The organism is Microbacterium sp. 4-7, from assembly GCF_014332665.1.
Lineage (GTDB): Bacteria > Actinomycetota > Actinomycetes > Actinomycetales > Microbacteriaceae > Microbacterium.
Map to the genome: position 1 here is coordinate 225651 of NZ_MCRH01000003.1, position 57671 is coordinate 283321.

The window sequence follows — 57671 nt, forward strand, 5'->3', positions numbered from 1 at the left end:
CGGCTTGCCCTCGGGCATCGGGTCGAGGTACGCCGCGGCCACGGACACGGCACCGCCGAGCCTCGACCGCAGTGCGGCGAGGTCCTCCGCAGCGACGACATGGTGGCGGACACCGGACTGCACGAGGTAGATCTCCGCGCGACCCGGCACCTGCGCGAGGGTGGCCGGAGCGGCGCCCGTCGTCTGAGTGCTGCCGAACCAATCGGTGAAGAGCTGGTAGAAGTTGCGATTGCCGTAGCTGGAGCATCCGTCCCCGGTGCCGTATCCGGCGTTGAGCGCCGCCCGATTCGGCTGGTAGGGCGTGTAGTAGTACAGAGCGGCGGTCGCCTTGTTCTCGACCCTGACCGGGGCGGACCCGCAGGCCCGGTTGGGGTGGTAGAGGATGTTCCAGGTCTTCCCCGGCGCGTAGTACGTGAACCAGCGTCCCTCGGCGTAGATCTGCATCTGCCGGGCGGCGCCGTAGATCTGGTAGAAGAAGCCTGCGTAGGCCGGATCGCACGGCGCAGTGTCCGGGCACCCCTGGCCGAGGGCCATGTCGAAGCGCCAGGTGCTCGGCCACGTGTGCGTGACGAGGCTCTGCTCCTTCTCGAGCATGACGATCAGCACCCGCGGGTTGATGCCGCAGGACTGTGCGACCCGCGCGATGATCGTCGCCGCCGACTCGTTCGGCGCTCCGGAGTATCCGCGGCAGTAGCTGTCCGCAGGACGGTTCGGTGTGTTCTGGCGGTAGTCCTTGAGGCAGACGTACCCGCCTCGGCACGAAGCCACCTTCCCACGGAAGAACGAGTCGATCTGGCCGGCGGACATGGTGTCGCTCTGGAAGAACACGCCATCGGAGATGATGTTCCCCGGCTTGAACTGCGCGAGGTTCGCGGTGTCCCGGATGGATGCGTCCGCGGAACCCGTCGCTGCGGTCGAGGATGTCAGCGTGGCCCCTGCAGTCGACAGAGCGCCGGAGGAGGAGGGCGCGACGGCGTTGGCCGGCGTCGCCACGAGCAGGGATGCGGCGAAGACGACAGCCGCTGCACTGGCGATGAGGCCGAGCAGGTGGGGGGATTTTGAGCCGGTCACCTGCTCATTGTGACGGAAATGCACAGACGATGCCAGTGTGAACGATGTGACGCAAGTAAATCGTGCCTGTCTGAGTCCCAGCTGGGATGTGGCACGATATGGGGGTGAAAGGCATAATTCTCGCTGGTGGCTCAGGAACCCGACTGCATCCGATCACGATCGGCATCTCGAAGCAGCTGATTCCCGTGTACGACAAGCCGATGGTCTACTACCCGCTGTCGACGCTGATGCTGGCCGGGATCCGAGACATCCTGATCATCACCACGCCTCACGACGCCGAGCAGTTCGAGCGGCTTCTCGGAGACGGCTCGCAGTTCGGAGTGAACCTCACCTTCGCACAGCAGCCCTCGCCGGACGGCCTGGCACAGGCCTTCGTGATCGGAGCGGACTTCATCGGCGACGACAAGGTCGCGCTCGTGCTCGGTGACAACCTGCTCTACGGCCCGGGGCTCGGAACGCAGCTCAAGCGCTACACCGATGTCGAGGGCGGCGCCGTGTTCGCCTACTGGGTGGCGGAGCCCAACGCCTACGGAGTGGTCGCGTTCGATGCCGACGGTCGTGCCGTCTCGCTCGAGGAGAAGCCCGAGCACCCCAAGAGCAACTACGCCGTACCCGGACTCTATTTCTACGACAACGACGTCGTCGAGATCGCTCGCGCCCTCGAGCCCAGCGCTCGCGGCGAGTACGAGATCACCGACATCAACCGCGCCTATCTCGAACGAGGCGCGCTCCAGGTGGAGGTGCTCCCGCGCGGAACAGCGTGGCTCGACACCGGGACCTTCGACCAGATGTCGGATGCCGGCGACTACGTGCGCACCATGGAGCGCCGCACGGGTCTGCGCATCGGCGTCCCCGAGGAGGTCGCCTGGCGTCAGGGCTTCCTCACCGACGATGACCTGCGCGAGCGGGCCACGAAGCTCGTGAAGTCCGGATACGGCACCTACCTGCTCGAGACCCTGGAAAGAGGTCGTTGATGTCGAACATCCTCGTCACCGGAGGCGCCGGTTTCATCGGCTCGAACTTCGTCCACTACGCGGTGGAGAACACCGATCACACAGTCACGGTGCTCGACGCGCTCACCTATGCCGGAAACCGGGCGTCGCTCGAGGGGCTCCCCGAGGACCGGGTGCGATTCGTGCACGGTGACATCACCGATGCCGAGCTCGTCGACGGGCTCACCGCAGAAGCGGACGCCGTGGTGCACTACGCGGCGGAGTCGCACAACGACAACTCGCTGCACAGTCCTCGTCCCTTCCTGGACACGAACATCATCGGCACGTACACGCTGCTGGAAGCGGCGCGTCGGCACGAGACGCGGTTCCACCACATCTCGACCGACGAGGTGTACGGCGACCTCGAACTCGACGACCCCGAGCGGTTCACCGAGCAGACGCCGTACAACCCGTCGTCGCCGTACTCGTCGACGAAGGCCGGCAGCGACCTGCTCGTGCGCGCGTGGGTCCGCTCGTTCGGCGTCCAGGCGACAATCTCGAACTGCTCCAACAACTACGGCCCCTATCAGCACGTCGAGAAGTTCATCCCTCGGCAGATCACCAATGTCATCCGCGGTATCCGGCCGAAGCTGTACGGTGCCGGGGAGAACGTCCGGGACTGGATCCACGCGAACGATCACTCGTCCGCCGTGCTCACGATCCTGGAGAAGGGTCGGATCGGCGAGACCTATCTGATCGGCGCCGACGGGGAGCGGAACAACAAGGACGTCGTCGAGCTCATCCTCGAGGAGATGGGCGAGCCGCGAGACGCGTACGACCACGTCACGGACCGCGCAGGTCACGATCTGCGGTACGCGATCGACTCCACCAAGCTCCGCACCGAGCTGGGCTGGAAGCCGGAGTTCGCCGACTTCGAGTCCGGACTCGCCGCGACCATCGCCTGGTACCGCGACAACGAATCGTGGTGGGCGCCGTCCAAGGACCAGACCGAGGCGTTCTACGCGTCGAAGGGACAGTGACCCGGTGAGCGAGATCGACTTCGGAAAGCCTCTGAGTCGCACCGAGACGACGATTCCCGGGCTCGAGATCTTCGATCTGCCCGTGCACGGCGACTCGCGCGGATGGTTCAAGGAGAACTGGCAGCGCGAGAAGATGACCGCACTGGGCCTCGCCGATTTCGGTCCGGTGCAGAACAACGTCTCCTTCAACGACGCCGTCGGCACGACTCGCGGGATCCACGCCGAGCCGTGGGACAAGTGGGTGTCGATCGCGACCGGTCGGATCTTCGGGGCCTGGGTCGACCTGCGAGAAGGCCCGACATTCGGAGCGGTCTTCACGGCGGAGTTGGATCCCTCGAAGGCGATCTTCGTGCCTCGCGGCGTCGGCAACTCCTACCAGACGCTCGAGCCTGACACCGCGTACACCTACCTCGTGAACGATCACTGGTCGCCGGACGCCTCGTACTCGTTCCTGAATCTCGCTGACGAGACCGTCGCGATCGAGTGGCCCATCCCGCTCGCCGAGGCCGAGGTGTCTGCGAAGGACCTCGCACACCCGCGTCTCGCGGATGTCGAGCCGGTCGCCCCGAAGAAGACCCTCGTCATCGGCTCGGGCGGGCAGCTGGGAACCGCGCTGCGAGCCGAGTTCGAAGGCGTCGGCAGCGTCGAATGGACGACGCGCGCGGATTTCGATCTCGGATCGACGACTCTGACCGACGCGCGACGGTGGCGCGACTACGACACGATCATCAACGCCGCCGCGTACACGGCCGTGGATCGTGCGGAGACGCCCGAGGGCAGGCGGGATGCGTGGGCGGTCAACGCCGCCGGACCGGCAGCTCTCGCTCGCATCGCTGCGGAGCACGGCATCACCCTCGTGCATGTGTCGAGTGACTACGTCTTCGACGGAACCGCCGAGCGACCGTACACGGAGGACGACGTCGTGTGTCCACTCGGCGTCTACGGCCAGTCGAAGGCGGCGGGCGATCTCGCCGTCTCCACAGCCCCTCGTCACTACATCGTCCGCACCTCGTGGGTGATCGGGAGTGGTGGGAACTTCGTGCGCACCATGGCGTCGCTGGCCGCGAAGGGAGTCGACCCGAAGGTCGTCGACGACCAGCGGGGGAGACTCACGTTCGCGGCCGAGATCGCGCGCCTCATCCGCACCCTCGTCGAGACCCGCCCGCCGTTCGGCGTCTACAACCTGACGTCCGAGGGCGAGAGCGTCACCTGGGCCGACGTCGCCCGCCGTGTGTTCGAACTCGTCGGCGAGGATCCGGCGCGGGTCACGGGTGTGTCGACTGACGCGTATTTCGCGGCGGCGACGTCGCCCGTCGCTCCGCGCCCCACGAACAGCGTCCTCGACCTGACCCGGGTGCAGAGCATCGGCTTCACCCCTCGCGTGGGAGACGAACTCCTCAGGGAGTATCTCGGGTCGTGAGCGTGTCGTTGCGGAGCGCAGACGCTCCGACCGCGGCGCCGAAGGCGCGGGTGTTCCGAACCGACATCCAAGCACTTCGCGCCGTGGCCATCGGCCTGGTGGTGCTCAATCACCTCTGGCCGATGCGCCTGCCCGGCGGCTACGTCGGAGTCGATGTGTTCTTCGTGATCTCCGGCTTCCTCATCACGGGGCACCTGGTGGGCGAGATGACACGGACCGGGGGAGTGCGCCTCGGTGCGTTCTATGCCCGACGGATCCGCCGCCTGCTTCCGGCGGCGCTGCTCGTCCTCGCGGTGTCGCTCGTGCTTCTCGTGCTGTTCCTTCCCTACCCTCGCTGGGAGCGGGGCGCCTGGGAGGTCGCAGCGAGCGCGGGGTACGTCGAGAACTGGTTCCTGGCATCGATGTCGGTCAACTACTCGGCGCTCAATGATGCGGCGAGCGTGGTCCAGCACTATTGGTCGCTGTCGGTCGAAGAGCAGTTCTACATCGTCTGGCCCGTGCTGCTGGTGGCCGCGCTGGCCGTGTCGCGGCGCACCGGACGACCGGACACTCGACGCGGAGTGAGAGCGCGGACGGCCACGGCGCTGATCGCGGTCGTCGCGCTGGTGGGGGTCGCCTCCTTCGTCGCCAGCGTCGTCTACACGACCATGGCTCCGCCTCAGGCGTACTTCGCGACGTTCACGCGCGGGTGGGAATTCGCGATCGGCGGGGCGGTCGCGCTGCTCGGCAGTCGAATCCCGCTCGGACGCGCCGCGGCCGACATCGTCAGCCTGCTCGGGTTCGGCCTCATCGTCGTCGCCGCCTTCGCCTATGATCATGCGACTTCTTTCCCCGGGTACGCCGCACTGGTGCCGGTCCTCGGCACCGCAGCGGTGATCCTCGCCGGAAACTCGCACGCCGCTCTCTGGCATGCGAAGGTGACCGCACTGAGACCTGTGCAGTGGATCGGCGGAGTCTCGTACTCGCTCTATCTCTGGCACTGGCCGCTCATCGTCGTCGCCCCGTTCGTCATCGGTGGCGAAGCGAACACTCTCTCGAAGGTCGCGGTTCTGGCCATCTCGCTGGTGTTGGCCGTGCTCACGAAGAGGTTCGTCGAAGACGCCGGACAGACCTGGGGATATTGGCGCGGCTCCTCGCGCCGCGCGTTCGGGCTCATGGTCACGGGGATGCTCGTCATCGCGGCGCTCGTGGCGGCGGTCCTTGCCGCATATGCGGCGAGGGTCGAGGCGGACAGCCCACCGGACGACCTCGCCGCGTCGACGTGCGAAGGGCCTTCGGCGCTCGCACCGGGGGCCGAGTGCGATGACCCTTTCGGGGCTGCGGACTATTCGGTGATGACCAAGAAGAACGAGTACTTCTACACGCCTGCGGAGTGCGGCGAGTTCCTGCCGATTCTCACGTATGGGGACCTCAAGACCACCCACGAGTGCGATTTCTCGCGAGGCGAAGAGGATCCGACGAGGGTGTGGCTCATCGGGGACTCCCATGCGCAGCAGTGGCAGGGAGCTGTGTTCGACATCGCAGAGGAGCACGGCTGGATCGTCGACACGAGTTTCTACGGCGGGTGTCCCGCAGCCGACGTCGAGTTCATCGGGTTCCGCAGCGCGTGGGGTGCCGCCGACGTCGAGAGGTGCCGCGAGTGGTCGAGCGACCTCGCCGACACCGTCGCCGAAGAGGATCCGGACCTCGTCATCACCGCGATGGCGTCGCGGCTCCAGCTGGTGGACGACGGCAGCGACCGGCCGCAGGTCGATCAGATGTCGGACGGACTGCTCGATTACTGGAGGCGGTGGAGCGAGGAGGGGATCAAGGTGCTCGCGCTGGCGGATCCTCCGTTCAACGCTGAGGTCAGAAGCCCCGACTGCGTGCTGCACAATGCCGAGGACCCGAAGTCCTGCGCGCGCCCTCGAGCCGAGGCGCACCCGGTCGACCCGGTGGTCGTGGCGGGCGCACAGGCAGCGTCACCGTCGATCAGCGTGCTGGATCTGACCGACCGATTCTGCGACGCGACATCGTGCTACGCCGTGGTCGGCGGCATCCCCGTCTACTACGATGCGGATCATCTCAATCTCGAATACGCCAGACTGCTGGGAACCGAGATCGACGCGGCGGCCGAGCGACTGCTCGCAACGGGCGGATAGGCTGGCAGAGGCAGACGGTCGACCCGAGACGACTGCGGCGACACCCATCGCCGATACGCCGCCCCTCATGAAAACGACGCACCCGACACCGCTTCCTCCGACCGCGCCTGTCGCCGGGGATCCGCTCACTCGCCGCGCGGACATCGACGGTCTGCGCGCGCTCGCCATTCTGCTGGTCGTGGCGTACCACGTGTGGCTGGGGCGCGTCTCGGGCGGCGTCGACGTGTTCCTGATGGTCTCCGCCTTCTTCCTCACCGCGTCGTTCGTGCGACGAGTCGGGTCGGAGCGTCCGCTCGCGCTCGCGTCCTTCTGGTTGCGCCGCTTCCGGCGGCTGCTGCCCGCCGCGGCCGTGACGATCGTCGGCGTCCTCGGCGTCGCGTTCGGGGCGTATCCGCAGACCGAGTGGCCGCGCGTCTGGCGTGAGGCCTGGTCGAGTCTCTTCTACGTCGAGAACTGGACGCTGGCCCTGTCGGAGGTCGACTACTACGCTCGCGACTCCGCGACCCCGAGTCCGTTCCAGCACTTCTGGTCGCTGTCGGTCCAAGGACAGGTCTTCATCCTGTGGCCGCTCATCATCGCCGCGGTCTGGCTGATCCTCCGTCGTCGGCGCCACTTCGTCATCCCCGCACTCGCCGTCGTCTTCGGGACGATCTTCGTCGCCTCGCTCGCATTCTCGGTCGTCGAGACGATGCGCGCCCAGTCCTTCGCCTATTTCGACACCCGCACGCGACTGTGGGAGTTCGCGGCCGGCTCGCTCGTCGCGATCGCTCTCCCGCATGTCCGCGTCCGACCGTCGATCGCCGCACTCCTCGGTTGGGTCGGGATCGTCGGCATCGTCATGTGCGGAATCGTGCTCGACGTGCAGGGCGGATTCCCCGGGTATCTCGCTCTGTGGCCGGTGATCTGCACGGCGCTCGTCATCGTCGCCGGGCGCGACCGCCCGCGTGGCGGCCCCGCGATGATCCTCGAGTCGGCGCCGCTGCGATTCGTCTCCCATGACGCGTACGCGCTCTACCTCGTCCACTGGCCGGTCCTCGTGACCTGGATGATGGTGAGCGGCAGGTCCGAGCCGGGATGGCTGGCCGGCGCCGGTATCGTCCTGGTCTCGTTCGTGCTGGCGCGGATCGTGTCGACGCTCGTGGAGCGCCCGATCCGCGACGCCGCGTTCTTCGATGGCTCCCGCCGTCTCGGCGTCCTCGCACTCGCGGCCTCGGTCCTGCTGGTCGCCGCACCCCTCGCCGCCTGGCAGCTCACGATCCAGCATCGTGCGGCGGCGCTGATGGACAGCGACAGCGGCGGGTATCCGGGTGCCGCCCAGATCGACTCGCCGATCGATCTCGCCGTCACCGATCTTCCGCTGATGCCGCCGGCCACGGCGCTCGATGACGAGTGGGTGGACCTGAACGGCAGCTGCGCGGGAGACCTCGAACCTGTGGAGCCTGCGCTGGAAGGCAGCTGCGCCCAGACCGCGGCAGCGGCGGCCTCCGACGCCTGGCGAGTGCTCGTGATGGGGGATTCGCACGCACAGCAGCTCATGTCGCCTCTCGCCGTTCTCGCCGATCAGCAGGGATGGGGCCTCGTCGCTCTGCTGAAGGGAGGGTGCGCCATCGGCATCGGAGCTCCGACCTGGTCGGCGGCGGGTACACCCTGCGACGAGTGGCGCGCCGCGGCGATCGAGTATGCGATGAGGGTCCAGCCGGATGCGGTCTACCTGGTCGCGACCCGGGCGACGCCCTCGTCTCCCGAGGTTCTCGTCGAGGGGATCCGCGAGATCGCGGAGGAGCTCACGGCGAACGGCATCCAGGTGATCGCCGTGCGCGACAATCCTCGCTTCGATTTCGACATGTACGAGTGCGTGTCGGAGGATTCGGAGGTCGTTCCGGGTGCCGACGCCGCATCGTGCGACGTGCCCGAACTCGCCTTCGTCGACGGAGAGGATTTCGACGATCTCACGGCGGCTGACGGGGTGATCGCGGTGGACTTCCGACCCTGGCTGTGTCCTGAGGGCGTGTGCAGGGGCTCGATCGGCAACGTCGCCGTCTACATCGACGACAATCACCTCTCCGACTCGTATGGGCGCACGCTCGCCCCGATGCTCCAGCAGATGCTAGACATGGGAGGGCGTGTCGGCACCGAGGCGGGCTGACAGGTAGCGCCGAGTGCGCTGCAGGTAGAGTTGTCTGCTGTGTGCCGCGCGACGCCGTGCGGATGTCAGCCTTGTGGGCAGAAAGCAGCAACATGGATCTTCTTGTCGTCGGGTCGGGCTTCTTCGGCCTCACCATCGCAGAACGCGCCGCCGATGCAGGCCGCAAGGTGACGGTCATCGACCGTCGCCACCACATCGGCGGGAACGCCTACAGCGAGGCCGAGCCCGAGACGGGCATCGAGGTCCACCGCTACGGCGCGCATCTGTTCCACACCTCCAACGCCACGGTGTGGGAGTACGTCAACCGTTTCACGAGCTTCACGAACTACGTGCACCGCGTGTACACGACGCACAAGGGCACCGTGTTCCCGATGCCGGTCAACCTCGGCACGATCAACCAGTTCTTCCAGTCGGCCTATACGCCCGACCAGGCACGGGCCCTCGTGCGCGAGCAGGCGGGGGAGTTCGACGTCAAGACGGCGTCCAACTTCGAGGAGAAGGGCATCGCGCTCGTCGGCCGCCCCCTGTTCGAGGCGTTCTTCCGCGACTACACCGCGAAGCAGTGGCAGACGGATCCGCAGAAGCTGTCCGGCGACATCATCAGCCGCCTGCCTGTGCGATACACCTACGACAACCGCTACTTCAACGACACGTGGGAGGGGCTGCCGACGGACGGCTACACCGCGTGGATCGAGCGGATGGCCGATCACCCCAACATCGAGGTGAAGCTGAACGTCGACTTCTTCGATGAGGCGCAGCCCCTGAACAAGAAGGCGACGGTCGGACAGCTGCCCATCGTCTACACGGGCCCCGTGGACCGCTACTTCGATTACACGGCGGGTGCCCTCAGCTGGCGCACGCTCGACTTCGAGCAGGAGGTGCTGAACATCGGCGACTTCCAGGGCACCAGCGTGATGAACTACCCCGACATGGACGTGCCGTACACGCGCATCCACGAGTTCAAGCACTTCCACCCGGAGCGCAAGGACGTCTACGAGTCGGACAAGACGGTCATCATGCGGGAGTTCTCTCGCTTCGCGAACCGCGAGGACGAGCCGTACTACCCGGTGAACACCCCGACGGACCGTGACGGCCTGCTCGCCTATCGCGAGCTCACGAGGGGCGAGAAGGACGTGCACTTCGGCGGACGCCTCGGCACGTACCAGTACCTCGACATGCACATGGCCATCGGCTCGGCGCTGTCGCTGTGGAACAACTCGCTCTCGTAGACTCGACACCGTGAGTCACGCTGCTGTCGGGGCGCCCGGGACGCCCCGGCGCTATCTGCATTCTCTGTGGTTGTTGTCGGCCAGAGACCTCAAGGTGCGGTACTCGACGAGCCTGCTCGGCTATCTGTGGTCGGTGCTCGATCCGCTCGTCATGAGCGTGATCTACTGGTTCGTCTTCACGCAGATCTTCAACCGCGACGTCGGCGAGGACCCGTACATCGTGTTCCTCATCAGCGCTCTGCTGCCCTGGGTGTGGTTCAACACGTCGGTCACGGACTTCACGCGCGCGTTCAAGAAGGATGCGCGGCTCGTACGATCCACCGCGATCCCGCGCTCGATCTGGGTCAACCGCATCGTGTTGAGCAAGGGAATCGAGTTCCTCTTCTCGCTGCCTGTGCTCGCTGCCTTCGTGATCATCAACCTGCTGGTCGAGCAGGATCCGGCGCACACGGTGCAGGTGGGCTGGGGAGTCCTCTGGGTGCCGGTCGCGGTGTTCCTCCAGACCGTCCTCCTCGTGGGACTCGGCCTGCTGGTCGCTCCGCTCTGCGTCCTCTTCGTCGACCTCGAACGGACGACCGCATTGATCCTCCGAGCCATGTTCTACGCGACGCCGATCATCTACAACGTCACCGACCTCCCCGGCATCTTCCAGACGCTCGGTGCATTCAATCCTCTCGCAGGGATCTTCATGCTCTATCGGATGCCGTTCTTCCCCGACCAGTGGAACCCCTTCACACTGCTGGTCAGCGTGGGCATGACCCTGGTGATCCTGGCCCTCGGCGTGTGGACGTTCCGCTCCCTCGAGCGCTCCGTGCTGAAGGAGCTGGGATGACCGTCGCGATCGAGGCCAAGGATCTCGGTGTCCGCTTCCGTCGGAACCGCCGTGGAAGCCGAAACTTCAAGGACCTGTTCGCGGGTGCGTCGCGTCGCTCGCGTCCGGGCGAGTTCTGGGCGCTGCGCGATGTCTCGTTCACGGTGCAGCAAGGAGAATCGATCGGCGTCGTCGGGCGCAACGGCCAGGGGAAGTCCACGCTTCTCCGTCTCGTCGCCAAGGTGCTGCTCCCCGACGAGGGATCGGTGACCGTGCACGGCGGGGTCGCTCCGCTGATCGAGATCACGGGTGGATTCGTGGGGGACCTGACCGTGCGGGAGAACGTCGCTCTGACGGCGGGCCTGCATGGCATGTCGCGAGACGAGGTGGCGCGACGATACGACGACATCATCGCCTTCGCCGAACTCGCCGGATTCGAGGACACTCCCTACAAGCACCTGTCGAACGGGATGAAGGTGCGGCTGGCGTTCTCCGTCGTCTCGCAGCTCGATGAGCCGATCCTGTTGGTCGACGAGGTGCTGGCGGTCGGAGACAAGGCTTTCCGGGAGAAGTGCTACAAGCGCATCGACGAGCTGCTCGCCGAGGGGCGCACCCTTTTCTTCGTGAGTCACCACGAGCGCGACCTCCGCCGTTTCTGCACCCGCGGTCTTTATCTCGACAAGGGCGGGCTCGTGCTCGACGGGCCGATCGCGGACGTCCTCGATCGCTACAACGCCGACTACAACCGCGGCTGAGCGGGATTCGCCGGCGATCTCCCGGTCATTCCCCGAGCTTCTTCTGTTCGACGTGCGCGTTGAACGCGGCGAGCTCGGGATGCGCGTCGAGCACCGCCACGATCCCGGTCGCGTCCAGCGACGCGGCACCGTGCTCTTCGATCAGCTTGCGGATGACCGTCAGGTCCTCCGGAGTGTCCAGCGTCACCCGATAGCGCGAGGCATCGACGTCCTGCGTGATCGAGTGGATGTTCGCCCGCGGTGACCCGCCCGCGTAGAGATAAGGGGTGACGTGCTCGCGCTCCGCCGGCTCGGTGGCGTTCCTGTCGGCGTCGGCGAGAGCGGCCGCGGAGAACACCTCGAAGTCGAAGCCTCGCGGGTACGTGCGCTGGAGGACGTTGGAGACATGAGCGCGAGGATCGTCCAGCGCGATGAATCGACGGACGCCTTCGAGGACCACGGCGGGATCGATCAGCGGGCAGTCCGACGTCACTCGGACGACGACATCCAACTCGGCGGAGGAAGCCGCCCCCGCGAACCGATTCAGCACATCGGTCTCGCTGCCGCGGAACACGTCGATGCCGCGTGCGTGCCCGAGCGCGGCGAGAGGGTCGTCTGCGGCGTTCGTGGTGGTGGCGAGCACGATCGGCAGATCGGTGGCGGCGAGCCTGTCGAGGTGGTGGTCGAGCATGGAGCGGCCGCCGGCCGGGATCAGCACCTTCCCCGGAAGACGGGTGCTGGTCATCCGCGCCTGCGTGATGATCCCGATCCGCGTCAACGCAGAGCCCTGAGGAGCGACTCGACGACCTGGTCGACCTGGTCGTCGGTGAGCTCGGGGTGGATGGGGAGCGAGAGCTCCTCGGCGTAGAAGGCCTCCGCGTTCGGGCACATTCCGCGGCGATAACCGGCGTCCGCGTACACGGGGTGCCAGTACACGGGCATGTAGTTGACCTGCACCCCGATGCCGTCCGCGCGCATCCGGTCGAAGACCGTCCGACGGCGTCCGTCGAGGATGCGCACCGGATAGAGATGCCGGATCAGCTCGACGTCGTCACGCTGGATCGGAGTACGGACCCCGTCGACGCCTGCGAGAGCCGCGTCGTAGCGCCGCGTGATCTCGGCGCGTCGCCGCCGGAACGAGTCGAGCCGCGCCAGCTGGGCGATCCCGAGTGCACAGGCGATGTCGTCGAGGCGATAGTTGAACCCGAACTCGTGGACTTCCTGATGCCACGCGCCTTCCGTCGTCATCGCGAAGCGATCGGCATCCCGCACCAGCCCGATGAAGTGGAACTCATGGGCGCGCTGGGCGATCTTCGGATCCTTGGCGACGAGCGCACCGCCCTCGCCGGTCGTGAGGTTCTTCGTCGGGAAGAACGAGAACGTCGTCAGGTCCGCGAGATCGCCGACCGGCCGACCCCGGTAGGTGCTGCCGATCGAATGGGCGGCGTCGTCGAGGACGAGCGCGTCCACACGCGCCGCGATCTCTGTCAGTCTGTCGTAGTCGGCGGGGTGCCCCGCATAGTCCACGGCGGCGATCACCTTGGTGCGTTCATCGACGAGGGCGTCGACCGCGTCCGGGTCGATGAGCGCTGTGTCCTCCTCGACGTCTGCGAAGACGATGTCGGCCCCGAGGACCGACGCCATCGAGGTCGTGGCGATGAAGGTCATCGGAGTCGAGATCACGGTGTCTCCGTGCGTGACCCCCGCAGCCGCGTACGCCATGTGCAGCGCCGCCGTGCCCGAGGTCGCGGTGACCGCCCGGTGCCCGCCGGCGATCTCGCCGAGTCGCGCTTCGAATGCGGCCACTGCCGGGCCGGTCGTGAGCCAGTCGCCACGGAGCACCTCGACGACGGCCTGGATGTCCTCCTCGGAGATCGACTGCCGTCCGTAGGGCAGCATCGTCAGATCCCCGCCTCGATGATCTCGGAGATCTCCTGCTGCGAGTACCACTGATCGTTGCTGTCCGACCGGTATGCGAAGCCCTCCGGCACGGGTACGGCTCCGGCGGGCATCTGATAGCCCCAGGACGCGAGGTCGGGCTGGATGATGAAGTACTTCCCATCGCTGACCGTGACGGCGCGACGGCCCTCTTCCGGGCTGATCATCTCCTCGTGGAGCTTCTCGCCCGGGCGCAGGCCCACATCGACGAGTTCCGCTCCCGGCACGACGGCGTGGGCGAGATCGGTGACCTTCATCGACGGGATCCGCGGAACGAGGAGCTCGCCGCCCTGCATGAGCTCGAACGTGTCGATCACCATCTCGACTGCCTGGGGGAGTGTGATGAAGAACCGCGTGCATCGAAGATCAGTGATGGGAAGCGGCTTTCCCTCGGCACCCAGGCGGGAGAAGAAGGGGATGACCGAGCCGCGGGATCCCATGACGTTGCCGTAGCGGACCACCGCGAACCGCGTGTCGTACGCGGCTGCGTAGTGATTGCCGGTGATGAAGAGCTTGTCGGCCGTGAGCTTGGTCGCACCGTAGAGGTTGATCGGACTCGAGGCCTTGTCCGTCGACAGCGCGACGACGCGCTTCACACCGGCGTCGATCGACGCCTCGATCACGTTCTGGCTGCCGAGGATGTTCGTCTTCACGAACTCGAACGGGTTGTACTCGGCCGTGTCCACCTGCTTGAGGGCAGCGGCGTGAACGACGTAGTCGACGCCGTGCAGCGCGCGAGCGAGTCGCCTCTCGTCGCGGATGTCGCCGATGAACCACCGGAGTCGAGGGTCGTCGCCGAACTGCTGCCGCACCTCGTACTGCTTGAGTTCGTCGCGCGAGAAGATGACGAGACGCCGGGGATTGATGTGGGTCAGGGCGTGACGTATGAACGCCTTGCCGAACGACCCGGTGCCGCCAGTGATGAGGATGCTCGCGCCCTCGAGAACCGACACTCTGTCTCCTCAGCGTTGTCGTGATGGCACGGATGCTCGGGTTGTTCCATGCCCGGCCTATCCTATCGGGTGGGCGCAGCCGCGCCCCCGAGGAGAGGGACGTGTGATGAGCGGGCGACGGGTCCTCCTGCACTGCAATGCCGGTGTCGAGGCGGGCATGGGGCACCTCATGCGCACTCTCACCATCGCCCGCGAGGCGCGGGACCGGGGGTGGACGGCGTCGGTGTTCGGCGATGTGGATGCGGTCGGTGCGGAGGTCCTGCGCCGGATGGATCCGGAACTCGAGCTGCTCACCGTGGACGGCGCCGCGGCGAGCCTCGGCGACTTCGCGGAGCTCGGGCGGGACGCCGACGTGATCCACCTGGACACCTATCGCGAAGTCCCCGACCTCTCGTCCCTCGCAGTGCTGCTCAGCAACATGCAGGATGGTCCGTTCGGTGTGCGCGACGCCGATCTGGCCATCGATGCCAATCTGGCGTCCGAGCGCACCTTCGCGAGTCCTGAACGCAGCCGGAGTCATCTGGCCGGCATCGACGCGGCTGTCGTACGCGCTCAGGTGCTCGCTCAGCGCGACGCCCTGAGAACGGCGGCGGCAGCGCCTCGCGTGCTGATCGTGATGGGCGGCACGGACCCTCACGGCGTGACCGCGCGCGTCGTCGCCGCGTTCGATCGCGTTCCTTCTCCGGTGGAGATCACGGTGATCGACCCCCGGCGGCGTCCCGACGTGCTGTCCGCGGCGGGGTCCTCGCGTCATGCCGTCCAGGTCCTCGGCTTCGTCGAGGACCTCCCCGCGATCGCCGCGTCCCACGACCTGGCCGTGACAGCTGCCGGCACCTCGGTCTGGGACTTCGCGTGCATGGGTCTTCCCATGGCGCTCGTCTGCGTGGCGGACAACCAGCGGGTCGGCTACCGTCAGGTCGTCGAACAGGGGCTCGCGGTGGGCCTCGGGGAGCCGCCCCATCACGGACTCGAGGAGAGGATCGGCGCGCTCGCCGATCTCCTGGCTTCTCCGGCATCGCTCGCCCGGACGGCCGCCGAGCTGAAGCGGACCGTCGACGGACTCGGGAGCTGGCGGATCGTGGCGTCCTGGGAACAGCTGCTGACGACCCGCCCTTCCGTCGAGCCTCCCTCCGGACTCGTCGCCCGTGCGGCGAACGTCGACGACGGGCGGAGACTGTTCGAGTGGCGCAACGACCCGGAGGTCCGCTCCGGCTCGCGCTCACGCGGCGAGATCGACTGGAGATCGCACACCGATTGGCTCGCGCGAAGCCTGCGGAACCCCGACCGGCGACTCCTGATCGTCGAGTCCGACGGAGTGCCGGTCGCCACCTGCCGATGGGACCGACGGTCGGCCGACGAGTGGGAGATCTCGATCACGGTCGCACCCGAGAGCCGTGGCCGCGGGCTGGCGGCATCGGTGCTCCAGGCCGCGGAGCGAGCCCTCGCCGCACAGCCGCCGGTGCGCATGGTGGCCACCGTGCACGGCGACAACGTCGCATCACGACGATTGTTCGAGCGCGCCGGCTATCTGCCGTACCTGCCTGCCGACGATGACGGCTTCCTCGCCCTCGCCCGGTGGCGGCTCACGTAGGACTCGCGGTCTAGAGCGCATCCCAGGTCAGCGGGGTGCCGCGTTCGACGTCTCGCGTGAACGTGCGTCCGCTCACCAGGGCGAAGTCATCGGGGCGGAGTCCGCCGGCGGGGCGGATCGACCGCACGTTCTCGGGTCCCACGGTGTCGCCCGCTCGGACGTCGGTGACGACGAACAGCGAACGGCGAAGGGCGAGCACCGCTTCTTCCTGAGCGGTCGGTCCGAAGGACACACCGCTCGCGGATGCGACGCGCGCCTGTTCGGAGGCCACGACGAGAGCGCTGAACTCGTCGGGTGTGAGAGAGAAGTCCGCGTCGACGCCGCCGTCCGTTCGGTCGAGCGTGACGTGCTTCTCGATCACGACCGCGCCGAGGGCCGCAGCGGCGACCGCGACCCCGATCCCGAGCGTGTGGTCCGAGAGTCCCACCGGCACGTCGAAGGCGTCTCGGAGCGCCGCGATGTTGCCCAGTCGCGCCTCTTCGGGAACCGCGGGGTAGGCCGCTGTGCAGGCCAGCAGCACGAGCTGGGTGCCTCCGGCACCGCGGATGGCGGTCACCGCCGCATCGATCTCCGAGAGCGTCGCCATGCCGGTCGACACGATCATCGGCTTACCGGTGCGGGCGACCTCCCGGAGGAGCGGGATGTCGACGATCTCAGCGGATGCCGTCTTGTAGATCTCGACCCCCAGCTCTTCGAGGAACGAGACCGAGCTCGGATCGAAGGGCGTCGAGAAGGGGATGAGTCCGTGGCTGCGCGCGCGATCGAAGATCGGCGCATGCCACTCCCACGGCGTGTGAGCCTCCTGGTAGAGGGAATAGAGGTTCCTGCCGCCCCAGAGCCCGTGGTCGCTCGCGACCCGGAAGGCGGGCTTGTCGGAGTCGATCGTGAGCGTGTCGGCGGTGTAAGTCTGGATCTTGAGAGCGTCGGCGCCGGTGGCGGCGACCGCGTCGACGATCGCGAGCGCCCGATCGATGTCGCCGTTGTGGTTTCCCGACATCTCAGCGATCGTGAACACGGGGGAGCCGGTGCCGATGCTCGCCGTGGAGAGCGGGATGGTCTGCGAAGAAGTCACGCCGACAACTCTAGACGCGTCCTCTCCGTGACTCGCCGCCCCGCCGATGGGACAGCCGCCGCGGTGCCCTAAGCTGAGGTCTCATGGGGCGTGTGACGGATCTTGTCGGTGATGACAGGGCGATTGCCGGAGAGGTCGACTTCTACGACCGACTTCGTCCGCTCGTCACGGCATACGGACGAGCGGATACCGCTCGTCGGATCGCCGTCGTCGGAAATCAGCCGCTCGAGCCGTCCGACGAGCGCGCCGCGATGATCGACACGGCTGACATCGTGTTCCGAGTCAACGGCTTCCGTGTCGACGACGTCGACGGCATGCCGTCGGTGGGTCGGCGCGCCGACGTCGTCGTGTTCAATCGCGGTGTGCGTCCGACGCCCTGGTTCTTCGAGGGCTACTCCGAGCGCCTCTACCTGATGATCGAACCCGGGCGCCTGCTCTGGGAGAACCCGAAGCTCCCGGCCTTCTGGCCCGCGGATCTCGGAATCGTGACGATGCCGAACCGCGAGGTGGTGCTGCCACTCGGCGAGGCGATGGGAGCCGATCCGCGCAGCGGTGGCCAGTGGGCGACGACGGGGACGGTGATGCTCTGGATCGCCACCCGCCTGTTCCCGGACGCCGCGGTCGATGCAGCCGGATTCTCCTTCGTCGACGCGCCGGATCAGACATCATGGAACCACGCCTACGGAGACCCCTCGGCGGTCGGAGCAGAGCACCGGATCGACCTGGAGTCGGCGCTCGTGCGGCGCTGGATCGACTCCGGCCGCGTCACGTATCACCGCTGAATCCCACAGACCATCGACAATCACCCGAATGATTGAGGACTGAATGCTGAACCGACTCCGTCGCAGACTCGACGCCGTCGTCGAACGCCGTGTAGACGCGAGAGTGGACGCCCGCATGGGGCGTGCTCTCGCGCAGGTCGAACACGCGCAGCGCGACTACGAGGCACGCCTCGCGGGAACCCAGGCCGACTTCTCTTACATCAGATCCGAGTTCGATCGCATCGCTCCTCAGGTCGCCGCGCTCGAGCAGCGGTTCGAGTGGCTGCGCGTGCGCCTCGATGTGGCTGATCTGGAAGCCGACGAGGCGCTCAGCCGCGCCCAGTCGGAGCACGAGCGTGCGCGACTGCGCCTCGAACTCGCGGCGCACTACGAGGAGCGCCTGCGCCGCCTCGAGTCCGACGGCGACTGAGCCGAACGGATCGGGCCGCCGCCGCGGGGTCAGAGCCCGACGAGGCCTCGAAGCTGATTCGCAGCCGAGCGTGCGCCGTCGACGCTCGGCTGCATCCCTGCGGCCGCGTCGGAGTGCAGCGAGCTGAGCGCCTGGTCGTACTCGCTCAGCGCGCTGCCCCAGGCGGATTCGATGGATGAGGGCGGAGCGCTCTCGCCGAGCCGCTGCGCGTCGGCCTGGAGGCTCTCGATGACCTCGGTCGCGTCCTGTCCACTGGACTCGCTGACGATCTGCAGTCCTGTCAGCGCATCATCGAGCCAGCCCTGAACCTGTCCGCGGAAGGCGTCGACCGAGGGGTCAGCGACGGGGGGCGGGGTCGTGATCGGTGTCATCGTCGGCGCGGGCTCCGCCGTCGGCTGAGGGGTCTCGGTCTGCGTCGGCGACGCTGACGCTGACGGGGACGGTGATGTCGATGCCGACGCGGAAGGGGAGGGCGAGCCGCTGGCTCCCGGAGTCGGGGTCTCGCCCCGCGGGAGGAGGAAGAACAGCAGCACGCCCACGATGACGAGCACGGCGACGACGAGCCCGACGATGAGCCAGACACGACCACGATTGCTCGGCTTCGGCTCCAGTGGCGCCCAGCGGAGTTCCGGCTGCGGTTCGTCGGTCATGCGATCAGTCCTCCAGAGCGGGCATGGGCGTCCAGGAGCGATCGCGGCCGAGCTTGCCGCCCTCCTTGAGTCCCCGGAACAGATTGCTCGTCCCTCGCACCGTGCGCTCGACGAACAGGAGCCGGATGAGCTCCTTCGCGAACGTCATCGACGTCCCGAGCCCGAACAGCACCGGGTTGTAGTTGCGGTGAACGCGGTAGTACTGCTTGATGTACGCCCGGTTGCGCATGATGTAGAACCGGTAGGCGTTGCTCGAGGCGTTCATGTGGCGGATGCCCATGTCCCACTGCTTGATCTCGCGAGTGCGTCGCAGGACGAATTCATCGACGATCACCGCAGTGGTCTTGCGCGAGGCGAGCCATCCGTACATCTGGTCATCCCAGTAGATGAAGAAGCGGTGGTCGGGCAGACCGATCTGCTTCACGATGGACCGATGGATGAACATGCCTTCGAAGCATCCGCTGTTCATCTCCTTGTAGCCCGACGCATCGAACCCGGACGGCGCGAACGGGATCGGGATGCCCATGCGCTCGGCGATCCGGTACTGCCAGTAGAACTCGCTGCCGTCGTAGTCGTACCGGCGGCCCTGGATGCTCTTGAACCGCGGGGCCCACTTGCCCATCTTCGCCAGGCCGTCGGTCACGACCTCGACGTCGTCGTCCATCATCCAGATCCACTCCGAACCCAGCTCGTACGCCGTGCGCATGCCTTCGCTGAAGCCGCCCGACCCGCCGGTGTTCGTCTCGAGGCGTCGGTAGATGATCTCGGTGCCGAGCCGAGGACGGAAGGAGTCGACGACCTCGGTGGTGTCGTCGGACGAGGCGTTGTCGATGATCACGACGTGGCCCGGCTTCGGGTCCATCGCCGTGATGCTCTCGAGGAGGCCGGTCAGGAGGTGAGACCGGTTGTACGTGACGATGACGATCGTCGCGGAGGCCGGGTCGAAGGGGGCGTGAGTCACGAGGTGAAATCTCCGGAGGCTCGGGGCCCGCAGGGCGCCGCGAGCAGATCCACCCTACCCGGAGCAGTTCGGAATCCGCCGAGGGCGCGGCGCGGAGGTCAGCGTTCGGGACGCAGCGTCGGGATCGCTCCTGTGTGCGCGGCGTCGATGTTCTCCCGCCACGACCTCGTCTGGCCGGCCCGCAGCGCACAGAGCACGAGCATGAACCAGCCCGCGCCGACGATCGTGAAGCTCTCGAACATCGACTCGACGGCGAGTGTGACGAGCATGAGCGGGGTCCAGGCGTAGACCACCGAACGTCGAGCGCTCGCGACGAGCCAGGACCGGACGGTGGCGATGCCGCCGAACAGGAGGAAGAGCACGAGGCCGGCGGCGCCCAGCTGCAGCAGGACGTCGAAGTACGCGTTCAGCGCGCTCTGGTGGTGGTCGTCGAGCAGGAAGTTGATGTACGTGAACGGGAACTCTCCGCGGGCCCACGCGCCGTACCAGCCCCACCCCTCGACCGGCTTGAGAGCGACGAAATCGAGGATCGTGTTCCACAGGGTCGCTCTGATCGAGAAGTCCGAACCGGCATCGAGCAGCGCGATGATCACATGGCGCAGTGCGAACGCGGCGGCGAGGGCGAGAGCGACGAGGACACCGAGCACCCACTGCACGATGGTCCGTCGCTCGGGCGGGGTGTGGCGGACGATCGCGAGCGCGACGGCGACGACGCCGACTGCGGCCGCGAGCACGAGCACGGTGGGGGAGGAGGAGAAGAAGGCCAGCAGCGCCGCGAGCGCGATCGAGGGGATCGCGATGCGAGCGGTCAGCGACTGCGACCGCCACTCCACCACGAAAGTGATGAGTGCGATCACGGTGACGAAACCGAGCATGTTCCTGCTGCCGAAGATCCCCTGCACGGGTCCGCCGACGGCCAGGTCTCCCTGGATGCCGAGGAAGAGGAAGGGCGTGTCGAGCAGCACGCCGGAGAGGAGCTCCAGGCCCAGCGACACGAGGAGGAGGAACCTCAGCGAGTCGCCCAGGGCGCGGACGGTCTGGAGGGTGTCGCGGATGTGGCCGACGGTGATCGCCAGGAAGGCGAAGCCGAAGAGCTCCATCCACCCGAACGCGGTGTCGGATTTGTCGGTCGTCCACACGATGCTGACGGCGGCCCACGCCAGGAAGGCCAGCAGCGACGACGGGGCGATGCGCAGCAGCGACAGCTCCTCCCTGCGCACCCACAGGATCCAGGCGCCGACGACGCAGAGGACGGCGATGATCGTCGCGAGGGTGACCGATGAGGCGATGTGCTCGATCGCGAACGACGAGAAGACCGCTGTGAGGACCGCGATCGTGTACGCGCGGGCGAACTCGGCCGAGCCGAGCAGATCGCTCAGACGACGTTCGGGCGTCACGGAACCCGCCGGCTTCGCTCGCCGCGCTCGATCACACGCTCGCGTTCACCGACGCCGACCAGGGGCACGACCTTGATCTTGAACGAGAGCAGGACCAGCAGCATCCAGCCCCAGAGCATGATCGGGGTCGATTCCGTCAGACCCTGCACGAGCAGCACGACCGTGAAGAGGCTCGGAAGCAGAGTGATCGCCGAATAGTCGCGGTCCGACCTCAGATCCCAGCGAGGGCGGTCGATGGCGAAGAACCACGAACGCCAGAGCAGGCTGAGATAGGCGAGAGCCATGAGGACGACCCCCACCACGCCCAGCTGCATCAGCACGTCGAGCCACATGTTGTGCGCGTGGAACACGGTGATGCCGTGATCCTCGATCCATCCGGCGAAGGCAGGATCGAAGGGGACCCAGGGACTCGAGAACCCGTTGCCGAAGATCGGATGCTCCGCGGCACGCGCGAGGACCTTGTCCCAGATCTTGTCGGAGCGCCCGGTGAGGTCTGCGCTGCGACCGATGAGGGCGAACAGGGATTCACGCAGGAGCCAGACGGCGGATCCGATGACCACGGCGCCGCCGATGAACAGCACATACAGTCGGGTTCGTGCGCCCGGAGACGTCGCGCGGCGCATCAGCAGGGCGACGACCAGGACTGCGGCGGCAGCGGCGGCGCACACGTATGCCGTCGCGGATCCGGCCCGGACGAGGAAGTATCCCGCGAGGAGGGCCCAGAGCGCGAGAGTGGTGCGCCAGCGCGTGCGCGCGGCGAACAGCACGCCGAAGGTGAGGATCGCGAACAGGCAGACGATGGCGAGCACGTTCGAATTGCCCACGATGCCCTGGATCCGTCCGCCGTCGACGAGGTTGCCGCGAACCCAGTACCAGTGGGCGTTGGTCTCGCCGTCCGGCCGCACGAAGAAGTTCGGCAGGATCGGAGCGTGGACGACAAGGGCGACCCACAGTTCGAGCGCGAGGGACAGGCCGAGGATCCACTTGAACGCGGAAGCGAGCGCCCGCACGATCTCGTGCCAGGTCAGCACGTGGACGATGAAGAGCGCGTTCACCGTGACGGTGGCGAGCAGGACCCAGGTGATGATGGTCGCTCCGCGCCACTGAGACCACGCGACCGAGAGCAGGGCCAGCGTGGTGTATGCGACGGCGGCCCAGGGCAGGCGACGCCACGCGAACGCGGCAGGTCGCCGACGGGCGATCATCGGAACGCCGATGGAGAGCGTCGCGATCAGGAACACGAGGAGGGTGATGAATGCGCCGATCTCGCCCACGAGGTTGTACACCGCCGAGTGCGCGAAGGTCGCGAACAGCACCAGGCCGATGTACCCGCGCAGCAGAAGATGCCCCGTGGACTCGCGCTCGGGAGCGGCGGGCGGGGCGGCGACCGGGTGCTTCGTGTATTGCGCCATCGCGTTCAGGCTACCGCGCGGAAGTCGGGAGTCACCGATGGGACCGTCGTGGCACGGTGGGTTCCCTGCCAATAGCCTGGTGGCATGCTGCTCAGTCTCTCGAATGCACCCCGTGACTACGCGTGGGGATCCCCGACGCTCCTGGCCGACCTGGAAGGCCGCACCCCCACGGGTGCGCCTGAGGCGGAGGTGTGGTTCGGCGACCACCCGGGAGACCCGTCCGACGTGCAGGGCGGCGGGACGCTGGACGCCGTCACGGGCGGTGCTCTGCCGTACCTGCTCAAGCTCCTCGCGGCCGCATCGCCCCTGTCCATCCAGGTGCACCCGACCGTCGAGCAGGCGAGAGCCGGGTGGGCGAGGGAATCGACGCTCGACGCCACGGACCCGACTCGCAACTACCGCGATGACAACCACAAGCCCGAGCTGATCGTCGCCCTGAGCGAACGGTTCGAATCTCTGAGCGGGCTGCGCCCCGTCGGCGACACCCTGGGCCTGTTGGGGGAGTTGAAGCAGAGCGCCGGGGTCGAGGAACTCGCTGATCGTCTCCGCGGTGAGGGCGACGTCCTGCGCGACACGATCGGCTGGCTGCTGTCCGGCGATGCGCGGTCCGTGGTCGACGACGTCGTCGCCTCGGTGAGCGCGGCCGCAGCCTCGGCGTCGGGCGAATGGGCCGAGACGCTCCGCGGTGTGGCGGCGATCGCGGAGACCTATCCGGGAGACCCCGGTGTGGTCGTCGCGCTGCTCATGAACCACGTGGTGCTTCGCAGGGGCGAGGGAATCTTCCTGCGGGCCGGGCTCCTGCACGCCTACATCGCCGGTCTCGGGGTGGAGATCATGGCGGCGAGCGACAACGTCCTGCGCGGCGGTCTCACGCCCAAGCGCATCGATGTGGCCGAGCTGCTCTCGGTCCTCGACACGACGACCGGCGAGGTGCCGGTGCTGCGCCCGACGACGGATGGTGCGATCACCGAGTACCCGGTGCCCGTCGCGGACTTCTCGCTGAGAAAGGTCGAACTCGACGGCCAGGACGTCGTCATCGACGTGGACGGACCGACGATGGTCCTCGCGACGTCCGGTCGCGTCAGGGTGGGCGGTGCGGACGGAGCAGTGCTCGATGTTCCGGTCGGCACCGTCGCGTTCGCGTCCGCCGACGAGGTTCGATTGACCGTCGGCGGCCAGGGCGAGGCGTTCGTCGCATCGCCCGGCGATCTCGCCTCCGGCCGCTGACTCCTCGGGCGGACGTGCGACACGCCGTACGGAGGTCAAGAACCTTCAAGACCGGATTGAGGGTTTACGATCCGCGACTTGACCGATGGGAATGACACGGGTGTAATTAGTTGAGCACGGCCCGCCGAGGGGGCGGAATTTAGGGGTTGGAGAGCGAGATGACGGGTTACCGTTCAGACGTACCGGAGAACTGGTTCGTCGATCCGATCAACCTCGGTGTTCCCGGGGTTCGCAAGGTCGAGACCGACGATGACAATGCTCTCGCATGGCAGAGCGATGCACTGTGCTCGCAGACTGATCCTGAGGCCTTCTTCCCCGAGAAGGGCGGATCGACCCGCGACGCCAAGAGGATCTGCACGTCCTGCGATGTCCGCGGCGAGTGCCTCGAGTACGCGCTCAACAACGACGAGCGCTTCGGAATCTGGGGCGGTCTCTCCGAGCGCGAGCGCCGCAAGCTCAAGCGTCGCGCGAGCTGACCCGGCAGTGATTCGTCCGCGTTCATAGCTTCGCGGCCACGCCGGGTCGGGTCAGCCCCCGATTCCTGTCGCACGCATAGGCTGACCACGTCATGCCAGCCCGAGTTCACGCAATCATCGTCGCGCGCCCCGGTTCCTCCGCCCGCGCGCAGCTGCTCCGCACACTCGATGCGTTGCGCTCCCAGACGACGCCCGCAGCCGCCATCACCCTGGTGATGTGCGGCGACGCGGCGTCGGCTCGCGAGAGCGAGGCGGTGACCAGCACAGTCGAGGGCATCATCCAGGCGCGCGGCAACACCTCATTCGCGGATGCCGTCGAACTCGCCAGACCCCGCATCCTCGAGGGCAGCGCCGTCTGGCTGCTCGCACAGGACACCGCTCCGCACCCGCGAGCGCTCGAGCGCCTGATCGGCACTCTCGAACGATCTCCGTCGGCGGCGATCGTGGCGCCCAAGCTCGTGCAGACCGACAACGACCGCGAGATCGTCTCTCTGGGCGTCAGCATGACGACTCTGGGGCGCTCGGTGGAGCTGGCCGGCGGCGAGCTCGACCAAGGACAGCACGATGCCAGCGACGACGCGCTCGGTGCGGACATCCGCGGCATGCTGATCCGCGGCGAGGTCCGCGATGCGCTGCGTCCGGATCCGGCGCTCGCGGGAGCCGACCTGGGTCTCGACCTCGGAGTCCGTGCCCGCCTCGGTGGCGGACGTGTCGTGCTCGCGCCCTCGGCGCGCGTATCCGTGTCACCGGACGGACCAGGGACACCTCCGACCGCGCGGGGCAGGCGCGCGTTCGCGACCAGACTCGCCCAGCTGCACCGCCGCCTCGCTTATGCCCCGGCGATCTCCGTCCCGCTGCACTGGCTCACTCTGCTTCCTCTCGCGCTCTGGCGATCCATGGCCGACCTGATCGGCAAGCGACCGGAGGCCGTCGCGCCCGAGTGGGCGGCTGCGGTGACGGCGATGTTCCGCTTCGGCGCGATCGCGCGGTCTCGTTCTCGCATCCGCTCCTTCCGCACCTCGAGCTGGTCGAGCATCGCCCCGCTGCGTGTGAGCAGCTCCGATCTTCGTCGTCGGCTGGATGACGGCCACGGCAGCGAGGGCGGAGCGGTCAGTGAGCTCCGGTTCTTCTCGGGCGGCGGCGCCTGGGCGGTGCTGGGCGCCCTCGTCGTCAGCATCGCGACCTTCACCACGATCCTCGCGTGGCCCGTGCTCGGTGGCGGTGCGCTGCTTCCGCTGCGGTCGACGGTGGGTGCGCTGTGGAATGACGCCGCCTGGGGGCTGCGCGGTCTCGGAGTCGACGTCGTCGGCCCCGCGGACCCCTTCTCCGGAGTGCTCGCTGTGCTCGGCTCTCTCTGGCCGGCCGCCCCGTCGTTCTCCCTCGTGCTCCTCTGGGTGCTGGCGCTGCCCCTCGCCGTGCTCGGCGGCTGGTTCGCGGCCACGCGAGTGACCGATCGTGCGGGTCTGCGCATCTTCGCCGGAATCGTGTGGGCGCTCGCTCCCACCTTCCTCACCGCGCTCGTCGACGGTCGCCCCGCCGCTGTGCTGGTGCACCTCCTCCTGCCCTGGCTCTTCCACGCAGGGGCGGTGGCCCATCGTTCGTGGGGCGCGGCAGGTGCAGCATCGCTCCTCTTCGCCGCGGTCACGGCATGTGCGCCCTCGCTCGCCCCGGCACTCCTCCTGCTGTGGGTCGTGGCGCTCGGCATCACCCTCGCCGGCGCTCGTATCCGCGGAGCCGTCCGCCTGGTCTGGGTGCCGATTCCCGCCGTCGCCCTCTTCGCGCCGCTCGTGGTCTGGCAGCTGAGCCGCGGAGACATCCTCGCGGTGCTCGCGGATCCCGGCTCGATCTGGGCCGGTCCGCAGGCAGCGGCCGATGCCGCAGGCAGACTCGCGTTGGCCAGCGGATTCCCCAGCGGTGACATGGCCGGGTGGGCGACGTGGCTCGGCCTCGAGCTCGCGCCGTGGGTGGGGGTGCTGCTCGCCCCGCTCGCGCTCCTCGCTCTCGCATCAGCGGTCGCCCCGCGCTGGCGAGCCGGAATCACTCTTCTGCTCGTCGCGCTCTGCGGCCTGGCCACCGCGTTCTTGGCCGTGGGAGTCGCCGTGTCCTTCGCCCAAGGGACTCCCGTCGCCATCTGGCCGGGTTCGGGTCTCAGCCTCGCGTGGATCGGCGTCACCGGAGCCGCCCTCGTGACGCTCGACACCGCGGTGACCATGCCACGGGTCCGGGTGCTCAGCGCGGCGGTCGCCGGTCTTGCGATCGCCGTGTGCGCTGTTCCTGCCCTGGCCGCGGTCCACGCGGACGAGTCAGAGCTCCGAGACGGTCCCGCATCGACGCTGCCGGCGTATGTCGCAGCGCAGGCGGGTGCCGACCGTCAGATCGGAACCCTCGTGCTCACCCCGCAGAACGACGGCGGCCTGGCGACCGAGGTGGCGTGGGGCGGAAGCGAGACGCTGAGCGCCCAGACGACGATCCTCTCGACAGCGACGGAGCTGCGCGGCTCCGACCTCACGACGCTCGCGGTCGATCTGCTCTCGGCCAGGGACTTCGATGCGGCTGATGAGCTGGCTCGGACGGGGATCTCGTACGTCCTGCTCGCACAGGTCTCGGGTGAGGAGTCGGACCGTGCTCGCTCTCTGCGCACGGCCGCGGTGACATCGCTCGACCAGCGGGCTGGTTTCGTCCAGGCCGGCTCGACCGACCGTGGTGTGCTCTACAGGCTCGAGGCCGACGCCTCGCCACGGGCTCCGCTCTCGACCGCTCAGCAGGCGACAGCGCGCCTCGTGATCACGGTCCAGCTCGTGCTCGTGCTCGCGGCGCTGCTGCTGTCCGTGCCGACACGTGCGTCGCGGCGAGCAGCCCGCGCCCGCTCGCGCATCGTCGGACGAGCACCGGAAGAGCCGCTCGTGCTGCCTCGGCACCCCGAGGACCGCGACGGCGCCGCAGAACCGCACGGCGATCCCGAGGTCAGTGAGACCGGCGCAACAGCCGACGCCGCGCCCTCGGACGGGCCCGAGCCGGATGCGGCAGTCGAGGCCCAGCCGTCGACCGAACAGGGTGAGGAGGAGCGGCGATGACCCGCAACCGCGCATTCCGGGTGGCGGCGACCGGCGCTCGAGTCCTGACAGGCGCCGTCGTCGCAGGAGCGTGCGTCGTCGGTGTCGTCGTCGGCATCACCGCGCCGTGGCCGACTGTCTCGCACGAGCCCGCTCAGGCGCAGGTGGCGCCCCTTCCGGGTGACACCGTTCTCGTCTGCAACGGTGACCTTCGCGCTGTCGGTCGAGATCCCTCCAACCCGCTCGAGATGGTGTCGGCGGCGTCTCCCCAAGTGACCTCCGAGGGGTCGTCCGGGCGACCGGAGTCGAGTCCCCTGCCTGCGAAGGACCTCGCCGACGGCGGATCCGCGCAACGCCTCGTGGGCCCTGTCGAGGGACGCCAGGCGCCGCTGCTCGGCGCCACGGAGTCGGTCAGCGTGCAGGAGGCGGACCTGTTCGGTCTCGCCGCGGCGCCCTGCCGCCCTGCGGGCATCGAGTCGTGGCTCGTCGGCGGAACGGTCGCCACCGGGACCGAGGACCTGATCGTTCTCACGAACCCCGGGGTCGTGCCCTCCACTGTTTCTCTCGGCGTGTTCGGGTCTGCGCGGGCGTCCAGCACCGTGATCGTCCCCGCGGAGTCTCAGGTCGCGCTCGCGCTGTCATCGATCGCCGCCGGATCGGACTTCCCGATCGTCAAGGTGACCGCGACAGGGTCGCCCGTGCGCGCTGTACTGCAGTCGTCGCTCACCCGGACCCTCGATCCCTCGGGCATCGACCTGCAGGATGCGGTTCCCGCTGCGCAGCGTCAGCCGGTGCTCCCGGGCATCCAGGTCTTCGAGAACCAGGGCGACAACGCAGACATGGCGGTTCTGCGGCTGATGTCACCCGAGGTCGATTCCCAGGCCGTCGTGACGGTCAGAGAGGTCGGTGCGTCCACGATCGCCGACGAGTTCACCGTTCCGCTCACCGCCGACGCACCCACCGAGCTGTCGCTCTCCGCGCTGTCGCCGGGTGACTACACGATGAGCATCGAATCGGACAACCCTGTGCTCGCCGCGGTGCGGCAGCAGGATGTCGCCGGGCCGCAGGACGATTTCGCCTGGGTCACGCCGGCGCCGGAGCTCGAGGATGACGTGTACGTCGCCGTTCCTGCCGGGCCGACGCCTCGCCTCGTGCTCGCCAACGACGAGGATTCCGATGCGACGGTGCAGGTCGCATCGACATCGGGCGGAGAGCCCGTCGAGGTCACTGTCCCCGCCCACTCGTCGGCGTCGGTCGATGTGACGCCGCGCACGGTGTACGCGCTGTCGACCTCGGCGCCGGTGCATGCCTCCGTCACGATGAGCGCGCCCGGAGCGCTCGCGGTCTGGCCGGTATGGCCGGCTGCGGGAGCGCAGCAGAGCATCACCGTCTACCCGTGACCTGCGGACCGGCGAGGACAGTCTCTGAGCTCAGTGCTCGTGGCCGCCGAGGTCCCAGGGCTCGCGGCCGACGTACTCGGCCGCAGCTCTGAACACGGCGCTCTCGATCGCCATCCTGCGGTGGGCGGAGTCGTCGTGCCCCGGCGGCAGCAGCCGTTCGATGGGAAGCCGGAAGAGCACGATGCGCGCCTTCTCGTGATCGAGGTACCAGCGCGGGACCTCGTCTGCGGCCTCGAACGCGGGCATGGCGCCGATCTCGAACCGCACCTCCTGCAGTTCGGGCCAGGTTCCTCGAAGGAACTCCACCGCAGTGCCGACGGTCAGATCGAACCGGTCGATGCGCCCGTCGAGAGGGGCGAGTGGAGGGCGCACGACCTCGCTGCGTCCGAGCCGACCGTGGCGCCCGTGCCTGGCCCCGCGGCGGGGTGCGTCAGAGGTGCGGGAGCGACGGGGCATAGCGAAAGTCTAGGCCGAGTCCGACGGGCGCGGCGGCGCGGCATCCGCTCATCCGATGAACCTCGACGTAGCCTGGCGTGAATGGACGGAAGACTCTGCTCGAAGGTCGGCTGCGCGCGCGAGGCCGTGGCCACTCTCACCTACGACTACGGCGATCAGATGGCCGCGCTCGGGCCCCTGGGGATGGCGCGCCACCCGAACGCGCATGATCTGTGCGCACAGCATGCGGACCGCCTGTCCGTTCCTGCGGGATGGCTCGTCGTCCGGCACGAGGCGCTTCGCGCCTGATATACCGTCCGCATCGCCGACGGGGACACGCCGCCTCGGGGCGGGTGGGTCATCGACGCATGCCGATACGCTGACCGCGGATGCGCCAGGGCGGCGCCGCCGGAAAGGCAGCCGTGATCGTCTGGCGACGCTGGATCTTCCCTCTTCTTCTCGTTCTCGTCTTCGGCGCGTGCGCCGCGGCTCTCGTGAAGATCGCGTTCTTCCCGGACGCCACAGAGGCGATGGTCAGCCCGGAGTCGTCGATCGTCGATCCCGTCATCCCGGTCGAACGGGGCTCGGTGGTGAACGCTCTCACCCTGAGCGGCAACGTCGCACGCGATGACGCGTTCCCGGTGCGGTCGGAGATCACCGGAACGGTCATCGCGGTGCATGTCCCCGACGGGGCGACCGTCGCGGCGGGGCAAAAGCTCTTCACGATCAGGCAGGACGAGCCCAAGAAGGATGTGGACGTCGTCGCGCCGGAGGCCGGCGACGTCTCGGAGATCGCTCTCGTGAAGGGTCAGGCGACATCCACCGGAACCGAGATCTTCACGCTCACGCCCGCGCGCTACCACCTGCTCGCGACCGTCGAGCCGGTCCAGCTGTACCGCCTGGTGAATGCGCCGGCCGACGCATCGGTGACGATCACCGGGGGGCCCGCGCCGTTCGTGTGCACAGGAGTGCGGGTGCAGGTGAGCGCCGAGGGCACAGCGAGCGTGCGATGCGCGGTGCCCGGTGACCAGGTCGTCTTCGCCGGTCTGCCGGCGACGATGGATCTGGCGCTCGGGCAGGTGGACGACGCCCTGGTGGTGCCGGTCACCGCTGTGCAGGGTGGCGCGGGCACGGGCAACGTCTGGGTCGATGCCGGCGACGGCGCTGAACCGGAAGAGCGAGCGGTCGAGCTCGGCGTGAACGACGGGGCCATGGTCGAGGTGGTCTCCGGCCTCGAAGAGGGGGAGTCGATCCGCCAGTTCGTCCCCGGCTTCGTCGCCCCGGTCGAGGAGGTCTGCTATGAGGTGGCTCCCGGAGTCGAGCAGTGCGACAGCGGGGTCAGCTGGTGACTCTCGTCGCGCTGAGCGATGTGACGAAGAGCGTGCGGCTCGCTGACGACTCGGAGCTGGAGATCCTGCGAGGGATCACGCTCGAGGTCAGTGCGGGCGATCACGTCTCGATCGTCGGCAGGTCGGGCTCCGGGAAGTCGACGCTGCTCAACATCCTCGGGATGCTCGACGCTCCGACCACCGGCTCCGTGTCGTTCGAGGATCGCGAAGTGCGTCGGATGCGGTCGGGGCGGCTGGACCGGCTGCGCGGCGACAACGTCGGCTTCGTGTTCCAACAGTTCAATCTGCTCCCGGGGCGCACCGCGCTCGACAATGTGATGATGCCACTCGGCCATGCGCGCGGTCGGCTGTTCTGGAACAGGAGGCAGATCGCCGCTGACATGCTCGAGAGAGTCGGCCTCGGTCATCGCATCGAGCAGGTCGCCGATCGACTCTCGGGAGGAGAGCAGCAGCGGGTCGCGATCGCGAGGGCCCTCGTGCGCAGGCCCGTGCTGATCCTCGCGGACGAGCCGACCGGCGCACTCGACATCGACACGGGCGCGTCCGTCATGTCGCTGCTCGACGAGGTCGCGACCGAGACCGACGCGGCGCTCGTGACCATCACGCACGACCTCCATGTGGCCGCCCGTGCCCGACGGCACTACCGACTCGACGCCGGGGTCCTCGAGCCTGCGGATCTCAGCCGCGCCTTCGAAGCCTCGACCCTCGCGGCGTCCGTTCCCTCCGCATCCGTTCCCTCTTCATCCGTCCCGTCCGCATCCGCACCGGCGGCTGCGTCCACCGGGGCCGAGATGCCGACACCCGACAGCATGCCGGCCATGCCGTACTCGCGTCGCGGAGCCGCGTCATGACCGGCATCCTCGGAGCGCTGTCGGATGCGTGGGCGGAGATCCGCGTCCACAAGCTGCGTGTGCTGCTCAGCCTGATCGGCATCGCGGTCTCGGTGGCAGCCCTCACCGGGGTCGTCGCCGTCTCGGAATATCAGCGTCAGTTCCAGGCGGAGCAGTCGGATCGCTGGGGAGGCAGGGCGGCGACCCTGGTCGTCACGATCAGCAGCGACGACGGGGCGCCGGTCGACTTCGACGCCTTCGATGAGAGGTTCACGCGCGTCACCGAGCGGTTCGAGTTCAGCCACACGGCCCGGATCGCGCAGGGCATGGTCGTTCCGGTGCAGCTGCCGGACGGCATCGTCGATGTCAACTCACGATTGATCGATCCGCTCTACTCCGAGATCCACCGCGAGCAGCTGCTCGTGGGCCGATGGATGCGGGATGCGGATGCCGACGCACTCTCCCCGCCCGTCGTGATCACGGAGGCGCTGTGGGATCGCATCGGTCGCACGCCCGTCGCGGAGCATCCGATTCTCACGCTCGCGGGGCCTGCGGGTGGCACTTATCAGGTCGTGGGTGTCGTGCCTCGCCAGGGGTTCGGAGACGAGGAGCTTCGGGTCGATATCCTCTACGACGCGTATCGTGCCCGCGTCGATGCTCTGCCGGAGAGCGCCTGGCCGCAGTACGAGGTCTGGCTCGAGCAGGAGCAGGTCGACGAGATCGCACCGGTGCTCGCCATGGATCTTCGCGCAGGGCTCCCGGACGGGCAGACGGTGTCGGTCAGCCGGTCGGACTGGGCCGCCCAGCCCGGTGCGCTGGATGCGCAGGCGACGTTCGAGATGGTCACCGGCGGCATCGCTGCCGTGATCCTCGCGCTGGGAGCTCTGAGTCTGATCAACATCCAGCTCGTCGCGATGCGGCAGCGAGTGCGTGAGATCGGCGTGCGTCGCGCATTCGGCGCCACCTCGGGCCGGGTCTTCTTCTCGGTCTTCCTCGAGAGCCTCGTCGCGACGACGGTGGCGGGGCTCGTCGGCATCGCGATCGTCGTCGCGGTGCTCCGTTCGGACTGGGTCGTCACCTCGCTGTTCTACGGGATCCAGGACGTTCCGCCGTTCCCGATGCGCGCGGCCTTCGTGGGGCTCGCCGCGTCGATCCTGGTGGGCGCCGTCGCCGGCTTCATCCCTGCACTGGTCGCCCTTCGCGTCAAGGTGATCGACGCGATCCGATTCTGACGGCGCCGTTGTTCGCGAAGAGACCGGTGTGCTCAGGCCCCGACGCGTCGGCCGGTGAGCTTCTCCGCTCGGCGGTCGGCGTTCTCCAGCGCTCTGCGCTCCCGCTCGCGCCGCAGCACGGTGATGCCGATGAGCGCAACCTCCGGGGCGGCCTGAGGCAGAGGCGAGACGAACGGCGATGCCTCGGTCAGGAGATCCTGCGCCACTCGGGCGCGAGCTGACGGGACCATCCGCTGAGCGCTCTGCAGGAACTGCGAGATGCGGCGCGCGAGACGGTCGGGGAGGCGCGCGACATCGGCGATCTGCGCCCAGCCGGCGAGCATCGGCGGCAGCACGGGGACGCTCGGGATCAGCTTCGGCGTGCGCACGCGCTGGCTGTAGGTGCCGGCGACCATGTCTCCCAGCCGCTGCGAGCGGGCGCTGAACGCTCCGGCGAGCACCGCGATGCTGCCCAGCGTCATGTAGATCTCGAGGACGCCGAGGAGTGCCCTGATGAACGCATGGCGGAAACCGGTCGCGCCACCGTCGAGTCGCACGATCCGACCCCCGACGGCGAGCTTACCCAGGCTGCGGCCCTTGAGGGCGACCTCCATGGTGATCGGCAGCACCACGAAGCTGATCACGATCGAGGCGATCAAGGCGATCGTGTCTGTCGCCTGGGTCAGGACGCCGATGTCGAGGAGCCAGATCCGCAGGAAGATCGTCGACAGGAACACCGCGAGCCCGACCAGGAGGTCGATGATCGCGCCCGCGGCTCGCAACACGAAGCCGATCGGCTGCACGTCGATCGCGACGGCCTCGCCCGAGAGGACCTCGTCGGATGCATCGAGCGCGGCGGACATGAGTACAGTAAATCAGGTGGATGCCGATGCGCTGACAGATGCACGCCGCGCCGAGTGGGAACGGCTCGACCAGCTGAGCCGTGCTCGGCTCGACGGCGCGGGCGTCGACGAGCTGATCGTCCGCTACCGCGCGGCGTCCGCGGATCTCGCTGAGCTCAAGACCTCGGTGGGGGAGTCACCTCAAGGTGCGTACCTCTCGACGATCCTCGTGCGCGCGCGGCTGCGACTCACCGGGGCGTCCGACAGCATCCTCACCCAGACCGGCCGATTCTTCTCGCTGCAGCTGCCCGCCGCGCTCTATCGACTGCGCTGGACGACGCTCGTGATCGCGGCGTCATTCATCGCGATCGTCGTCGGGACCGCGACATGGATCTCCGCAGATCCGGCACTCCTCGCGACCCTCGGCCCGCCGGACCTGCTGGAGCAGTACGCCGACGAGAGCTTCACCGGCTATTACACCGAGAACCCGGCCGCGGTGTTCATGGGCATGGTCTGGTGGAACAACGCCTGGATCGCCCTGCAATGCGTGCTGTTCGGCATCACCGGCATCTGGCCGATCAACGTCCTCGTGCAGAACGCGATGGGGCTGGGCGTGTCGGGCGCCGTCATGGCCGCACACGACCAGGTCGATGTGATGATCCTCTACATCCTCCCGCACGGACTGCTGGAGATGACGTCGATCTTCGTCGCGGCTGCGGCGGGTCTGCACCTGTTCTGGTCGTGGGTCGCGCCGGGACACCGTTCGAGAGGCGAGTCACTCGCGTCCGAGGGACGCTCGCTCGCGACAGTGGCGATCGGACTCGTCTTCGCGCTGTTCGTGTCCGGACTGATCGAGGGATTCGTGACGGGGTGGGCGCTGCCCTGGCCTGTCAAGATCGGCATCGGCGTCGCCGCCCTCGCCGCGTTCCTCATCTATATGCTCGTGATCGGCGGTCGAGCGTATCGCCGCGGCGAGACCGGAGACCTCGTCGAGTACGAGGCAGGTACCCCCAGGCTCCTGGCCGGCTGACTCTCTGCGTTCAGAGGCGCCCGGCGGCCTTCAGCTCCAGGTACCGGTCTGCGATCCTCGGAGGCAGCGACTCGGGGTCAGCGGCGATCGCCTCGCCTCCCGCGCGGCGCACCGCGTCGGCCACGTTCTCCGCGTCGCGCATCGTGCGTTCGGCCGCCGCAGCGAGGTAGATCTCCTCCCGAGATCCGCGCCGCGTCGTGAGATCCGCGATGCCGTCGTCGGTGACCGAACCGACGAGGATCGATGTCGACCTGCTCGCGTCGGGGAACGCACCGAGGAATCCGCGAGCCGACTCGGCCGCATCCTGAGCGGTGAGCACCACGATGAGCGACGGACGGGTCGTGAGCGTGCGCACGGCAGCGAAAGCACCCGGCCAATCGGTGTCGACGAGACGCGCGTGCACCGGAGCCATCGCATCGGTCAGCGCCGGAAGCAGCGCTGTCCCCTCCACACCGGTCACGCGCGCCCGCACGACCCGGTCGTACATGAGCAGATGCACGTGGTCGCCCGCACGCGCGGCGAGGGCCGCGAGCAGAAGAGACGCCTCCAGGGCGGCATCGACCCTCGTGCCGTCGCCGACGCGCGCGGCGGCCGTGCGGCCGGTGTCGATGATGATCACGACGTGGCGATCGCGCTCCGGTCGCCACGTCCTCAGCATCGTGGTGCCCGCGCGAGCGGTGGCGCGCCAGTCGATCGACCGCACGTCATCCCCTCGGACGTACTCACGGAGCGAGTCGAACTCGGTACCCTGACCGCGCACCTGGATGCTCGTGTTCCCGTCGAGCTCCCGCAGACGGGCGAGGCGGGAGGGGAGGTGCTTCCGCGACGAGAAGGCGGGCAGCACCCGGATGGTCCCGCGTACGAGGTGACGGGCCTGCCGGCCGGCGAGGCCGAGCGGACCGAGCGAGCGGATCATCACGAACTCGCTCGCCAGCTCGCCGCGACGTCGTGGCAGCAGGGGGATGGAGACGCGTCGCCGTTCACCCGGCGGGACGCTGAGTCGCTGACGGGCCTCACCCGCTCCGGCCGTCGGCTGCCAGGCATCGCGGATCAGCGCATGGAGCGTCCGGGGACCCTGATTCTGCAGCGCGACGCTCACGGGGACCTGCTCGCCGATGCGGGTGCGCGTCGGCACGCGCCTGGTCACGACGACGGAGCGGGGGCTCGGAGCCAGCAGCACATCGACGACGATCAGCAGGACGCAGAGCAGCACCCAGATGCCGAGGGCGGCATAGGGCGGGAAGTCCGCCAGTCCGGCGAGGACGAGCGGGACGATGCCGACGGCGACGGCAAGCGCGAGACGGCCGGTGACGAACACCTAGATCGGCACCCTGGTCTGCTGGACGACGGATGTGAGCACGGCATCCGCGGACACGCCCTCCATCTGGGCGTCCGGGCGGAGCTGCAGACGGTGCCGCCAGACGGGGACGAGCATCGTCTGCACGTGATCCGGCGTGACGGCAGAGGATGCGTTGAGCCACGCCCATGCCTTCGCAGCGGCGAGCAGACCCGTGGAGGCGCGTGGGCTCGCGCCGAGCTCGACCGAGGGCGACTGCCTCGTGGCTCTGGCGAGGTCGACGACATAGCCGAGGACGTCATCGGTGACCTCGACGCGTCCTGCCGCATCCTGAGCCGCACGGATCTCGTCCGCGGAGACGGTCGCCTCCACGCCGGTGAGCTCGCGCGGGGAGAAGCCGGAGGCGTGTTTGCGCAGCACGGACACCTCGGCATCCCGCTCCGGCATTCCCACGACCAGCTTCATCAGGAAGCGGTCGAGCTGGGCCTCCGGCAGCGAATACGTGCCCTCGTGCTCGATCGGGTTCTGCGTCGCGGCGACGAGGAACGGGTCGGGCAGAGCTCGGCTGACACCGTCGGCGGACACCTGACGTTCTTCCATCGCCTCGAGCAGGGCGGCCTGGGTCTTCGGAGGCGTGCGGTTGATCTCGTCGGCGAGAAGGATGTTCGTGAACACCGGACCCGCACGGAAGTCGAACTCGCCCGTGCGGGCGTCGTAGACCAGCGAACCGGTGACGTCTCCCGGCATGAGGTCGGGGGTGAACTGCACGCGCTTCGTGTCGAGGCCCAGCGCCCGGGCGAACGAGCGCACGACCAAGGTCTTCGCCACCCCGGGCACGCCCTCGAGCAGCACATGTCCTCGCGCGAGCAGCGACACCAGCAGGCCGGTCACCGTGCCCGCCTGGCCCACGACGGCCTTGTCGACCTCCGTGCGCACGCGGTGCATGGCCTGACGCAGCTCGGCGTCGTTGAAGTTCTCAGCGGTCACGTGGTGTCCTCGGCTTCCGGTCGGATGATGGATGGACGGGGGTTCGGCGGGGGCGGTTCATTCGGATCTCCGCTCCGTGAAGGACGAGGCGTCGACGGCGCTCTCGAGTTCCTGCAGTCGGCGCGCGAGGTCGATCAGTGACGGATCGTCGACGGGTGGCGCGCCCGCGAGCAGCTCGTGCAGCGAGCCACGCGGCACGCGCAGCCGGTCGGCTGCGGCATCCGCGACCTCCTCGGCACTGGCGGTGACAGCGAGGCCGAGCCTGCGCGCCAGGCGGCGCCGGCTCCCGTCTCGGATGGCTTCGCCCGCGTGCGCGGCGTCGCCGGCCTTCGCGGTCAGACGTGCGCGACCGTGCATGGTCTCCGAGGCGCGGACCGTCACCGGCAGCGTCTCGGCGACGAGCGGTCCGAAGCGCTGACCGCGCCACAGTGCTGCCGCGACGCCGGCCAGCATGAGCAGCAGGATGGCCGGTGTCACCCATCCCGGTGTGAGCGACCCGAGGGTGTCCTCGGTCTCGCCCTCGATGTCCGTGTCGCCGAAACTGGGCACGTACCAGACGACGCGCTCGGTCTGTCCGAGCAGCGCGAGCGCGAGTGCGGCGTTGCCGTCGTCTGCGAGATAGGCGTTGCTGAAGAGGCGCGCACCCTCGACGACGACATGCGTGGCTCCGTCGCTCTCATCGATGAGCACGGCCGCCGCGTCGTCGTCGCCGAAGCATCCCTCCACGCCGTCGGCGGGCGTGAACAGCCGATCAGGACGGATCGAGCCGACGTCCGCGAACTCGGGTGCGTCGCAGTCCGCCTGCACCGGGGTGAAATCCGGGGTGGCGTTGTCGCCGATCCTCAAGAGGCTCAGCAGGTGCGTACTGCTCGACAGGAAGACCACCCGGTCGGCGGGCTCGATGAGCTCGGTGATCGCCTCGTCGGAGAGCGTGTACGGATTCGCCATCACGAGCGTGGCGTCGTCATCGAGCGCTTGGCGTGCCTCGGTGCGCGAACGGAAGACCGAGACCTCGACACCGTTCTCCTGCAGGATCTGCGCGATGGCCATGGCACCCGAGTCGCTCACGCTCTCGGGATCGAGCGAACCCCGCTGATCGGGCATGCGCACACCGACCTGTATCGCGACGAAGACGCCGCCGAGGACGAGCGCCACGATGATCAGCCATCCGAGCAGAGCTCGCGACCGTCGGCCTCGAGGCGCGCGTTCGGCGGTCGACGCGGGGACGTCCCGCTGCTCGAGAACGCTCACGCGGTCACTGCTTCCGGGCGCAGGGCACTGAGCCGGTCGTCTGTCGCTGCGAGCTCCGCGTAGCGATCAGCGGTCGCGGGATGCCGCAGATAGCGCACGTCGTCGAAGAACACGGCGGCCTGGCGGACGGGCGTCGTCTCCGCAGGGAACACGACAGAGACCTCGCGCGCGATCGCCTGGGCCGTCGCGCCGGGGGACGGCTCGATGAGGTCGCGCTCGAGGAGTCCTCTCGCGAGCGCGCGGAACCGCAGGACCGTCGCCTCGTCCCAGTCCGCCGCTCGCGCGGCACGGTCGGCATCCGCACGCAGCTGCGCCGCCGTACGGTCGTCCTCGGCGCCGAGAAGCCCGGCACCCGGCCGACGGATCGCCTGGGAGCGGCGAGGGCGACCCCAGATGATGAGGGCCGCCACAAGAGCGCCGAAGACGATGACGCTGACGATGATCAGTGCAGACGGCCCGACGCTGGCGCCGTTGTCGGAGCTGAACAGATCGGCGAGGAACCGTCCGATGTCACGCGCGACGAGATCGAACCACGTCGGCTTCGCGTCGGCATAGCGCGGGTCGGAGAGCTCCTGCTCGGCCCACTGTCTCGCCTCGTCTCCGTCAGGCACCAGCACATCGTCCAGCGGGCGGATCATGCAGATCCTTCGCTGCCCGCTCCGGGGGCCGCCCAGGTGGAGTCGTCCGCGGGCGCCGAGGATGCCGGGGGAGCGGTGGGCGCCGGTGCCGGCCGATACGCCGGTGGCTGAGGCGGGACGGTCGCAGCCGGCGGCGCGTACGGCGGCTGTGCCGGGGGAGGCTGAGTCGGGTACCCGTACTGCTGCCCGGGGTACGGCTGTGTCGGGTACTGCTGCCCGGGGTACGGCTGTGCCGGGTATGGCTGTGCCGGGTACGGCTGCCCTCCATACGGCTGCCCTCCATACGGCTGCGCCTCATGGCCGGCCGGCGTCATCGTCGCCCATTCGGGCACCTGCTTGGGCGGCGGTGCACTCGAGACGGCGCGCGAGGCGTCGACGACGAAGGGGTCGCCGAGCTGTTCCTCCGTCCACCCCAGGTCGCGTCGCTCGACATGACTGATCAGCGCCTGGTCGAGACCCTCGTAGCGCATCCGACTGTCGAGATACACGAGGGTTCCTGCGGTGCTCTGCACCACGAGCGTGATGGCCTGCAGCACGAGGAGCAGGATCTGCGGGGCGAGGAGGGCGAAGACGAACCCCATGATCGCGGCAGTGTCCGCAGAGCCGGTCGGGGCGATGACCGATCCGAGCATCGAGCTCAGCAGCGACACGGGGAGATTCACGAGCTGCATCGCGGCGCCCATGATGGCGCCGATCAGGAAGGTGACTCCCCAGGCGATCCAGAAGCGACCGCGGGTGAGTCGCCACGAGCGCACGAGCGCATCGCGGAGCTTCGCGCGCTCGAGGACGAGGATGGACGGCACCAGCAGCAGCTTGGTCGTCAGCCAGACCAGGAGGGGGATCGTCGTGAGCAGGACGAGCAGCACGAGGATGACGACGCCGCCGATGGCCTCAGCGGATCCGCCGAGCCCGCTGGCGACGAAGCCGGCGACGATGACGAAGAGGATGACGATCACACCGAAGATGAAGATGACCGAGAGTGAAGCGAAGGCGGCCAGCCGCCAGAACGACGGGGTCATCTTGCGCCAGAGGGTCTTCAGCGTGGCCTTCACGCCGATCGCGGCGTAGCCGATCTCGGCTGCGACGACGCCCTGCATCAGAGCGGTGAACGCGACGGACGCGAGACCGACGGAGATGCCCGCGACGATGTTCATCGCGATCGTTCCGGCGAACACGGCCTCGAAGTCCGGGGAGGAGGGAGAGAGCGACTCGAGCCGCGTGAACGTCGTGACGAACACGAAGCCCATCACCGTGGCGCTGAGCACCACGACCGCGAGCTGGATCACGACGCCGAAGCCGAAGAGGACCTTGGGGTTGTGGCGCAGCGCGACGAACGACTTGCTCAACAGCATCCCGAACGTCAGCGGATGCAGGGGGATGATGCCCTTCTTCGGGGCAGGGGTCCATGTCTGGTCGCTCACCGGCACTCCCTCCGTCGTGCGCTCCCATCGTGTCACATGACCCGTCGGGCGCGTAGACAGGGGGAGCGTGGTACTGAGTGCCATAAGGTAACAGTTATGACCTCACGCATTCTTGTGGTCGACGACGACACCGCGCTCGCCGAGATGATCGGCATCGTGCTGCGCACGGAAGGTTTCGAGCCGGTGTTCTGCGCCGACGGTGCGCGGGCGGTCGACGAGTGGCGCGCACAGCGTCCCGATCTCGTGCTGCTCGACCTGATGCTGCCCGGGATGGACGGCATCGAGATCTGCACGCGTATCCGCGCCGAATCCGGAGTCCCCGTCATCATGCTCACCGCCCGCAGCGACACCGCTGATGTGGTCAGAGGACTCGAGGTCGGAGCCGACGACTACATCGTCAAGCCCTTCAATCCGAAGGAGCTCGTCGCTCGTATCAGAACCCGACTGCGGCCCACGTCGCAGAACGTGGGGGAGCAGCTGCGCGTGGGAGACCTCACCGTCGACGTCGATGCCCATGAGGTGCGCCGCGGCACGGCTCCGATCGCTCTCACTCCACTGGAGTTCCAACTGCTCGTCGCGCTCGCGTCGAAGCCCCAGCAGGTGTTCTCGAGGGAGATGCTGCTCGAGCAGGTGTGGGGTTACCACTACAAGGCCGATACGCGGCTGGTCAACGTGCACGTGCAGCGTCTGCGGGCGAAGGTCGAACTCGACCCGGACAACCCCAAGATCGTCATGACGGTACGGGGCGTCGGCTACCGTGCCGGGAGCGCGGGCTAGGCCCACGATGGCCGCGACCACAGCGACCACCACGGCGGTCGCTGTCATCCGCGACTGGCGTGGATGGCCGACCGTCGTCCAGGCGTTGTGGCGCAGTTCTCTGCGATTCCGGACGCTCACGATCACGCTTCTGCTGACGTCCACCGCGATCCTGATCACCTGCGTGACGATGGCGCTGGTTATCCAGAACGATCTGTTCGAATCCCGCAAGAACGAGGCGCTCGAAGACGCGGCCCGCTCGGTGAACCAGGCGCAGGCGACCCTGGACGCGACGGCGCTGGGTGATGACCCGGCAGCCCTGCCGGAGCTGTGGGACAGCGTGCAGGAGGACCTCGGACGGAATTCGACGGCCGAGGGTCTTGCCGGATTCCGCATGGAGGTCGACCCCGACGTCCCGCTCAACGGCTTCACCGCCGGGCTGAGCGACAATCTGATCACCTCGGGCCTCAGGAACCGGGTGGTCGAGTTCGACGACTGGCAGTCCTGGCAGTCCGTATCGCTCGAGGTCGGCGGCCGAGCTGTCCCCGGGATCATCGTGGGGCAGCAGGTGCGGGTTCCCGAGGCGGGGCCGTTCGAGATCTACTTCGCGTACGACCTCGCGGATGCAGACAACACTCTCACCTTCGTGCAGCGCACCCTGTGGGTCGCCGGCATAGGTCTGGTGGCGATCGTCGCCGCGATCTCCTTCATCGTTCTCCGCACCGTGTCGACGCCTATCGTCGAGGCTGCCGAGACGAGCGCGCGTCTGGCCTCGGGCGACCTCGGCGTCCGCATCGACGTGCACGGGGAAGACGAGATCGCGACCCTGGGACGCTCCTTCAACGCCATGGCCGACAGTATCGAATCCCAGATCAAGGAGCTCGGCGAGCTGTCACTCGTGCAGCAGCGCTTCGTGTCAGATGTGTCGCATGAGCTGCGGACTCCGCTCACCACGATCCGCCTCGCCGCAGACATGCTGAACGATCAGCGGGAGGAGTTCGATCCGACGACCGCTCGCACCACCGAGCTCCTGCACACGCAGGTGCAGCGGTTCGAGACGCTGCTGTCGGATCTGCTCGAGATCAGCCGCTACGACGCAGGCTCCGTGCAGCTCGAGCTCGAGGCGACGAGCCTCGCACATCTGGCAGAGGACATCATCGAGCAGATGCGTCCTCTCGCCGACGATCGCGGCAGCGAGCTGAGGCTCGTCGCCCCCGGCGGTTATTCGCCGGTCGACATGGATCCGCGGCGGGTGCGACGAGTGCTGCGCAACCTGATCGGCAATGCGATCGAGCACGGCGAGGGCCGGCCGATCGTGGTCACCGTCGACAGCAATCAGCATGCGGTCGCCGCCGGAGTCCGCGACTTCGGGCTCGGCATGGACCCGGCGGATGCCGAGCGGGTGTTCGACCGATTCTGGCGCGCTGATCCCTCCCGCCAGCGCACTCTCGGAGGCACGGGGCTCGGACTGTCGATCGCGCTCGGCGATGCGACTCTCCACGGCGGATCGCTCGCGGTGTGGTCCGAACTCGGCGTCGGGACGAACTTCGTTCTGACCCTGCCTCGCCGTGGCGATGCGACGGATGGGCCTTCGCCCATCCCGATCGAGCCGCAGGAGCCGCTCGCCGAACTCGGCGATGCCACGCAGCCGATCCAGCTCGCCGATGTCCCGGCGGAGCTCTTCGATCGAGGGAGCATCGAATGACCGCGCGGACTCGGCGCGCGCTGCGTGGTCTCGTGATCGCGGCGACCGTGCTCATCCTGTCAGCGTGCACAGGTCTTCCGACCAGCGGAGACGCACAGCCGGGAAAGCCTCTCGGGGCGTCCCCCGAGGGGCAGGACTTCCTCCCGCTCGCTTCGGGTCCGGTGGACGGCGCGGGGCCTGCGGCGATCGTCGAAGGCTTCATGGAGGCCGCGATCACCCCGGCCGACAACTGGAACACCGCTCGCAGCTTTCTCACCCCGGAGCTCGCATCGACCTGGCGTCCGAACACCGGCGTGTCGATCGATGTGAGCTCGGCGACTCGCTCGTTCAGCTCGAATGTCGACGAAGACGACGATGCCGATGACGGCGACACGGCCGACGTGAGGGTCGCCTTCGATCAGGTCGCCAGCGTCGACGCGACCGGAGCGTACTCCGAGGCGTTCGGCGCCTCGAACTCGGCCTTCGTGGTCGAACTCACAGACGGCCAGTGGCGGATCGCCGAGGCGCCGGACGGCGTGGTGATCGACGAATCCAGGTTCTCGCGCGTGTACGACGACTACGCGCTGCAGTACTTCGATCAGACGTGGGAACGACTCGTGCCCGATGTGCGCTGGTTCCCTCGACGCGCCACGGTGGCGACGACGATCGCGCAGTCGCTGATCGGCGGCGCGCCCAGCCCGTGGCTCGATCCGGCCGTGCAGAGCGCGTTCCCGCAGGAGGTGCAGCTCGCACGGGACTCCGTGCCGATCGACCCCGACCAGATCGCCGATGTCGCCCTGAACCGGGCGGCGCTGGGCCTCGACCCGACCACCCTCGCGCGCATGCGCACTCAGCTCCAGGCGACCCTGACCGCCGGGGGCGTGCAGATCGACCAGGTGCGCTTCACGGTCGACGGCCGCACGCTGGAGGCCGGGGTCGTCGAGGTCGTGACGGACAAGGCCGATCCGGGCAGCCTCGTGCTGAAGGACGGGACTTTCGGCATGCTGGTCGGTGGAGAGATCACGCCGATCCCCGGCGTCTCGGACCAGATCGTGAACGCGGGTCAGCCCGTCACAGCGGTCGACGTGTCGGTCGACAGCTCCCACGCGGCCGTGCAGCTCATCGACGGGCACGTGTGGCTCGCAGGTGAAGGCAGCTTCAACGAGCTGGACGACCGCCCATCGCTGGTGCGGCCGTCCATGGATCCCTACGACTACACGTGGTCGGTCCCGTCGAACGCACCGGCGGCTCTGCAGGCGATCGGCAGCGATGTCGCCCCTCAGAGCATCGCGGGCGCGTGGCCGGAGGCCTCCTCCGTATCCGCCATCCGCGTCTCGGCGGATGGGGCCCGCGTCGCCGCGGCCGTCGTGATCGGGGGCGAGCGCTGGATCGTCGTGTCATCGGTGATCCGCGATGAGGCCGGGCTTCCGACCGAGCTCGGACCCACCGAGCCGCTGGCGCAGCTCGACGGCGGCGCCATCGGCCTCGTCTGGCTGGGCGCGGATCGTCTCGGACTGCTGACGGATCCCGCAGACCGGATGGTCGTCACGCAGGTGGTCGGAGGGCCTGGCACGTCAGAGGTGGCTCCGACCGGCGCGGTGTCCCTGGCGGGTGCGCGCGCAGCCACCGGTCTGCGAGTGCTGGGCGCGGACGGCGCCGTGTTCGCCCGTGCGGGCTCGGCATGGAGCGAGTCGATCAGCGGAGTCTCACTTCTCGCGACGCGTGCGGGGCACTGAGCGCGACTGTCCCTGCACGGCCGTCCGACATCGACTGACAGTCCATGACGGCCGCGTTCCGCGCAGCCTCTGCAGCCCCGGCGCGGGATTGTTGCGAGAGCATCGACGGATGTCACCGCATCCACCGGCCCGCGTCGTAGGACTCGAGATACTCGCCCTTCTGCTCGCGGCGACCTGCGCGGGGTGCGACCGGCCCGAGACGCTGCTCTGCGGCTCGTGCCGACAGAGCATCCGACCGGAGCCGCTCGTCCGCCGCACGCCCGCCGGACTGGAGGTCCGCGCGGCGATGCCCTTCGAGTCGGTCGCGGCGCGATGCATCCGCAGGATGAAGGACGACGGCGAGACGCTGCTCGCTCGCCCGCTCGGATCGGCGCTGGGGGAGGTGCTCGACGTGCTCGAGGCACGCCCGGATGCCGATCGGCCGCTCCACCTCGTGCCGATCCCGACATCGGTGACGGCCTTTCGACGGCGCGGCTACCGGGTGCCCGAGCTGCTGATCCGGCGGGCGGGTCGGCTTCCCGACCGCTTGCTCGTTCTGCGGGGTCGGCGCACGGATCAGCGAGGCCTCGATTCCGAGAGCCGAGCGGAGAACGTCCGCGGGAGCATGCGAGCGCGACGTGTGCTCGAGGGTGAGACCGTCGTGCTCGTCGACGACGTGGTCACGACGGGTGCAACATTCGATGAGGCGGCTCGCGCGCTGAAAGACGCGGGCGCACATGTCTTGGCAGCGGTCGCGCTCGCCGCCACGCCGCGTCACAGCGAACGGAATGTGAACGCATCGGGGACACGCAGCAACTGACCCGTGACATCCGAGGTCAGGCCGACTACCGTTGGGGGTCACAAGGCGACCACGGTCCGCCCTTGGCCGGGAGGACCGGGACAAGGAGGCAGCAATGGAAACGAGCATCGTTGGCGTCGGGGTGGGTATCACCGATCGATTCCGAGCCGTTGTCGAAGAGAAGATCGCCAAGATCCAGACGTTCGCGTCCCGTGCGCAACGGCTGGATGTCAAGGTCACCCACCGGGTGTACCGCAACGGTCACGTGCCGGACGAGACCGTGGAGCTCACGCTCGTCAGCAAGGGCCCCGTCGTGCGCGCTGAAGCCACGGACGGAGACAAGTTCGTCGCACTCGACATGGCCGTCGACAAGATGGCCGAGCAGCTTCGTCGAGCGAAGGAGAAGCGAGTCGACGGACGCCAGCACCCGCGTGGGGCGCACTTCGAGAAGGAGAGCGGAGCGCTGGAGGGCATCGATGTCCAGCCGGCATCCGTGGATGTCCTGCGGGCCGTCGCGACCGGCAACGTGCCGATCCAGAACGAGGACGACGAGGTCTACTCGCCGGTGGTCATCCGCACCAAGAACTTCGGAGCGGAATGGATGACCGTCGAAGAGGCCGTCGACCGGATGGAGTTGGTCGGGCACGATTTCTTCCTGTTCGTGGACGTGCGCACCGACCACCCGAGCGTCGTCTACCGACGCAAGGGCTGGGATTACGGTGTGATCGCTCTCGAGACGCAGGCTCCGCCCACTGAGGCGCTCGCCTCCTGAGGCTGAGACGACGACGGCCCGGCTCCAGAGGGAGCCGGGCCGTCGTCGCGTTGTGCGACCGCGTCAGTCGAAGATGCCGTCGAGGATGCTGCCGATGACGAGGCCGCCGAGGATGCCCGAGGCGACGTCGCCGCCACCGCCGCGTCGGCCGCCGCCGCTCCAGCCGCCGCCGCCCCAGCCGTTTCCGCCGCCCCAGCCCTGATCCTGCGGCCGTGAGGAATCGATGTCGCGCTGGGCGAGCTGCAGGGCCTCAGAAGCCAGGTGTGCGACGCGTCGTGCACTGGCCAGAGCCTCGTCGCGCGTCTCTTCCGCCGGAAGCAGATCCGACAGATCGACCCGCAGCCTCTCGGCCTCGGCGAGGCGCGTGCGCGCGTCGGCGCCGATCCAGCCGCGGTGCCCGGCGATGAGTCCGCGGGCGACGCCGAGCTGGCGGTCGGCATCATCGATCGCATGCTGCACCTGCTGGATGCTGGGCAGCGGGTGCGCCTCGCGGTGCCGAGCGGTGGCGATCGCGTCGTCGAGAGCCGTGTTCGCGTCGCGCAGCTGCGACAGCTCGGCGAAGGGATCCCCGGGGGTCCCCGCGGGCGACAGGGCGCTCAGCGCGTCCTGCAGCGCGGAGACGGCGACCGCGACGGCCGGCACCTGGGGTGCGGTGCGCGCGGCGATGAGGTCGTTGCGTGAATCAGCGACGACCTCGGCAAGGGTCGACTCCGCTCGCAGCGCTTCGATCTCGAAGTCCTCCACGGCGTCGAGCAGCGCGGAAGCGCGCCGCGTGGCCTCGGTGGCGGTCTCCAGTGCGAGGTTCGCCTCCTCGTTCTGCTTCGCCGCGCGGCGACGCTCTGAGACGGCCGCGCCGTGCGTTGCGAACGCGATCAGCTGCTCTGCTTCGGCGGCGCTCGCCGTGATCTGGTGCATCGCCGAGTCCGAGTAACGCGCGGAGAGACGCGCGACGGTCTCGTTCGTGTGCGGGATCCGTGCGCTCAGCGCCTCGGCATCGGCACGCACCTGGGCGATGATCTCGGGTGCGCGACGCACCTTCGAGATCGATGCCGCGAGATCCGACGTCTTCTCGTCGAGCAGATCCTGCGCCCAATCGCACAGCTGGATGATCCGCGCGTTGCGGGTGCGGAGCTCCTCAGGCGTGTCGGGAATCTCATCGTGGTTGAGCTGGTGGAGCTGAAATGCCTCGCGCAGATGCGTGCGCACCGCAGCGAGCGCCTTCTTCAGGTCGCGAGTCAGCTGATCCCCGAGTTCGGCCTCCGCGAACGCCAGTTCGTCGGAGGTGCTCCTGATGCGCTCGTCCGCCGAGACGAGTGCCTGCTCAGCGCGGCGAGCCAGGTCGGCGTCCTGTGCGGCCAGCTCTTCCTGCTCGCGCTTGCGTCTGCCCCATATTCCAGCCATAGGACTGATCCTAGTTTCCCGGGCGACGCCGCTGGCTGTGCATACGCTTGAGGCGAAACCCGTCAGACGAGTGCCGCCACGTCTGACCTCGAAGGCCTGCCACGTTTGGGTCGATCGGTCGTCAACTCGAGAGCGAGGGCGTGGACAGGGTGCTGGGCGAGCCGGGTCTGCACATGGTCGAGCCAGCGGATCTCGGCCTCCGCCGTGAAGATCATCGAATCGACGACGAGCGACCATGCGAGCCCCTCGGGGCTGTCGTCCTCGCGCGTCGCCCTCGTCGCGGTGAGATCTGCGAGATGCTCTTCCGACGCCGCGCGCTGGGCCGCGATGACTCGGGCGGCGTCCGCGCCGGGGAGGGTTGCCGCCACAGCCAGCTTGATGGCGAGCTCGTTGCGCGTCGCCTGGCTTCGTGGCGCGGGCGACGCGAGCCAGCGGTCCACCTCGGACGCGCCGGTGGCCGTGATCTCCCAGTAGACGTGGCCGTGCTCGTCCGCTGCTCCGCGAGCGACGAGCCCGTCACGCTCGAGGCGCTCGAGCGTGTTGTAGATCTGACCGACGTTGAGTGGCCATACCGAGCCCGTGCGGCGGTCGAACTCGTGCCGCAACTGGTAGCCGTAGCAGGGGCCCTGAGCGAGGATCGCGAGCAGACTCTGTCGGACCGACATATGGACCTCCCGGTGTCGTGGACCAATATATACATACTCGGAAACGCGTTGGAGGCACGCCATGCAGACGACGTGCAGGTCACGGACCGGTAACATGACAAGGTATGCCTGGCACGCGCCCGACACGCGGCGCCGCCGGAACCATCGACAGGGAGATGACATCTGTGGCCAATCCTCTTGAGAAGCTGCTGCGCGCTGGAGAAGGGCGGGTCATCCGACGCCTGAACCAGGTGGTCAAGGCCGTGAACGCGCTGGAAGAGGACATCTCCAAGCTCACGGACGACGAACTTCGCAACGAGACCACCGAGCTGCGTGAGCGGTTCGCGAAGGGCGAGTCGCTCGATCAGCTCATGCCCGAGGCGTTCGCCGCCGTGCGCGAAGCGGCGAAGCGCACCCTCGGTATGCGCGCGTACGACGTGCAGATCATGGGTGGTGCTGCTCTCCACCTCGGCAACATCGCAGAGATGAAGACCGGTGAGGGCAAGACCCTGGTCGCCACCTTCCCGGCGTACCTCAATGCGATCGCGGGCGAGGGCGTCCACGTGATCACGGTCAACGACTTCCTCGCGAGCTATCAGGCAGAGCTCATGGGGCGCGTGTACCGGGCCCTCGGCATGTCGACGGGAATCATCGTCTCGGGCCAGACCCCGGCTGTACGCCGCGAGCAGTATGCGTCCGACATCACCTACGGCACGAACAACGAGTTCGGCTTCGACTACCTCCGCGACAACATGGCGTGGCGCAAGGAAGACCTCGTCCAGCGCGAGCACTACTTCGCGATCGTCGACGAGGTCGACTCCATCCTGATCGATGAGGCGCGCACGCCGCTGATCATCTCAGGACCGTCTTCCGGTGAGGCGAACCGCTGGTTCGCGGAGTTCGCGAAGATCGCGCGCACCCTCGAGGCGGGCGTCGACTACGAGGTCGACGAGAAGAAGCGCACCGTCGGCGTTCTCGAACCCGGCATCGAGAAGGTCGAGGACTACCTCGGCATCGACAACCTGTACGAGTCCGCGAACACGCCGCTGATCTCGTTCCTCAACAACTCGATCAAGGCCCTCGCCCTGTTCAAGAAGGACACAGACTACGTCGTCATGAACGACGAGGTCATGATCGTCGACGAGCACACCGGTCGCATCCTGGTCGGACGTCGCTACAACGAGGGCATCCACCAGGCCATCGAGGCGAAGGAGGCCGTGCCGGTCAAGGCCGAGAACCAGACTCTCGCCACGGTCACGCTTCAGAACTACTTCCGCCTGTACGACAAGCTCGCCGGCATGACCGGTACAGCCGAGACCGAGGCGGCCGAGTTCATGTCGACCTACAAGCTCGGTGTCATCCCGATCCCGACGAACCGTCCGATGATCCGCAAGGACCAGTCCGACCTCGTCTACAAGAACGAGACCGCCAAGTTCGCGCAGGTGGTCGAGGACATCGCCGAGCGTCACGCGCAGGGGCAGCCGGTGCTCGTGGGCACCGTGAGCGTCGAGAAGAGCGAGTACCTGTCGCGGCTCCTCGCGAAGAAGGGCGTCAAGCACGAGGTCCTCAACGCGAAGAACCACGCGCGCGAGGCCGAGATCGTCGCTCGCGCAGGGCGCCTCGGTGCCGTGACCGTCGCCACGAACATGGCCGGTCGTGGAACCGACATCATGCTCGGCGGCAACGCCGAGTTCCTCGCCGTGCGGGAGCTCAAGGGCAAGGGACTCGACCCCGTCGAGACGCCTGAGGAGTACGAGATCGCGTGGGACGAGACGTACGAGGCGATGAAGTCCATCGTGTCGGAAGAGGCCGAGAAGGTCATCGAGGCCGGTGGACTCTATGTCCTGGGAACGGAGCGCCACGAGTCGCGCCGCATCGACAACCAGCTGCGCGGTCGCTCGGGCCGTCAGGGCGACCCCGGCGAGAGCCGTTTCTATCTGAGCCTCACCGACGATCTCATGCGCCTGTTCCAGTCGGGCGCCGCCGAGGCGATCCTCGCGCGCACCAACTTCCCCGACGACGTCCCGATCGAGTCGGGCCTGGTGTCGCGGGCGATCCGCAGCGCTCAGTCGCAGGTCGAGTCGCGCAACGCCGAGATGCGCAAGAACGTCCTCAAGTACGACGACGTCCTGAACCGTCAGCGCGAGGCGATCTACGCCGACCGCCGCCACATCCTGCAGGGCGATGACATCGCCGACCGCGTCCAGCACTTCATCGAGGACGCGATCAGTGGAGTGGTGCGCGATCACACCGGCGAGGGTCACAACGAGAGCTGGGACTTCGACGCACTCTGGACCGAGCTCAAGACGCTGTACCCGGTGAGCGTGACCATCGACGAGGTCGTGTCCGAGGCTGCCGGCCGCAAGGGTGGCATCACCGCAGAGGGTCTGACCCGCGAGCTGCTGTCGGACGCGAAGATCGCATACGAGACCCGTGAGGAGTCGCTTGGAGAAGCGGCGACCCGTGAGCTCGAACGACGCGTGGTGCTGCAGGTGCTCGATCGCCGCTGGCGCGACCACCTCTACGAGATGGACTACCTCAAGGACGGCATCGGTCTCCGTGCGATGGCGCAGCGCGACCCGCTCATCGAGTACCAGCGCGAGGGCTACGCGATGTTCCAGTCGATGATGGGGCAGATCAAGGAGGAGTCGGTCGGCTACCTCTACAATCTCGAGGTCGAGGTGCGTCGGGCGGGCGATTCGCAGACGGCCGAGGTCGAGGCGAAGGGCCTCGCCGAAGACGGTGGAGACCAGCGGCTCGAGTACTCCGCCGCGAACGACGCCGGCGAGGTCGAGGTCCGCAACGACCGCGGTCAGGTTCAGCAGGCCGCGACCGAGAAGCTTCGTCAGGCAGCGGCCGCGCGTCAGGCTCCCGCCGAGGAGGCCGAGTCGGCTGAGGCTCCGCGCGGCGCGTTCGGGCAGCGCACCGAGGGCTCGGCAGCTCCCGCGGGCAACCGCGAGCAGCGGCGGGCGCAGGGTAAGAAGAAGAAGTAGCAGAGCGCATGACGAGGGGCCGGTCCGTGGGGATCGGCCCCTCGTCGCGTCATTGTAGGCTTGCTCAATGACACCAACGCGCCACTTCGACCAGTCGTCGAAGCTCAAGAACGTCCTGTACGAGATCCGTGGAAACACGCTCGTCGAGGCGGCGCGGCTCGAGGCCGAGGGACATCGGATCCTCAAGCTCAACACGGGCAACCCCGCGATCTTCGGCTTCGAGGCACCCCACCAGATCGTGCACGACATGCTGGCCGCGCTTCCGACCGCCCACGGGTACAGCGACAGCAAGGGGATCATCTCGGCACGGCGAGCAGTCGTCAGCCGGTACGAGGAGATCCCCGGGTTCCCGCGATTCGATCCCGAGGATGTCTTCCTCGGCAACGGCGTCTCCGAGCTCATCACGATGACGATGCAGGCTCTTCTCGACGAGGGCGATGAGGTGCTCATCCCGGCACCCGACTACCCGCTGTGGACCGCCATGACGAGTCTTGCTGACGGCACCCCGGTCCATTACCTGTGCGATGAGGACAACGGATGGCAGCCCGACCTCGAGGACATCCGATCCAAGATCACTCCGCGCACCAAGGCTCTCGTCATCATCAACCCCAACAACCCGACCGGCGTGGTCTACTCACGCGAAGTTCTCGAGGGCATGGTGCAGATCGCCCGTGAGAACCAGCTGCTGCTGCTTTCCGACGAGATCTACGATCGCATCCTGTTCGATGATGCGGTGCACATCCCGACGGCGACCCTGGCGCCGGACCTGCTGTGTCTGACGTTCAACGGGCTCTCGAAGACCTACCGGGTCGCCGGCTTCCGGTCCGGGTGGCTCGTGATCACCGGGCCGCAGGACCACGCGAAGGGGTTCCTCGAGGGGATCAACCTGCTCGCCTCGACGCGTCTCTGCCCGAACGTCCCCGCCCAGTACGCGGTTCAGGCGGCTCTCGGGGGAGTGCAGTCCATCGACTCGCTGATCGCGCCGACCGGGCGCCTGCATGAGCAGCGTGACATCGCCTGGAAGGGACTCGAATCAATCCCCGGTGTCTCGTGCGTCAAGCCCGTCGGCGCGTTGTACGCCTTCCCTCGTCTGGACCCGAACGTCCACGAGATCAGGGACGACGCGAAGCTGGTCTACGACCTGCTGGTCTCCGAACACATCCTCCTCGTGCAGGGAACCGGCTTCAACTGGCCGACCCCCGACCACCTCCGACTCGTCACGCTCCCCGAGCCCCGCGTGCTCGCAGAAGCCGTCGAGCGCCTCGGGAACTTCCTCTCGAGCTACCGCCAGTAGGCGGCTCTGCTGATGTGGAGACGAGAGTCTCCACGACGCGGCGCACGCCGGCGACGAGGGACGAGCGCGGAGTGAGGTCCGCCATCGGTCGGGCGTGCAGGAGGGCGGCGTCGGCGGCCCGCTGATCGAAAGGGAGGAACGCGACGTCCGCGATGCCGGCGAACCTCTCGAGCGTGCGCCGGATCTGACCTCGCGCATCCATGCCCAGGGGGCCGGGGCGCACGCGGTTCACCACCACTCTGATGGGCGTCGGGGTCGTGAGCCGTCGTAGCTCGGCATGCTCCCTGATGAACCTGCTCATGCCGAGCGGGTCGGCCGCCGCGATGGCGATGATCAGGTCTGCATCCTGCAGCGCGGCAACGGTGGCTGCGTGGCGACGCGGGCCGGTGAGGTCGTACGTCGCCTCATCGTCGGCGTCGAAGGCGCTCGCGACGTCGACGACGGTCTCCTCTGCCCAGCTGCGGCATGCGCGCAGCGTCGCCTCCAATCGACGTGCGCCGAGTTCCGGCCAGCGCCCAGGGCGATTGATGCCCCCGAGGACCTCGATCTCTCCTGCGCTCGTGTCGAGGACGGTCGCAAGCCGCGTGAGTTCTGCCGAGTCGAGTGCGCCGAGTTCTGCCCGACGGCACGCGGCGGCGATCCCGGGTGCATCATCGCTGAGTCCCAGCAGCAGCGCGAGGGAGGGAGCGACGGTGTCGGCATCCACCAGGGCAGTGCGGCGTCCTGCCCTGGACAGCTCGACGGCGAGCTGGATCGCGACGGTCGATCGTCCCGGCGCACCGGACGGACCCCAGACCACCGTGACACGACGCGGAGATTGCGCGATTCGCTCGACGGAGCCCGCAAGGTCGGCGGTGAGCGCGGCAGCGATCTCCCAGCCGCGCGCTTCTGTCGGGAGTGCGGCCGCGAGGCCGTAGCGCCCGAGCAGTCTGCTGTCGCCGTCGCCGAGCGGCAGGATCCGCACCCCTGCCCTGTCGCAGTCGGCGACGAGCGCGGGCGTCAGCACCGCGCGGCTGGCGGGAACGATGACGGCATCGACGCCGTCGGGCAGGGGCAGGATCCTGCTCGGCGCGACGACGGAAACCACGCTGATGCCTTCGAGCTCGAGTTCCTCGGCCAGGGTGCGTGCACGGGAATCGGGTAGCGCGATGACTACCGACGTCACGAGGTCGAGCCGATCGGCACGACGGACAGGACAGAGCCGCCGGTGATCGCGGACAGCACATCGGCGACATCCGCTCGGTCGATCACGATCTCAGCCGTGGTGCCGTCGGCGGCGAGCATTCCTTCGGTCTTCGTCACCGATGTGACGATCGCATCGGCGACGAGGATGCGCGGCGTCCCCGGGAGGGCGCCATCGTCCACCGGAGGAGAATGCCAGAGTTCGATGATGCTCCCGGCGCCCACATCGGCCGGGATGCCGGTGCTGCTCTCGACGACGATCGTGGTGGTTCTGTTCGCATCCGCGTCCTCGGCGGCAGAAGTCGGCATCAGCTCGCCGTCGACGACCGTCCGGGACGCGATCTGACCGGGCCGAAGGTCTTGGGGCGCGAGGTAGCGATCCGAGACGGCGCCGAGTCCCACGTCCACCACCTGGAAGTCACCGGAGACGAGCGCTTCGCCGAGCGGTATCGTTCGCGTCGCCTGGAGTACCGGTGTCGTGGCGCCGGAGGAGGAGAGGACGGCCCACACGCCGGCGACAGACAGCGCGACCACGGCGATGCCGATCAGGAAGCGGGCATCACCCCAGACGGCACGCCGTGAACGGGAGAACTTGCTCATGGCGACATGGTCACAGAAATCGCCGCGGCTGCTCGAGACTTATCCACAGCATCGGATCGGCCCTGGCGTATCGGCACGGCAGGGGGAGAATGGGAGCATGCCCCATTCCTCTCCGGCCACGCAGCGCTTCCTGGCGCCGGCGCAGGTGGCGGAACTGCTGAGCATCGGGGTCGACGAGGTCATCGAACTCGTCTACGCGGGACGTCTGCGCGGGTCCAAGCTCGGTGCACCCGCCCGGTGGCGCGTCGAGGAGTCGAGCCTTTCGGAGTATCTCGCCGAGCAGTCCGAAGAGGCCAGACGGATGGCGCTGTGGCGTGAGGCGAATGAGGCGAGTTTCCCAGAGGTCTGGGGCACATCCCGCCGTCACGGCATCTGATCTCCCGCGGTCTGAACCGACGTGACGGCTGCGAACGGGATGATCTGGAACGCACGCACCGCCGAGGCGGTCCTCGCCTCGCCCGGGTCGTGCAGGGCGAGATCCAGATGGTCCGCACCCGCTCGGTCGATCGTCCCGTGGAGGTCGGATGCATCGACGCTGACGATTCTGACCGGAACCCGCCGCCGGGCGAGGTCACGGAGGACGAACCCGAGCGACATGCGCTCGCGGAGCACGGGGGCGGGGTCGTCCTCTTCGTCCAGGCTCGACAGCAGCAGACCGTGATCGACGGTGAGTCCGCGAAGCGCGTGGAGGGGGACGATCACGGTCGACCGCGTCGTCCGTGATTCCTCGGCCTGCGCGATCGTCGCAGCGATCCAATCGGAGCCCAGCGCGTTCAGTCGTGCCCGAACGCGAGCTCCACCCGGCAGATCCAGGGTGGCGGGAGCGGCCGATGCGCAGAGCACTCTGAGCCGGCTGCGCAGCTCGAGCCTCGAGATGCGCAGGCGCTCCGACTCGGCGTCGAGCGCCGCGCGCTCGCTCTCCCACTCGGAGGCCAGCTGGCCTTCGAGGTCTTCGAACAGTCGATCCCAGTGCACGCGGACCACCGTAAATGAAGTCCGGGAGCGCATGTACGAGTTATCCACATACATCACGAACGCGACCGGATCGGCCAGTCGACGCATGCTCTACTTGGCGCAGTCTTCCCGATGGAGAGTGCCTCAGATGATGCTTCACGAGTACTTCGCACCACAGCCGACGCCCCGCGCCGAGCTGCCGGATCCGAGTCCGCTGCTGCGGAGCCTGACCCAGGGCGTGCTCGAGGTGCTCGCGGGAGTCAGAGAAGTCGATCAGCTCGCCCGCTGGTTCAATGAAGACGCGTACCGGAGTTTGGTGACGCGGGCGAATCTGTCGGCGAGGGCGCGCAGCGCGAGGGGGGTCTCGCCTGCGCGCCCGACTTTCGAGATCCTGTCGATCCGCGTGACGGAACCGGTGGACGGCAAGGTAGAGGCCGTCGTCGTGGTCGCGGGTCCCGGTCGCACCCGGGCGGTGGCGATTTGCCTCGAAGGTCTCGACCGACGCTGGCGGGCGACGTCGCTGGCCGTTCTCTGAGCGGACGCGCTCTAGGCTGGTGGGGTGTCAACGCTCAGCGACCTCGCCAATGCCCAGGGCCGTCTTGCCGAGAACGATGTCGAGTGGCTGCATCGACTCGCCGGCGACGGTCAGCTTCTCGCGGACCTCGCGTCGGCGGACATCGTCGTCTGGATCGAGACCGACGACGGATCGTTCGTCGCCGTAGCCCACGCCCGTCCGAGCGGAGCGGCCACCCTGTTCTACCGCGACATCGTGGGCGAGCGGGTGCGGCCGCAGTGGCGCACGCAGGTACAGGGGGCGTTCGATTCGGCGGAGATCGTGGACTCGTCCTCACCGGATTGGTTCGAGGAGACCCCGACGCGCGTGAGGGCGGTGCCGATCGTCAACGAGCGCCGCGGCAGTGAGCACCAGGGGACCGTCATCGGCGTCGTCACCCGGCACACGAACCTCGGCGAGGCCCGGACGCCGTCGCGACAGCAGATCACGTTCGACGAGTGCGCGAACGACATCTTCCGGATGATCGCCGACGGCAGCTTTCCCGATCCGGCGGCTCCGACCTCCCCGCGCCGCGGAGCTCCCCGAGCGTCAGACGGCTTGATCCGGATCGACGTCGACGGCATCACGACGTTCGCCAGTCCGAACGCGCTCTCGGCGTTCAATCGCATGGGTTTCGATGACGAACTGGAGGGCGAGTCTCTCGCCGAGGTCACCACGAGGCTCGTGCCGCCGTCGCGACAGGTCGACGAGTCGCTGCCCGTCGTCGTGACCGGGCGGGCCCCCTGGCGCACCGACATCGAAGCACGCGGCGTCACTGTCTCGCTGCGGGCGATTCCCCTCAAGGATCACGGGACGCGCATCGGTGCCATCGTCCTGTGCCGGGACGTGTCGGAGCTGCGTCATCAGGAGCAGGAGCTCATCACCAAGGACGCGACGATCCGTGAGATCCATCACCGTGTCAAGAACAACCTGCAGACGGTCGCATCGCTGTTGCGCATCCAGGCGCGTCGTACGCACTCGGACGAGGCGCGCGATGCGCTGACCCAGGCGATGAGACGTGTGGACTCCATCGCGGTGGTTCACGACACCCTCGCTCAGGGGCTGACTCAGAAGGTCGACTTCGACGAGGTGTTCCACCGGGTTCTGAAGCTCGTCGCCGAGGTCGCATCCGCGCCGAACACCCGTGCGCGCACTCGGTCGACCGGGCGCTTCGGGGTCCTGCCGAGCGAGTATGCGACGCCGTTGGCTCTCGCGCTCACCGAGGTCGTCACGAACGCGGTGGAGCACGGCCTCGCAGGGCAGGAGGGCATGGTCACGATCGACGCCGCGCGCACCGAGGAGAATCTGCGCGTCACGGTGCACGACACCGGCAAGGGCCTGCCGGAGGGGCGCATCGGTCAGGGACTGGGAACGCAGATCATCCGCACCCTGATCCAGGGGGAACTCAGCGGATCGATCGAGTGGCGGGGGAGCGAGGGAGAGGGCACCGAGGTCGTCATCGACATCCCGCTCCGCTGGCTCACCGCGTGACGAGTCCGCTGCGGCGGTGAGCAGATACGCAGAAGCGGCCCGAGACATCGTCTCGGGCCGCTTCTCGATGTTCAGGAGGCGCGGCGGGCGCGGGCGGCGCGGCGCTTGAGTGCGCGGCGCTCGTCCTCGGAGAGGCCGCCCCACACGCCCGAGTCCTGGCTGGACTCGAGGGCGTACTGCAGGCAGATCTCGGTCACCGTGCAGGTGGCGCAGACGGTCTTCGCCTTCTCGATCTGGTCGACGGCCGGACCCGTGTTCCCGACAGGGAAGAACAGTTCGGGGTCGACAGTCAAGCAGGCGGCCTTATCGCGCCAGTCCATGGGGGCTCCTCGGTGTGGTTTTTCAGAAATCGACGCACTGCGACGACTCGGATTTCGGGTGCAGATCGGGTTCAGCTACCCTGTATGAGATACGGACGGATGCCCGCTTTCTGTGATGCGAGCTCGAAGCCCGCCCCACGCCGCTGTGGGAGCACATGACGCTGTCTATTCTGTTACATGAAACCGGCGAAATCAAGGGTTTCCGCCGTTCTCATCCGATTCTCAGGAGACAACTGTGCGCTCACCCGGCCTCGCTCTGGCGGCATCCGCGGTCCTCGCGGCGGAGGGCGCCGCCTTGATCGTCTTCGCTCTCATCGAGCTCGTGGGCCTCGGTGCAGGGGACGCGGCCTCACTGCCGACAGCGCTCGCTCTCATCG

53 protein-coding genes (2 of these 53 cut by a window edge) are annotated in these 57671 nt (G+C 68.0%); 31 read left to right on the forward strand and 22 right to left on the reverse strand.

The features are described from left to right. Positions 1 to 1071, reverse strand: the 5' end (the start) of a protein-coding gene (locus BEP68_RS05150) for a hypothetical protein (RefSeq protein ID WP_187249419.1). It extends 1215 nt beyond the left edge of the window; 1071 of the gene's 2286 nt are visible here — the first part of the coding sequence; it begins with the start codon at positions 1069 to 1071; the stop codon falls past the left edge of the window. A 104-nt stretch (positions 1072 to 1175) separates the two neighbouring features. Between BEP68_RS05150 and rfbA the strand changes: the two genes are divergently transcribed. The 8 genes from rfbA to BEP68_RS05190 all read left to right on the forward strand — a co-directional run bounded on the left by rfbA (position 1176) and on the right by BEP68_RS05190 (position 11545). Beyond that, positions 1176 to 2045 carry a glucose-1-phosphate thymidylyltransferase RfbA gene (rfbA, locus tag BEP68_RS05155; RefSeq protein WP_187249420.1) on the forward strand — a complete coding sequence of 290 codons (870 nt, stop codon included), beginning with the start codon at positions 1176 to 1178 and terminating at the stop codon, positions 2043 to 2045. Next, positions 2045 to 3043: a dTDP-glucose 4,6-dehydratase gene (gene rfbB / locus BEP68_RS05160; RefSeq protein ID WP_187249421.1), complete on the forward strand. Its 999-nt coding sequence runs from the start codon at positions 2045 to 2047 to the stop codon at positions 3041 to 3043. The genes rfbA and rfbB overlap by 1 nt, the downstream gene beginning before the upstream one ends. 4 nt (positions 3044 to 3047) lie before the next feature. Beyond that, on the forward strand, positions 3048 to 4463 hold the full coding sequence (gene rfbD / locus BEP68_RS05165) for a dTDP-4-dehydrorhamnose reductase (protein ID WP_187249422.1): 1416 nt from the start codon (positions 3048 to 3050) through the stop codon (positions 4461 to 4463). Next, complete coding sequence (locus tag BEP68_RS05170) at positions 4460 to 6604, forward strand: acyltransferase family protein (protein WP_187249423.1); 2145 nt, start codon at positions 4460 to 4462, stop codon at positions 6602 to 6604. Before rfbD ends, BEP68_RS05170 begins: the two co-directional genes overlap by 4 nt. Positions 6605 to 6671: 67 nt before the next feature. Beyond that, positions 6672 to 8750: an acyltransferase family protein gene (locus BEP68_RS05175; protein WP_187249424.1), complete on the forward strand. Its 2079-nt coding sequence runs from the start codon at positions 6672 to 6674 to the stop codon at positions 8748 to 8750. Positions 8751 to 8842: 92 nt separating this feature from the next. Further along, positions 8843 to 9979 carry a UDP-galactopyranose mutase gene (gene glf, locus BEP68_RS05180; RefSeq protein WP_072591042.1) on the forward strand — a complete coding sequence of 379 codons (1137 nt, stop codon included), beginning with the start codon at positions 8843 to 8845 and terminating at the stop codon, positions 9977 to 9979. A 10-nt stretch (positions 9980 to 9989) separates the two neighbouring features. Next, entirely contained in the window at positions 9990 to 10811 is an 822-nt protein-coding gene (locus BEP68_RS05185; protein ID WP_056278189.1) for an ABC transporter permease, read from the forward strand. Further along, positions 10808 to 11545, forward strand: coding sequence for an ABC transporter ATP-binding protein (locus BEP68_RS05190; protein WP_056278192.1), 738 nt, complete (start codon positions 10808 to 10810; stop codon positions 11543 to 11545). The genes BEP68_RS05185 and BEP68_RS05190 overlap by 4 nt, the downstream gene beginning before the upstream one ends. Before the next feature lie 25 nt (positions 11546 to 11570). On the opposite strand, the gene BEP68_RS05195 is transcribed toward BEP68_RS05190, so the two are convergent. From BEP68_RS05195 to pseB, 3 genes are read right to left on the reverse strand one after another with little or no spacing between them, the layout of a single operon-like run. Next, the gene (locus tag BEP68_RS05195; protein ID WP_315985272.1) at positions 11571 to 12413 is read right to left on the reverse strand and encodes a glycosyltransferase family protein; all 843 of its coding nucleotides are present in this window, start codon (positions 12411 to 12413) and stop codon (positions 11571 to 11573) included. Next, complete coding sequence (locus tag BEP68_RS05200; protein WP_056278194.1) at positions 12299 to 13423, reverse strand: DegT/DnrJ/EryC1/StrS family aminotransferase; 1125 nt, start codon at positions 13421 to 13423, stop codon at positions 12299 to 12301. The genes BEP68_RS05195 and BEP68_RS05200 overlap by 115 nt, the downstream gene beginning before the upstream one ends. Before the next feature lie 2 nt (positions 13424 to 13425). Further along, positions 13426 to 14415, reverse strand: a complete 990-nt coding sequence (gene pseB / locus BEP68_RS05205; RefSeq protein WP_056278197.1) for a UDP-N-acetylglucosamine 4,6-dehydratase (inverting) — start codon at positions 14413 to 14415, stop codon at positions 13426 to 13428. 106 nt (positions 14416 to 14521) lie between these two features. Here pseB and BEP68_RS05210 point away from each other — a divergent pair, with 106 nt between their 5' ends. Further along, positions 14522 to 16006 carry a bifunctional UDP-2,4-diacetamido-2,4,6-trideoxy-beta-L-altropyranose hydrolase/GNAT family N-acetyltransferase gene (locus BEP68_RS05210; protein ID WP_187249426.1) on the forward strand — a complete coding sequence of 495 codons (1485 nt, stop codon included), beginning with the start codon at positions 14522 to 14524 and terminating at the stop codon, positions 16004 to 16006. A gap of 10 nt (positions 16007 to 16016) precedes the next feature. Here BEP68_RS05210 and pseI read toward each other — a convergent pair whose 3' ends face one another. Then, positions 16017 to 17078 carry a pseudaminic acid synthase gene (gene pseI, locus BEP68_RS05215; RefSeq protein WP_072591045.1) on the reverse strand — a complete coding sequence of 354 codons (1062 nt, stop codon included), beginning with the start codon at positions 17076 to 17078 and terminating at the stop codon, positions 16017 to 16019. Positions 17079 to 17170: 92 nt separating this feature from the next. Here pseI and BEP68_RS05220 point away from each other — a divergent pair, with 92 nt between their 5' ends. Together BEP68_RS05220 and BEP68_RS05225 are read left to right on the forward strand one after the other, a co-directional pair. Beyond that, complete coding sequence (locus BEP68_RS05220; RefSeq protein ID WP_222839161.1) at positions 17171 to 17860, forward strand: glycosyltransferase family 29 protein; 690 nt, start codon at positions 17171 to 17173, stop codon at positions 17858 to 17860. A gap of 43 nt (positions 17861 to 17903) precedes the next feature. Then, positions 17904 to 18269 (forward strand): hypothetical protein, encoded by a 366-nt coding sequence (locus tag BEP68_RS05225; protein ID WP_187249427.1) that lies wholly within the window; start codon positions 17904 to 17906, stop codon positions 18267 to 18269. 29 nt (positions 18270 to 18298) lie between these two features. Here BEP68_RS05225 and BEP68_RS05230 read toward each other — a convergent pair whose 3' ends face one another. The 4 genes from BEP68_RS05230 to BEP68_RS05245 all read right to left on the reverse strand — a co-directional run bounded on the left by BEP68_RS05230 (position 18299) and on the right by BEP68_RS05245 (position 22689). Next, the gene (locus BEP68_RS05230) at positions 18299 to 18919 is read right to left on the reverse strand and encodes a hypothetical protein (RefSeq protein WP_187249428.1); all 621 of its coding nucleotides are present in this window, start codon (positions 18917 to 18919) and stop codon (positions 18299 to 18301) included. A 4-nt stretch (positions 18920 to 18923) separates the two neighbouring features. Then, positions 18924 to 19880, reverse strand: a complete 957-nt coding sequence (locus BEP68_RS05235; protein ID WP_053095647.1) for a glycosyltransferase family 2 protein — start codon at positions 19878 to 19880, stop codon at positions 18924 to 18926. A 98-nt stretch (positions 19881 to 19978) separates the two neighbouring features. Continuing rightward, positions 19979 to 21277 carry an O-antigen ligase family protein gene (locus BEP68_RS05240; RefSeq protein ID WP_053095648.1) on the reverse strand — a complete coding sequence of 433 codons (1299 nt, stop codon included), beginning with the start codon at positions 21275 to 21277 and terminating at the stop codon, positions 19979 to 19981. Continuing rightward, positions 21274 to 22689 carry an O-antigen ligase family protein gene (locus tag BEP68_RS05245; protein ID WP_187249429.1) on the reverse strand — a complete coding sequence of 472 codons (1416 nt, stop codon included), beginning with the start codon at positions 22687 to 22689 and terminating at the stop codon, positions 21274 to 21276. Before BEP68_RS05245 ends, BEP68_RS05240 begins: the two co-directional genes overlap by 4 nt. A gap of 84 nt (positions 22690 to 22773) precedes the next feature. Here BEP68_RS05245 and manA point away from each other — a divergent pair, with 84 nt between their 5' ends. The 4 genes from manA (at position 22774) to BEP68_RS05265 (ending at position 28845) form a co-directional block, all read left to right on the forward strand. Then, entirely contained in the window at positions 22774 to 23916 is a 1143-nt protein-coding gene (manA, locus tag BEP68_RS05250; protein ID WP_187249430.1) for a mannose-6-phosphate isomerase, class I, read from the forward strand. Between the two features lie 158 nt (positions 23917 to 24074). Next, positions 24075 to 24392 carry a WhiB family transcriptional regulator gene (locus BEP68_RS18150; RefSeq protein ID WP_072591048.1) on the forward strand — a complete coding sequence of 106 codons (318 nt, stop codon included), beginning with the start codon at positions 24075 to 24077 and terminating at the stop codon, positions 24390 to 24392. 92 nt (positions 24393 to 24484) lie between these two features. Next, a complete protein-coding gene (locus BEP68_RS05260) occupies positions 24485 to 27466 on the forward strand; it encodes a glycosyltransferase (protein WP_187249431.1) in 2982 nt (993 codons plus the stop codon). Continuing rightward, positions 27463 to 28845, forward strand: a complete 1383-nt coding sequence (locus BEP68_RS05265) for a DUF5719 family protein (RefSeq protein WP_072591049.1) — start codon at positions 27463 to 27465, stop codon at positions 28843 to 28845. Before BEP68_RS05260 ends, BEP68_RS05265 begins: the two co-directional genes overlap by 4 nt. Before the next feature lie 30 nt (positions 28846 to 28875). Here the strand turns inward: BEP68_RS05265 and BEP68_RS05270 are convergent, their stop codons facing one another. After that, the gene (locus tag BEP68_RS05270; protein ID WP_053095652.1) at positions 28876 to 29217 is read right to left on the reverse strand and encodes a metallopeptidase family protein; all 342 of its coding nucleotides are present in this window, start codon (positions 29215 to 29217) and stop codon (positions 28876 to 28878) included. A gap of 165 nt (positions 29218 to 29382) precedes the next feature. Between BEP68_RS05270 and BEP68_RS05275 the strand changes: the two genes are divergently transcribed. The 4 genes from BEP68_RS05275 to BEP68_RS05290 all read left to right on the forward strand — a co-directional run bounded on the left by BEP68_RS05275 (position 29383) and on the right by BEP68_RS05290 (position 32691). Then, the gene (locus tag BEP68_RS05275; protein WP_053095653.1) at positions 29383 to 29589 is read left to right on the forward strand and encodes a DUF3499 family protein; all 207 of its coding nucleotides are present in this window, start codon (positions 29383 to 29385) and stop codon (positions 29587 to 29589) included. Positions 29590 to 29669: 80 nt separating this feature from the next. After that, entirely contained in the window at positions 29670 to 30629 is a 960-nt protein-coding gene (locus tag BEP68_RS05280; RefSeq protein WP_222839162.1) for an efflux RND transporter periplasmic adaptor subunit, read from the forward strand. Continuing rightward, positions 30626 to 31480, forward strand: a complete 855-nt coding sequence (locus BEP68_RS05285) for an ABC transporter ATP-binding protein (protein WP_187249432.1) — start codon at positions 30626 to 30628, stop codon at positions 31478 to 31480. The genes BEP68_RS05280 and BEP68_RS05285 overlap by 4 nt, the downstream gene beginning before the upstream one ends. Continuing rightward, complete coding sequence (locus BEP68_RS05290) at positions 31477 to 32691, forward strand: ABC transporter permease (RefSeq protein WP_187249433.1); 1215 nt, start codon at positions 31477 to 31479, stop codon at positions 32689 to 32691. Before BEP68_RS05285 ends, BEP68_RS05290 begins: the two co-directional genes overlap by 4 nt. A gap of 32 nt (positions 32692 to 32723) precedes the next feature. On the opposite strand, the gene BEP68_RS05295 is transcribed toward BEP68_RS05290, so the two are convergent. Then, a complete protein-coding gene (locus tag BEP68_RS05295; protein ID WP_053095655.1) occupies positions 32724 to 33533 on the reverse strand; it encodes an RDD family protein in 810 nt (269 codons plus the stop codon). A gap of 16 nt (positions 33534 to 33549) precedes the next feature. On the opposite strand from BEP68_RS05295, the gene BEP68_RS05300 reads away from it, so the two are divergent. Further along, positions 33550 to 34542, forward strand: a complete 993-nt coding sequence (locus BEP68_RS05300; protein ID WP_053095656.1) for a stage II sporulation protein M — start codon at positions 33550 to 33552, stop codon at positions 34540 to 34542. 10 nt (positions 34543 to 34552) lie between these two features. Here BEP68_RS05300 and BEP68_RS05305 read toward each other — a convergent pair whose 3' ends face one another. The 5 genes from BEP68_RS05305 to BEP68_RS05325 form a co-directional block, all read right to left on the reverse strand. After that, complete coding sequence (locus BEP68_RS05305) at positions 34553 to 35860, reverse strand: DUF58 domain-containing protein (protein ID WP_056278220.1); 1308 nt, start codon at positions 35858 to 35860, stop codon at positions 34553 to 34555. Beyond that, a complete protein-coding gene (locus tag BEP68_RS05310) occupies positions 35861 to 36784 on the reverse strand; it encodes an AAA family ATPase (RefSeq protein WP_222839202.1) in 924 nt (307 codons plus the stop codon). It abuts the gene before it with no gap. Positions 36785 to 36883: 99 nt separating this feature from the next. Then, positions 36884 to 38077, reverse strand: a complete 1194-nt coding sequence (locus BEP68_RS05315) for a DUF4350 domain-containing protein (RefSeq protein WP_187249434.1) — start codon at positions 38075 to 38077, stop codon at positions 36884 to 36886. Then, on the reverse strand, positions 38074 to 38715 hold the full coding sequence (locus BEP68_RS05320; protein ID WP_187249435.1) for a DUF4129 domain-containing protein: 642 nt from the start codon (positions 38713 to 38715) through the stop codon (positions 38074 to 38076). The genes BEP68_RS05315 and BEP68_RS05320 overlap by 4 nt, the downstream gene beginning before the upstream one ends. Beyond that, positions 38712 to 40136: a hypothetical protein gene (locus BEP68_RS05325; protein WP_187249436.1), complete on the reverse strand. Its 1425-nt coding sequence runs from the start codon at positions 40134 to 40136 to the stop codon at positions 38712 to 38714. Before BEP68_RS05325 ends, BEP68_RS05320 begins: the two co-directional genes overlap by 4 nt. A gap of 96 nt (positions 40137 to 40232) precedes the next feature. Between BEP68_RS05325 and mtrA the strand changes: the two genes are divergently transcribed. The 5 genes from mtrA to hpf all read left to right on the forward strand — a co-directional run bounded on the left by mtrA (position 40233) and on the right by hpf (position 45862). Continuing rightward, positions 40233 to 40913, forward strand: coding sequence for an MtrAB system response regulator MtrA (gene mtrA, locus BEP68_RS05330; protein ID WP_053095661.1), 681 nt, complete (start codon positions 40233 to 40235; stop codon positions 40911 to 40913). A 7-nt stretch (positions 40914 to 40920) separates the two neighbouring features. After that, the gene (gene mtrB / locus BEP68_RS05335; RefSeq protein WP_187249437.1) at positions 40921 to 42597 is read left to right on the forward strand and encodes an MtrAB system histidine kinase MtrB; all 1677 of its coding nucleotides are present in this window, start codon (positions 40921 to 40923) and stop codon (positions 42595 to 42597) included. Beyond that, positions 42594 to 44312, forward strand: coding sequence for a GerMN domain-containing protein (locus tag BEP68_RS05340; RefSeq protein WP_053095663.1), 1719 nt, complete (start codon positions 42594 to 42596; stop codon positions 44310 to 44312). The genes mtrB and BEP68_RS05340 overlap by 4 nt, the downstream gene beginning before the upstream one ends. 109 nt (positions 44313 to 44421) lie before the next feature. Next, the gene (locus BEP68_RS05345; protein WP_187249438.1) at positions 44422 to 45111 is read left to right on the forward strand and encodes a ComF family protein; all 690 of its coding nucleotides are present in this window, start codon (positions 44422 to 44424) and stop codon (positions 45109 to 45111) included. Positions 45112 to 45205: 94 nt separating this feature from the next. After that, a complete protein-coding gene (gene hpf, locus BEP68_RS05350; RefSeq protein WP_053095665.1) occupies positions 45206 to 45862 on the forward strand; it encodes a ribosome hibernation-promoting factor, HPF/YfiA family in 657 nt (218 codons plus the stop codon). Between the two features lie 63 nt (positions 45863 to 45925). Here the strand turns inward: hpf and BEP68_RS05355 are convergent, their stop codons facing one another. Both BEP68_RS05355 and BEP68_RS05360 read right to left on the reverse strand, forming a co-directional pair. Continuing rightward, positions 45926 to 47263, reverse strand: coding sequence for a hypothetical protein (locus tag BEP68_RS05355; protein WP_187249439.1), 1338 nt, complete (start codon positions 47261 to 47263; stop codon positions 45926 to 45928). 62 nt (positions 47264 to 47325) lie between these two features. Continuing rightward, on the reverse strand, positions 47326 to 47928 hold the full coding sequence (locus BEP68_RS05360; protein WP_072591057.1) for a PadR family transcriptional regulator: 603 nt from the start codon (positions 47926 to 47928) through the stop codon (positions 47326 to 47328). Between the two features lie 164 nt (positions 47929 to 48092). On the opposite strand from BEP68_RS05360, the gene secA reads away from it, so the two are divergent. Both secA and BEP68_RS05370 read left to right on the forward strand, forming a co-directional pair. Continuing rightward, positions 48093 to 50900 (forward strand): preprotein translocase subunit SecA, encoded by a 2808-nt coding sequence (gene secA, locus BEP68_RS05365; RefSeq protein WP_187249440.1) that lies wholly within the window; start codon positions 48093 to 48095, stop codon positions 50898 to 50900. A gap of 67 nt (positions 50901 to 50967) precedes the next feature. After that, on the forward strand, positions 50968 to 52194 hold the full coding sequence (locus tag BEP68_RS05370; protein ID WP_053095668.1) for a pyridoxal phosphate-dependent aminotransferase: 1227 nt from the start codon (positions 50968 to 50970) through the stop codon (positions 52192 to 52194). Here BEP68_RS05370 and BEP68_RS05375 read toward each other — a convergent pair. Next, positions 52118 to 53359, reverse strand: coding sequence for a CpaE family protein (locus tag BEP68_RS05375; protein WP_187249441.1), 1242 nt, complete (start codon positions 53357 to 53359; stop codon positions 52118 to 52120). The genes BEP68_RS05370 and BEP68_RS05375 overlap by 77 nt on opposite strands. Further along, a complete protein-coding gene (locus tag BEP68_RS05380; RefSeq protein WP_187249442.1) occupies positions 53356 to 53976 on the reverse strand; it encodes a hypothetical protein in 621 nt (206 codons plus the stop codon). Before BEP68_RS05380 ends, BEP68_RS05375 begins: the two co-directional genes overlap by 4 nt. Before the next feature lie 97 nt (positions 53977 to 54073). Here BEP68_RS05380 and BEP68_RS05385 point away from each other — a divergent pair, with 97 nt between their 5' ends. Further along, entirely contained in the window at positions 54074 to 54352 is a 279-nt protein-coding gene (locus tag BEP68_RS05385) for a helix-turn-helix domain-containing protein (RefSeq protein WP_056278255.1), read from the forward strand. Here BEP68_RS05385 and BEP68_RS05390 read toward each other — a convergent pair. Beyond that, positions 54340 to 54951 carry a hypothetical protein gene (locus BEP68_RS05390; RefSeq protein WP_072592252.1) on the reverse strand — a complete coding sequence of 204 codons (612 nt, stop codon included), beginning with the start codon at positions 54949 to 54951 and terminating at the stop codon, positions 54340 to 54342. The genes BEP68_RS05385 and BEP68_RS05390 overlap by 13 nt on opposite strands. 127 nt (positions 54952 to 55078) lie before the next feature. On the opposite strand from BEP68_RS05390, the gene BEP68_RS05395 reads away from it, so the two are divergent. Beyond that, complete coding sequence (locus BEP68_RS05395) at positions 55079 to 55465, forward strand: Rv3235 family protein (RefSeq protein WP_187249443.1); 387 nt, start codon at positions 55079 to 55081, stop codon at positions 55463 to 55465. A 24-nt stretch (positions 55466 to 55489) separates the two neighbouring features. Further along, a complete protein-coding gene (locus BEP68_RS05400) occupies positions 55490 to 56974 on the forward strand; it encodes a sensor histidine kinase (protein WP_053095672.1) in 1485 nt (494 codons plus the stop codon). 71 nt (positions 56975 to 57045) lie between these two features. Here the strand turns inward: BEP68_RS05400 and BEP68_RS05405 are convergent, their stop codons facing one another. Then, complete coding sequence (locus BEP68_RS05405) at positions 57046 to 57294, reverse strand: WhiB family transcriptional regulator (protein WP_028503730.1); 249 nt, start codon at positions 57292 to 57294, stop codon at positions 57046 to 57048. 235 nt (positions 57295 to 57529) lie between these two features. Here BEP68_RS05405 and BEP68_RS05410 point away from each other — a divergent pair, with 235 nt between their 5' ends. Then, positions 57530 to 57671 carry the beginning of a hypothetical protein gene (locus BEP68_RS05410; RefSeq protein ID WP_053095673.1) on the forward strand. The gene runs 242 nt beyond the window's last position, so 142 of the gene's 384 nt are visible here — the first part of the coding sequence; its start codon is at positions 57530 to 57532; the stop codon falls past the right edge of the window.

Bases quoted from the DNA above. Each gene is read 5' to 3' on its own strand.
- rfbB (WP_187249421.1), top strand. From the start codon at position 2,045: ATGTCGAACATCCTCGTCACCGGAGGCGCCGGTTTCATCGGCTCGAAC.
- BEP68_RS05175 (WP_187249424.1), top strand. From the start codon at position 6,672: ATGAAAACGACGCACCCGACACCGCTTCCTCCGACCGCGCCTGTCGCC.
- glf (WP_072591042.1), top strand. From the start codon at position 8,843: ATGGATCTTCTTGTCGTCGGGTCGGGCTTCTTCGGCCTCACCATCGCA.
- BEP68_RS05190 (WP_056278192.1), top strand. From the start codon at position 10,808: ATGACCGTCGCGATCGAGGCCAAGGATCTCGGTGTCCGCTTCCGTCGG.
- BEP68_RS05200 (WP_056278194.1), bottom strand. From the start codon at position 13,423: ATGCTGCCCTACGGACGGCAGTCGATCTCCGAGGAGGACATCCAGGCC.
- BEP68_RS05210 (WP_187249426.1), top strand. From the start codon at position 14,522: ATGAGCGGGCGACGGGTCCTCCTGCACTGCAATGCCGGTGTCGAGGCG.
- BEP68_RS05225 (WP_187249427.1), top strand. From the start codon at position 17,904: ATGCTGAACCGACTCCGTCGCAGACTCGACGCCGTCGTCGAACGCCGT.
- BEP68_RS05230 (WP_187249428.1), bottom strand. From the start codon at position 18,919: ATGACCGACGAACCGCAGCCGGAACTCCGCTGGGCGCCACTGGAGCCG.
- BEP68_RS05245 (WP_187249429.1), bottom strand. From the start codon at position 22,689: ATGGCGCAATACACGAAGCACCCGGTCGCCGCCCCGCCCGCCGCTCCC.
- manA (WP_187249430.1), top strand. From the start codon at position 22,774: ATGCTGCTCAGTCTCTCGAATGCACCCCGTGACTACGCGTGGGGATCC.
- BEP68_RS18150 (WP_072591048.1), top strand. From the start codon at position 24,075: ATGACGGGTTACCGTTCAGACGTACCGGAGAACTGGTTCGTCGATCCG.
- BEP68_RS05260 (WP_187249431.1), top strand. From the start codon at position 24,485: ATGCCAGCCCGAGTTCACGCAATCATCGTCGCGCGCCCCGGTTCCTCC.
- BEP68_RS05265 (WP_072591049.1), top strand. From the start codon at position 27,463: ATGACCCGCAACCGCGCATTCCGGGTGGCGGCGACCGGCGCTCGAGTC.
- BEP68_RS05275 (WP_053095653.1), top strand. From the start codon at position 29,383: ATGGACGGAAGACTCTGCTCGAAGGTCGGCTGCGCGCGCGAGGCCGTG.
- BEP68_RS05280 (WP_222839162.1), top strand. From the start codon at position 29,670: ATGCGCCAGGGCGGCGCCGCCGGAAAGGCAGCCGTGATCGTCTGGCGA.
- BEP68_RS05290 (WP_187249433.1), top strand. From the start codon at position 31,477: ATGACCGGCATCCTCGGAGCGCTGTCGGATGCGTGGGCGGAGATCCGC.
- BEP68_RS05295 (WP_053095655.1), bottom strand. From the start codon at position 33,533: ATGTCCGCCGCGCTCGATGCATCCGACGAGGTCCTCTCGGGCGAGGCC.
- BEP68_RS05310 (WP_222839202.1), bottom strand. From the start codon at position 36,784: ATGCACCGCGTGCGCACGGAGGTCGACAAGGCCGTCGTGGGCCAGGCG.
- BEP68_RS05320 (WP_187249435.1), bottom strand. From the start codon at position 38,715: ATGATCCGCCCGCTGGACGATGTGCTGGTGCCTGACGGAGACGAGGCG.
- mtrA (WP_053095661.1), top strand. From the start codon at position 40,233: ATGACCTCACGCATTCTTGTGGTCGACGACGACACCGCGCTCGCCGAG.
- mtrB (WP_187249437.1), top strand. From the start codon at position 40,921: ATGGCCGCGACCACAGCGACCACCACGGCGGTCGCTGTCATCCGCGAC.
- BEP68_RS05340 (WP_053095663.1), top strand. From the start codon at position 42,594: ATGACCGCGCGGACTCGGCGCGCGCTGCGTGGTCTCGTGATCGCGGCG.
- BEP68_RS05345 (WP_187249438.1), top strand. From the start codon at position 44,422: ATGTCACCGCATCCACCGGCCCGCGTCGTAGGACTCGAGATACTCGCC.
- hpf (WP_053095665.1), top strand. From the start codon at position 45,206: ATGGAAACGAGCATCGTTGGCGTCGGGGTGGGTATCACCGATCGATTC.
- BEP68_RS05355 (WP_187249439.1), bottom strand. From the start codon at position 47,263: ATGGCTGGAATATGGGGCAGACGCAAGCGCGAGCAGGAAGAGCTGGCC.
- BEP68_RS05360 (WP_072591057.1), bottom strand. From the start codon at position 47,928: ATGTCGGTCCGACAGAGTCTGCTCGCGATCCTCGCTCAGGGCCCCTGC.
- BEP68_RS05370 (WP_053095668.1), top strand. From the start codon at position 50,968: ATGACACCAACGCGCCACTTCGACCAGTCGTCGAAGCTCAAGAACGTC.
- BEP68_RS05380 (WP_187249442.1), bottom strand. From the start codon at position 53,976: ATGAGCAAGTTCTCCCGTTCACGGCGTGCCGTCTGGGGTGATGCCCGC.
- BEP68_RS05385 (WP_056278255.1), top strand. From the start codon at position 54,074: ATGCCCCATTCCTCTCCGGCCACGCAGCGCTTCCTGGCGCCGGCGCAG.
- BEP68_RS05395 (WP_187249443.1), top strand. From the start codon at position 55,079: ATGATGCTTCACGAGTACTTCGCACCACAGCCGACGCCCCGCGCCGAG.
- BEP68_RS05405 (WP_028503730.1), bottom strand. From the start codon at position 57,294: ATGGACTGGCGCGATAAGGCCGCCTGCTTGACTGTCGACCCCGAACTG.